This is a genomic window from Nonomuraea sp. NPDC002799 (assembly GCF_053592075.1).
Map to the genome: position 1 here is coordinate 1 of NZ_JBSFVA010000017.1, position 56829 is coordinate 56829.

The 56829-nt window shown below is 70.8% G+C and carries 50 protein-coding genes and 1 pseudogene (1 of these 51 only partly in view); 16 read left to right on the forward strand and 35 right to left on the reverse strand.

What is annotated here, in order from left to right; genetic code table 11:
- Positions 1 to 246: pseudogene (locus ACWD0F_RS27980) on the forward strand (ABC transporter ATP-binding protein); the annotation flags it as partial.
- A gap of 24 nt (positions 247 to 270) precedes the next feature.
- Here ACWD0F_RS27980 and ACWD0F_RS27985 read toward each other — a convergent pair.
- The 4 genes from ACWD0F_RS27985 to ACWD0F_RS28000 all read right to left on the reverse strand — a co-directional run bounded on the left by ACWD0F_RS27985 (position 271) and on the right by ACWD0F_RS28000 (position 4040).
- On the reverse strand, positions 271 to 1704 hold the full coding sequence (locus ACWD0F_RS27985; RefSeq protein ID WP_449880396.1) for a penicillin-binding transpeptidase domain-containing protein: 1434 nt from the start codon (positions 1702 to 1704) through the stop codon (positions 271 to 273).
- A gap of 54 nt (positions 1705 to 1758) precedes the next feature.
- Positions 1759 to 2118 (reverse strand): MerR family transcriptional regulator, encoded by a 360-nt coding sequence (locus ACWD0F_RS27990; protein WP_449880398.1) that lies wholly within the window; start codon positions 2116 to 2118, stop codon positions 1759 to 1761.
- Positions 2119 to 2298: 180 nt separating this feature from the next.
- Entirely contained in the window at positions 2299 to 2937 is a 639-nt protein-coding gene (locus tag ACWD0F_RS27995) for a TetR family transcriptional regulator (protein ID WP_449880400.1), read from the reverse strand.
- Positions 2938 to 3143: 206 nt separating this feature from the next.
- On the reverse strand, positions 3144 to 4040 hold the full coding sequence (locus ACWD0F_RS28000) for a coiled-coil domain-containing protein (RefSeq protein WP_449880402.1): 897 nt from the start codon (positions 4038 to 4040) through the stop codon (positions 3144 to 3146).
- A gap of 202 nt (positions 4041 to 4242) precedes the next feature.
- On the opposite strand from ACWD0F_RS28000, the gene ACWD0F_RS28005 reads away from it, so the two are divergent.
- Together ACWD0F_RS28005 and ACWD0F_RS28010 are read left to right on the forward strand one after the other, a co-directional pair.
- Positions 4243 to 7260, forward strand: coding sequence for a M14 family zinc carboxypeptidase (locus ACWD0F_RS28005; RefSeq protein WP_449880404.1), 3018 nt, complete (start codon positions 4243 to 4245; stop codon positions 7258 to 7260).
- 129 nt (positions 7261 to 7389) lie between these two features.
- On the forward strand, positions 7390 to 8823 hold the full coding sequence (locus ACWD0F_RS28010) for an aldehyde dehydrogenase (protein WP_449880406.1): 1434 nt from the start codon (positions 7390 to 7392) through the stop codon (positions 8821 to 8823).
- Positions 8824 to 9015: 192 nt separating this feature from the next.
- On the opposite strand, the gene ACWD0F_RS28015 is transcribed toward ACWD0F_RS28010, so the two are convergent.
- The 5 genes from ACWD0F_RS28015 to ACWD0F_RS28035 are packed head-to-tail and all read right to left on the reverse strand — an operon-like array spanning position 9016 to position 16023.
- Complete coding sequence (locus ACWD0F_RS28015; protein ID WP_449880408.1) at positions 9016 to 9843, reverse strand: alpha/beta hydrolase; 828 nt, start codon at positions 9841 to 9843, stop codon at positions 9016 to 9018.
- A 10-nt stretch (positions 9844 to 9853) separates the two neighbouring features.
- Positions 9854 to 12283, reverse strand: coding sequence for a LuxR C-terminal-related transcriptional regulator (locus ACWD0F_RS28020; protein ID WP_449880410.1), 2430 nt, complete (start codon positions 12281 to 12283; stop codon positions 9854 to 9856).
- 55 nt (positions 12284 to 12338) lie between these two features.
- Entirely contained in the window at positions 12339 to 12752 is a 414-nt protein-coding gene (locus tag ACWD0F_RS28025) for an AMP-binding protein (protein ID WP_449880412.1), read from the reverse strand.
- A 57-nt stretch (positions 12753 to 12809) separates the two neighbouring features.
- Positions 12810 to 15227: a LuxR C-terminal-related transcriptional regulator gene (locus tag ACWD0F_RS28030; RefSeq protein ID WP_449880415.1), complete on the reverse strand. Its 2418-nt coding sequence runs from the start codon at positions 15225 to 15227 to the stop codon at positions 12810 to 12812.
- A 52-nt stretch (positions 15228 to 15279) separates the two neighbouring features.
- On the reverse strand, positions 15280 to 16023 hold the full coding sequence (locus ACWD0F_RS28035) for an AMP-binding protein (RefSeq protein WP_449880417.1): 744 nt from the start codon (positions 16021 to 16023) through the stop codon (positions 15280 to 15282).
- 87 nt (positions 16024 to 16110) lie between these two features.
- Here ACWD0F_RS28035 and ACWD0F_RS28040 point away from each other — a divergent pair, with 87 nt between their 5' ends.
- From ACWD0F_RS28040 to ACWD0F_RS28050, 3 genes are all read left to right on the forward strand, one after another.
- Positions 16111 to 16656 (forward strand): TetR/AcrR family transcriptional regulator, encoded by a 546-nt coding sequence (locus tag ACWD0F_RS28040; RefSeq protein WP_449880419.1) that lies wholly within the window; start codon positions 16111 to 16113, stop codon positions 16654 to 16656.
- Positions 16657 to 16713: 57 nt separating this feature from the next.
- Positions 16714 to 18564, forward strand: coding sequence for a translational GTPase TypA (typA, locus tag ACWD0F_RS28045; protein WP_449880421.1), 1851 nt, complete (start codon positions 16714 to 16716; stop codon positions 18562 to 18564).
- Positions 18565 to 18778: 214 nt separating this feature from the next.
- Positions 18779 to 21304 carry a hypothetical protein gene (locus ACWD0F_RS28050; protein WP_449880424.1) on the forward strand — a complete coding sequence of 842 codons (2526 nt, stop codon included), beginning with the start codon at positions 18779 to 18781 and terminating at the stop codon, positions 21302 to 21304.
- Positions 21305 to 21383: 79 nt separating this feature from the next.
- On the opposite strand, the gene ACWD0F_RS28055 is transcribed toward ACWD0F_RS28050, so the two are convergent.
- From ACWD0F_RS28055 to ACWD0F_RS28070, 4 genes are all read right to left on the reverse strand, one after another.
- Positions 21384 to 22034 (reverse strand): DUF2461 domain-containing protein, encoded by a 651-nt coding sequence (locus tag ACWD0F_RS28055; RefSeq protein WP_449880426.1) that lies wholly within the window; start codon positions 22032 to 22034, stop codon positions 21384 to 21386.
- A 38-nt stretch (positions 22035 to 22072) separates the two neighbouring features.
- On the reverse strand, positions 22073 to 22864 hold the full coding sequence (locus ACWD0F_RS28060; RefSeq protein ID WP_449880428.1) for a polysaccharide deacetylase family protein: 792 nt from the start codon (positions 22862 to 22864) through the stop codon (positions 22073 to 22075).
- Positions 22865 to 22894: 30 nt separating this feature from the next.
- Positions 22895 to 23200: a hypothetical protein gene (locus tag ACWD0F_RS28065; RefSeq protein ID WP_449880430.1), complete on the reverse strand. Its 306-nt coding sequence runs from the start codon at positions 23198 to 23200 to the stop codon at positions 22895 to 22897.
- A gap of 120 nt (positions 23201 to 23320) precedes the next feature.
- Positions 23321 to 23896 (reverse strand): helix-turn-helix domain-containing protein, encoded by a 576-nt coding sequence (locus ACWD0F_RS28070; RefSeq protein ID WP_449880432.1) that lies wholly within the window; start codon positions 23894 to 23896, stop codon positions 23321 to 23323.
- Positions 23897 to 23956: 60 nt separating this feature from the next.
- On the opposite strand from ACWD0F_RS28070, the gene ACWD0F_RS28075 reads away from it, so the two are divergent.
- Positions 23957 to 24823, forward strand: a complete 867-nt coding sequence (locus tag ACWD0F_RS28075) for an EamA family transporter (protein WP_449880434.1) — start codon at positions 23957 to 23959, stop codon at positions 24821 to 24823.
- A gap of 19 nt (positions 24824 to 24842) precedes the next feature.
- Positions 24843 to 25787, forward strand: coding sequence for an anti-sigma factor RsbA family regulatory protein (locus ACWD0F_RS28080; protein ID WP_449880436.1), 945 nt, complete (start codon positions 24843 to 24845; stop codon positions 25785 to 25787).
- 20 nt (positions 25788 to 25807) lie between these two features.
- On the opposite strand, the gene ACWD0F_RS28085 is transcribed toward ACWD0F_RS28080, so the two are convergent.
- Positions 25808 to 26392: a sigma-70 family RNA polymerase sigma factor gene (locus tag ACWD0F_RS28085; protein WP_449880438.1), complete on the reverse strand. Its 585-nt coding sequence runs from the start codon at positions 26390 to 26392 to the stop codon at positions 25808 to 25810.
- Positions 26393 to 26899: 507 nt separating this feature from the next.
- A complete protein-coding gene (locus ACWD0F_RS28090; RefSeq protein ID WP_449880440.1) occupies positions 26900 to 27874 on the reverse strand; it encodes an ABC transporter substrate-binding protein in 975 nt (324 codons plus the stop codon).
- Positions 27875 to 27992: 118 nt separating this feature from the next.
- Here ACWD0F_RS28090 and ACWD0F_RS28095 point away from each other — a divergent pair, with 118 nt between their 5' ends.
- The 3 genes from ACWD0F_RS28095 to ACWD0F_RS28105 are packed head-to-tail and all read left to right on the forward strand — an operon-like array spanning position 27993 to position 30870.
- Positions 27993 to 29027, forward strand: coding sequence for a FecCD family ABC transporter permease (locus ACWD0F_RS28095; protein WP_449880442.1), 1035 nt, complete (start codon positions 27993 to 27995; stop codon positions 29025 to 29027).
- Positions 29024 to 30070, forward strand: a complete 1047-nt coding sequence (locus tag ACWD0F_RS28100) for a FecCD family ABC transporter permease (RefSeq protein ID WP_449880444.1) — start codon at positions 29024 to 29026, stop codon at positions 30068 to 30070. The genes ACWD0F_RS28095 and ACWD0F_RS28100 overlap by 4 nt, the downstream gene beginning before the upstream one ends.
- Entirely contained in the window at positions 30067 to 30870 is an 804-nt protein-coding gene (locus ACWD0F_RS28105) for an ABC transporter ATP-binding protein (RefSeq protein ID WP_449880446.1), read from the forward strand. Before ACWD0F_RS28100 ends, ACWD0F_RS28105 begins: the two co-directional genes overlap by 4 nt.
- A gap of 55 nt (positions 30871 to 30925) precedes the next feature.
- Here the strand turns inward: ACWD0F_RS28105 and ACWD0F_RS28110 are convergent, their stop codons facing one another.
- The 6 genes from ACWD0F_RS28110 to ACWD0F_RS28135 all read right to left on the reverse strand — a co-directional run bounded on the left by ACWD0F_RS28110 (position 30926) and on the right by ACWD0F_RS28135 (position 39576).
- On the reverse strand, positions 30926 to 32614 hold the full coding sequence (locus ACWD0F_RS28110) for a tetratricopeptide repeat protein (RefSeq protein WP_449880448.1): 1689 nt from the start codon (positions 32612 to 32614) through the stop codon (positions 30926 to 30928).
- A 267-nt stretch (positions 32615 to 32881) separates the two neighbouring features.
- Complete coding sequence (ftsY, locus tag ACWD0F_RS28115) at positions 32882 to 34057, reverse strand: signal recognition particle-docking protein FtsY (protein ID WP_449880450.1); 1176 nt, start codon at positions 34055 to 34057, stop codon at positions 32882 to 32884.
- A gap of 63 nt (positions 34058 to 34120) precedes the next feature.
- Positions 34121 to 37798: a chromosome segregation protein SMC gene (gene smc, locus ACWD0F_RS28120; RefSeq protein WP_449880452.1), complete on the reverse strand. Its 3678-nt coding sequence runs from the start codon at positions 37796 to 37798 to the stop codon at positions 34121 to 34123.
- A gap of 196 nt (positions 37799 to 37994) precedes the next feature.
- The gene (locus tag ACWD0F_RS28125) at positions 37995 to 38189 is read right to left on the reverse strand and encodes a hypothetical protein (RefSeq protein ID WP_026214481.1); all 195 of its coding nucleotides are present in this window, start codon (positions 38187 to 38189) and stop codon (positions 37995 to 37997) included.
- A gap of 190 nt (positions 38190 to 38379) precedes the next feature.
- The gene (locus tag ACWD0F_RS28130) at positions 38380 to 38667 is read right to left on the reverse strand and encodes an acylphosphatase (RefSeq protein ID WP_449880454.1); all 288 of its coding nucleotides are present in this window, start codon (positions 38665 to 38667) and stop codon (positions 38380 to 38382) included.
- 18 nt (positions 38668 to 38685) lie between these two features.
- Positions 38686 to 39576, reverse strand: a complete 891-nt coding sequence (locus tag ACWD0F_RS28135; protein ID WP_449880456.1) for a LysR family transcriptional regulator — start codon at positions 39574 to 39576, stop codon at positions 38686 to 38688.
- A gap of 92 nt (positions 39577 to 39668) precedes the next feature.
- On the opposite strand from ACWD0F_RS28135, the gene ACWD0F_RS28140 reads away from it, so the two are divergent.
- Positions 39669 to 40832, forward strand: coding sequence for an MFS transporter (locus tag ACWD0F_RS28140; RefSeq protein WP_449880458.1), 1164 nt, complete (start codon positions 39669 to 39671; stop codon positions 40830 to 40832).
- On the opposite strand, the gene mutM is transcribed toward ACWD0F_RS28140, so the two are convergent.
- The 8 genes from mutM to ACWD0F_RS28180 all read right to left on the reverse strand — a co-directional run bounded on the left by mutM (position 40780) and on the right by ACWD0F_RS28180 (position 48848).
- A complete protein-coding gene (mutM, locus tag ACWD0F_RS28145) occupies positions 40780 to 41625 on the reverse strand; it encodes a bifunctional DNA-formamidopyrimidine glycosylase/DNA-(apurinic or apyrimidinic site) lyase (RefSeq protein ID WP_449880459.1) in 846 nt (281 codons plus the stop codon). The two genes, ACWD0F_RS28140 and mutM, sit on opposite strands and share 53 nt — an antisense overlap.
- 81 nt (positions 41626 to 41706) lie before the next feature.
- On the reverse strand, positions 41707 to 42426 hold the full coding sequence (rnc, locus tag ACWD0F_RS28150) for a ribonuclease III (RefSeq protein ID WP_449880752.1): 720 nt from the start codon (positions 42424 to 42426) through the stop codon (positions 41707 to 41709).
- A gap of 300 nt (positions 42427 to 42726) precedes the next feature.
- Positions 42727 to 42906 (reverse strand): 50S ribosomal protein L32, encoded by a 180-nt coding sequence (gene rpmF, locus ACWD0F_RS28155; RefSeq protein ID WP_033409409.1) that lies wholly within the window; start codon positions 42904 to 42906, stop codon positions 42727 to 42729.
- Position 42907: 1 nt separating this feature from the next.
- Positions 42908 to 43477, reverse strand: coding sequence for a YceD family protein (locus tag ACWD0F_RS28160; protein ID WP_449880461.1), 570 nt, complete (start codon positions 43475 to 43477; stop codon positions 42908 to 42910).
- 54 nt (positions 43478 to 43531) lie between these two features.
- Positions 43532 to 44008 carry a pantetheine-phosphate adenylyltransferase gene (coaD, locus tag ACWD0F_RS28165; protein WP_449880463.1) on the reverse strand — a complete coding sequence of 159 codons (477 nt, stop codon included), beginning with the start codon at positions 44006 to 44008 and terminating at the stop codon, positions 43532 to 43534.
- 14 nt (positions 44009 to 44022) lie between these two features.
- Positions 44023 to 44589 (reverse strand): 16S rRNA (guanine(966)-N(2))-methyltransferase RsmD, encoded by a 567-nt coding sequence (rsmD, locus tag ACWD0F_RS28170; RefSeq protein ID WP_449880465.1) that lies wholly within the window; start codon positions 44587 to 44589, stop codon positions 44023 to 44025.
- A gap of 478 nt (positions 44590 to 45067) precedes the next feature.
- The gene (gene recG, locus ACWD0F_RS28175) at positions 45068 to 47245 is read right to left on the reverse strand and encodes an ATP-dependent DNA helicase RecG (RefSeq protein WP_449880467.1); all 2178 of its coding nucleotides are present in this window, start codon (positions 47243 to 47245) and stop codon (positions 45068 to 45070) included.
- A gap of 58 nt (positions 47246 to 47303) precedes the next feature.
- Positions 47304 to 48848 (reverse strand): DAK2 domain-containing protein, encoded by a 1545-nt coding sequence (locus ACWD0F_RS28180; RefSeq protein WP_449880468.1) that lies wholly within the window; start codon positions 48846 to 48848, stop codon positions 47304 to 47306.
- 199 nt (positions 48849 to 49047) lie between these two features.
- On the opposite strand from ACWD0F_RS28180, the gene rpmB reads away from it, so the two are divergent.
- Complete coding sequence (gene rpmB, locus ACWD0F_RS28185; protein WP_049556934.1) at positions 49048 to 49233, forward strand: 50S ribosomal protein L28; 186 nt, start codon at positions 49048 to 49050, stop codon at positions 49231 to 49233.
- A gap of 88 nt (positions 49234 to 49321) precedes the next feature.
- Here rpmB and thiD read toward each other — a convergent pair whose 3' ends face one another.
- The 3 genes from thiD to ACWD0F_RS28200 all read right to left on the reverse strand — a co-directional run bounded on the left by thiD (position 49322) and on the right by ACWD0F_RS28200 (position 52965).
- Positions 49322 to 50116 (reverse strand): bifunctional hydroxymethylpyrimidine kinase/phosphomethylpyrimidine kinase, encoded by a 795-nt coding sequence (gene thiD, locus ACWD0F_RS28190; protein WP_449880470.1) that lies wholly within the window; start codon positions 50114 to 50116, stop codon positions 49322 to 49324.
- Positions 50117 to 50132: 16 nt separating this feature from the next.
- On the reverse strand, positions 50133 to 51752 hold the full coding sequence (locus ACWD0F_RS28195) for a hypothetical protein (protein ID WP_449880472.1): 1620 nt from the start codon (positions 51750 to 51752) through the stop codon (positions 50133 to 50135).
- Positions 51753 to 52017: 265 nt separating this feature from the next.
- On the reverse strand, positions 52018 to 52965 hold the full coding sequence (locus ACWD0F_RS28200) for a thiamine-phosphate kinase (protein ID WP_449880754.1): 948 nt from the start codon (positions 52963 to 52965) through the stop codon (positions 52018 to 52020).
- A gap of 68 nt (positions 52966 to 53033) precedes the next feature.
- Here ACWD0F_RS28200 and ACWD0F_RS28205 point away from each other — a divergent pair, with 68 nt between their 5' ends.
- Both ACWD0F_RS28205 and ACWD0F_RS28210 read left to right on the forward strand, forming a co-directional pair.
- Positions 53034 to 53267: an Lrp/AsnC family transcriptional regulator gene (locus ACWD0F_RS28205; RefSeq protein WP_449880474.1), complete on the forward strand. Its 234-nt coding sequence runs from the start codon at positions 53034 to 53036 to the stop codon at positions 53265 to 53267.
- A 13-nt stretch (positions 53268 to 53280) separates the two neighbouring features.
- Positions 53281 to 53712, forward strand: a complete 432-nt coding sequence (locus ACWD0F_RS28210; RefSeq protein WP_449880476.1) for a DUF3515 family protein — start codon at positions 53281 to 53283, stop codon at positions 53710 to 53712.
- Here the strand turns inward: ACWD0F_RS28210 and ACWD0F_RS28215 are convergent.
- The 3 genes from ACWD0F_RS28215 to ACWD0F_RS28225 form a co-directional block, all read right to left on the reverse strand.
- A complete protein-coding gene (locus ACWD0F_RS28215; protein ID WP_449880478.1) occupies positions 53695 to 54789 on the reverse strand; it encodes a D-alanine--D-alanine ligase family protein in 1095 nt (364 codons plus the stop codon). The two genes, ACWD0F_RS28210 and ACWD0F_RS28215, sit on opposite strands and share 18 nt — an antisense overlap.
- Before the next feature lie 64 nt (positions 54790 to 54853).
- A complete protein-coding gene (locus tag ACWD0F_RS28220) occupies positions 54854 to 55864 on the reverse strand; it encodes an NAD(P)H-dependent glycerol-3-phosphate dehydrogenase (RefSeq protein WP_449880480.1) in 1011 nt (336 codons plus the stop codon).
- Positions 55865 to 55868: 4 nt separating this feature from the next.
- Positions 55869 to 56534, reverse strand: a complete 666-nt coding sequence (locus ACWD0F_RS28225; protein ID WP_449880482.1) for a lysophospholipid acyltransferase family protein — start codon at positions 56532 to 56534, stop codon at positions 55869 to 55871.
- Positions 56535 to 56657: 123 nt separating this feature from the next.
- Here ACWD0F_RS28225 and cofC point away from each other — a divergent pair, with 123 nt between their 5' ends.
- Positions 56658 to 56829: the 5' end (the start) of a 2-phospho-L-lactate guanylyltransferase gene (gene cofC / locus ACWD0F_RS28230; protein WP_449880484.1), read on the forward strand. It continues 464 nt past the right edge of the window; 172 of the gene's 636 nt are visible here — the first part of the coding sequence; the start codon lies at positions 56658 to 56660; the stop codon falls past the right edge of the window.

The following is a 56829-nucleotide window of genomic DNA, read 5'->3' on the forward strand; positions in this document are numbered from 1 at the left end:
TGCGACGAACCCACCGCCGCCCTCGACGCCCGCGCCGAACACGCCCTCTTCGAACGCATCCGCTCCCACTCCGACGGCCGCACCGTCCTGCTCATTACCCACCGCCTGGCCAGCGTCCGCTACGCCGACCGCATCTACGTCCTCGACCACGGCAAGATCACCGAACAGGGCGACCACGACACCCTCATGACCCTCGACGGCCTCTACGCCGAGCTCTACACCCTCCAAGCCACCGCCTACCGCTGATCAACCCCCTGCCGGTGGCAGCGTTCACGACAGGGCGGCCTGGATGACGGCGCGCGCGATGGTGGTCACGACGTCGGCCCGCGACCCGGGACGCTCCAGCACCACCCCCACCGCCACCTCGGGCAGGTCGGCGGGCGCGAAAGCCGTCACGAGCGCGTCGTCCTGAGCGCCGGGGACGATGTCCGGGGCGGCGATCCGCATGGTCACCTCCCCCTGCGACAGCGCCGCCTTCGTCCCGGAGCCGCCCGACTGCGTCATCATCGCCGCCAGGTGCCCGGCCAGCGTCGGTGACATGACCTTCCGGTAGGGCGACGGATCGGCCCGGCTGATGACCGAGCCGTCCCCCAGCCGCACCTCCGCCACCAGGTACGGCCGCATCAGCACCCCGTCGTTGGCCACGGCCGCCGACAACATGGCGACCATCAGCGGGGTGACCCGGCTGTCGTGGTGCCCGATGGCCGACAGGGCGGTCTGCGGCCGGTCCATGGCCGGCGGATACCGGCTCGCCGTCGTGACCAGCGGGATCGTCAGGTCCGGCGCGTTGAAGCCGAACGCCTCGGCCTGGTCCCGCAGAAGGTCCTGCCCGAGTTGCAGCCCGATGGCGGCGAACGCGGTGTTGCACGAGGCCTGGAACGCGTACGTGAGCGTCGGACGGGCGTTTCCGCAGGTCAGGCCGCCGGCGTTACGCAGGTACGTCGGCGTCCCCGGCAGCCGCAGCCGGGCCGGCGCGTCCACCAGGGCGGTCGGCGTGTACTCCCCGGAGGCCAGCGCGGCGGCCGCGGTGACCAGCTTGAACGTCGACCCGGGCGGATAGAGCCGGTTCAGCGCCCGGTTCAGCAGCGGTTGCGAGGGCGCCTCCCGCAGCCGCCGGGTCACGTCGGCGAGCATGCCGCGGTCGAAGGTGGTCAGGAGGTTCGGGTCGTAGGTCGGGTACGTGGCGAGTGCCAGGATCGCCCCGGTGGCCGGGTCGAGCGCCACCACCGCTCCCGGGATGCCCGTCGTCCTGAGGCTCTGGTAGGCCGCCCGCTGCGCCCGCTCGCTGATCGTCAGCCGCACGTCGGCGCCCCCGGCGGACCGCTCGCGCACCAGCGAGCGCACCCTGACCTTGGCGTCGGCGCCGGACAACACCGCGTCCTGCGCGTGCTCGATGCCGGTGGCGTGCTGCAGCGCCATGTGCCCGGTGACAGCGGCGTACGGCTCGCCCTGCGGGTAGACGCGCCGGTAGAGGTACGGCCCGCCGCCGGCCGGGCGGCTCGTGGCGATGGCCGTGCCGTCGTAGGTGAGGATGTCGCCGCGCGGCCGTTCGAACCTGGCGATCAGCGGCCGTTCGTTGCGGTGGTCGGCGTTGAGCGCCGGCGAGCCGAACGCCTGGACGATCGTGACGTGCGCCAGCAGGGCGAACAACATCGCCGCGCAGAGCACGGCGACACGGCGCAGCGGGATGTCGATCCGCCTCACCCTCGATCCAGCCGCCATGGATCTTGGTCTAACAACCGGCGGGCAAAGGCGGGGCTAGAGGATGCTGCGGTAGAAGGAGATCTTGTTGTGGATGTAGTGCTGACGCTCGGCGAGGTTCGCGATCTGCGCCCGGACCTGGTTGTCGTGCTCCTCCAGCAGCTTGATCCGGTCGGGGATCGTGTGGTTGCCCTCGCGGACGAGCTGGGCGAAGCGCAACATCTTGGCGATGGGCATGCCCGTGTCGCGCAGGCAGCGCAACATGCCGAGCCAGCCGACGTCCTCCTGGCTGAACCTGCGCTGGCCTGCGGCGTTCCTGCCGACCCGCTCCAGCAGGCCGATCTTCTCGTAGTAGCGCAGGGTGTCGATGCTGAAGCCGGTCTCCTCGACCACTTCGGCGGGTGTGTACACGCTCACGGCTACCAGCATCCCACCTGGAGTCCACTCCAGGTCAATGGGACCGGCCTGGAGCACGCCCCGGCTGGAACGGGCCAGGGGGGTTTCGGGCGCGACCGGGTGAGCGAGAGGGCTCACGGCAGGTGAACGCGGCGGCCTGCGGCGGGTGCGCGGCGGCTCACGGCAGGTGAGCGCGGCGGGCTACGGCAGGTGGTCGGCCAGGTAGCGGCGGACCAGTTGCTTGCACTCGGCGATCATCAGCGCGTCCCCGGCGGGGTCGATCCGGAAGGCCAGCTTGAGCACGGCGTCGGTGGCCTCGACCGCCACCAGCAGCGCGCGGTCGAGCCCTGGGCCCACCGGGGCGTGCAGCAGCTCCAGCGTCAGGCCGCGCAGCCGGTCGGCCACCACGGCGTTGTTCTCCTGCGACTCGTCGAGGGCCCGCTTGGAGCCCTCGACGGGACCGCCGCCGGGCCCGGCCAGCACCTCGCCGAAGTCGACCACGGAGAAGCCGGGCGTGCTGCGCTTCATCGCGACGAACTCGTCGATGGCCAGGTCGGCCAGATCGGTCCAGTGCTGGAGGCGGGCCCCGGCGATGCGTTCGGTGACCCGTTCGAGGAACGCGTCGAGGTTGCGCAGCGCCAGCGCGCGGACCAGCCCCTGCTTGTCGTGGAAGAACTGGTAGAACGTGCCGATCGGCACCTCGGCCCGGCGCGCGACCTCCTTCGTGGTCAGCGCTTCGTAGCCGACTTCGTCGAGCAGGCGCGCGCACTCGTCGAGCATCCGCTCCACCCGCTCCACGCTGCGGCGCTGGGCGGGGCGACGGCGCAAGGTACTCGTCATGGTCCCATCCTGGCTTATTACTTGCGGGTTAAGTTGCCGGCGGCGCCCGCTCTGTCCCGTTGTTCGGCAGAAGTGATGAGCCTGGAGCACCGGCCGCCGCGAGCCTTGACGGGAGCGGACGCCCCGGACGGCGCTCCCGGGTCACCGGGGCACCGGTTCCCGCCCCGCACGCGCCAGGAGCGGCTCTGGGGGCCGCGGGCGCGGCCTCAGAACACGGAGACGTGCACGTGGTCGTAGTGGTTGGCCGTGACGCCGCCGCGGTCGGACATCGGGTCCCAGCCGCCGCCTGACCGGATGTCGTAGTAGCGCTGCTTCCAGATGATGTACATGACGCCCAGCCGGGCGCCGTTCCTGATGAGATATTCGGCCAGGGCGTCACCGCGGTCGGCGTCGGCGCCGCCGGCCATGCTGCCGCCGCCGGACATCATGAAGTCGCAGGCGCGGCCCTTGCCGTGTTCGCCGGGGTCGCCGGGGCGCAGGCAGCCCACGCCGTACTTCATCGGGAAGTTCTGCATGATGTCCGCGCGTACCGAGATCATCCGCGGGGTCAGCCCTTCGGCGCCGCCGGGCTGCTGGAAGCCGTACCTGGCGAGCATGCGCTCGATCTCGCGCCGCCTGCCCTGCATGGTCTTGATCTCCTTCTTCAGCTTCTCGATCTTGTCGTTGGCGTTGACCTTCGCGTCTTTGGACTTGTCGATCAGCTTCTGGATGTTGTCGACCCGCTGGGCGCGCTCGGCGGCCATGTAGGACAGGTTGGCCGCCTGGCCCAGCACCTTGTACGGCTCGACGCTCGGCGCGAAGAGCTGCAGGTTGTCGATGGGGCCCAGCATGTAGGTGGTCTGCGCGATGCGGCCCACCTCGCGCTGCGCGGCCTTGAGCTGGGCGTCCAGGTCGCCCGAGGTGTCCGTGGCCTTCTTGGCCTGGATCCTGATCTCTTCCAGGCTCTGGATCTGGCCCCGGTAGAGGTCGTTGAGCTGGGACGCCTGCTTGGTGAGTTTGCGCAGCTCAGCGGGCGAAGGGTCGGCGGCGGCAGGCTGCGGCTCCTGGAGCCCGAGCAGCCCGGTGAGGACGGCGACAAGAACGGCGGCCCGCCAGATTCTCACGTCCGTCCCCTCCCCTCATAGACGGACCGAAACTATAGAAGATGATCTTGATGCCTGTCATGCGAACGACGGAAGTGCCGCACCATTGGCGAAGTTTTTGGCATTTGTACTAAATAAGGAGGACCTAAAAGATTGGGTCTTGTCTAGATCGCTCCAACGGTCTGAGATGGCGATCGAACTCGTCTCTGCGAAGGGGCAGACCGTGTCTCGAACACTCAATGTCGCCACCGCCGTCATCCTCGGCTTAGGCACCTCAATCGTGACCATGACCCCGCCGGCGTCGGCGGCTCCGTTGCCGCCCAGCGACCGCATCGAGCTGTATGAGCTGGAAAGCGCGCCTGGCACCGCGCAAGCGCTCAGGGAGAAGGGCTTCGACGTCGTCCAGCAGGACACCCAGGACGGCAAGGAGCACGTCGAGCTGACCGCCGCCCAGGCGGACCTCGCGGCGCTGAAGAAGCTCGGCCACACACCGGAGCCCGTGCGCAACCCGCAGGGCCAGACCCAGCTGGAGGCCGCCAGGGCGCAGGCGGCGAGCGGCTACACCGTCTACAAGTCCTACTCCGAGCAGGGCGGCATCGCCGACCAGCTCAAGGCCATCGCCGCCGCCAACAAGGACATCGTCAAGCTCCAGTCGATCGGCAAGACGCTGAAGGGCCAGGACATCCTGGCCGCCAAGGTGAGCACGGGCGCCCGGCTGCTGCCCGACGGCCTCAAGCCCGCGACCCTCTTCTCCGCCACCCAGCACGCCCGCGAGTGGATCGCCACCCAGGTGGACCTGCGGCTGCTGAAGCACGTGGTCGCGAACAAGGCCACGCTCAAGGATCTGCTCAACAAGACCGAGCTCTGGTTCGTGCCGGTGGCCAACCCCGACGGGTACGACTTCACCTTCACCGAGGGCAACCGCCTGTGGCGCAAGAACCTGCGCGACAACAACGGCGACGGCCAGATCACCGCCGGCGACGGCGTCGACCCGAACCGGAACTTCCCCACCAACTTCCACTACGACGAGGAAGGCTCGTCGAGCATCCCCAGCAGCGAGACCTACCGCGGCACCGGCCCGGCCAGCGAGCCCGAGACGAAGGCCATGGACGGCCTGCTCCGGCGCGTCCGGTTCGAGATGCAGCTCAACTACCACTCCTACGGCCCGCTGCTGCTCTACCCGATCGGCTTCCAGATCGCCACCGAGACGGCCGACAACCCGATCTACGAGGCGCTGACCGGCAACGACGCCAACCCGGCCATCCCCGGCTTCGACCCCGACCTCGGCGCCGAGCTGTACACCACCAACGGTGACACCAACGACCAGGCGCACGCCCAGTACGGCACCCTGTCGTGGACGCCGGAGCTCAACGAGGGTTGCGACGGCTGCGGGTTCGTCTTCCCCGACGACGAGGCGCTGGTGCAGGCGGAGTTCGAGAAGGGCGTGCCGTTCGCGCTCGACGTGGCCAGGTCCGCGGTCAACCCGGCCGAGCCGGTGAGCCACCTGGGCAACAAGACCCCGGACTTCGATCTCGACCCGTTCGAGGTCAGCCACGGCAAGGACCAGGTCGTCCAGGTCAACGCCAAGCGCAAGCTCGGTCCTGTCTTCCTGAACTACCAGGTCAACGGCGGCCGTACCAAGACCGCCCTGACCGGCGAGTGGAAGGGCGGCGAGCGTTACGGCGCGGGCTACGACCGCTACTACCACCGGCTGCGCGGCAAGATCACCGGCACCAAGGCCGGTGACAAGGTGAAGGTCTGGTTCAGCTCGATCGGCAGGAAGAGCGCCGACTTCACCTACAGCGTGGCGACCGACATCGGCGGCAAGGTGCTGGTCCTGGCCACCGAGGACGTCACCGGCCTCAGCCCCGCGCAGGGCGTGACGGAGGCCAAGTACGCCGACGAGTACGCCACCGCGCTCCAGGCGGCCGGCTACACCTCCGACGTGTACGACATGGACAAGAACGGCCGCAAGGCCCCGCACCCGCTCGGCGTGCTCAGCCACTACAAGGCGGTGGTCTGGGAGACCGGCGACGACATCATCCCGAGGTCGACCGGCCAGGTGGGCGGCACCACGTCCAAGGGCGGCGTGCAGACCGAACTGGCGGTCCGCGACTACCTCAACGAGGGCGGCAAACTGCTGCACGCCGGCAAGTACCCGTCGTTCGCGGCCAACAACAACGGCGCGTACTACTACCAGCCCGACCAGCCGGCACAGCCGGAGTGCACGGTGCCCGACGACCCGCCGTGCATCCCGGTCTTCAACGACTTCCAGCAGTACTGGCTGGGCGCCTACGTCTTCTTCGACGACGCGGGCACCGACCACGAGACCGGGCAGCCGTTCGCGTTGCAGGGCAGCGGCGGCACGTTCGAGGGCCTCGACGCCACGATCGAGCCGGGCCACACCAACTCGTTCGTGGCGACGTCGGCCATCCTGCCTCCGGCGCAGTTCCCGCAGTTCGCCAGCTCGGCCCAGATCAAGTGGGTACGCCCGGGCGGCCCGTTCGACCCGCACACCGGCTCCTGGGACGTCTACAGCGGCATCGCGGACGTCTCCTGGAAGCGGCTGAGCAAGACGATCGACCTGACCGGCAAAACGAGCGGCGACCTGTCGTTCTGGACCTCCTACGACACCGAGAGCGCCTGGGACTTCCTCACCGTGGAGGCCAGGACGGCGGGCGGCGACGACTGGACCACGTTGCCCGACGCCAACGGCCACACCACGCAGGACACCGGCGAGAGCTGCAAGACGGAGAACAGCAGCGGCTGGCGCGTGATCCATCCGTTCACCCAGCGCTACCAGGGCGTCGCCTGCGAGCCGGCCGGCACCTCCGGCGCGTGGCACGCGGCCTCCGGCAACTCGGCCGGCTGGCAGCAGTGGAAGATCGACCTGACCCCGTACGCGGGCAAGCAGGTCGAGCTGTCCATCTCCTACATCAGCGACTGGGCCAGCCAGGGCGCGGGCGTCTTCCTGGACGACTTCGCCGTCACCCTGGACGGCGCGGCGAGCGAGTCGACCTCGTTCGAGTCCGACCTCGGCGGCTGGACCGTCGCGGCGCCTCCCGAGGGCACCTCGCCGTCGATCAACAACTGGTTCCGCACCGACCAGCTCTTCGAGGAGGGCGGCGGCATCGTCACCAAGGACACCGTCTACCTGGGCTTCGGGGTGGAGAGCGTGACCGACGTGGCCACGCGTACGGACCTGGTCAAGAGGTCCCTGCGCCACCTGCTCGGCGGATGACGCTGACGACCTGAGGGGTGCGGCACGCTCGTGCCGCGCCCCTCTTGCGTGCACGGACAGAACATGGTTCGGTCACCTTGAGGCGTACCGCTCGCAAGCAAGCATTCGGTCAAGCAGGAGGCTCACGACATGCGCCAGCACGACACGCTGTTCATCGGGGGCGAATGGGTGGCCCCAGCGGGCACCGGAACCATAGACGTCGTCTCCCCGCACACCGAGGACCTGGTCGGCCGGGTGCCCGACGGCACCGCCGAGGACATGGAGCGCGCGGTCGCCGCCGCCAGGCAGGCGTTCGACCACGGGCCGTGGCCGCGGATGACGTTCGCCGAGCGGGCCGAGGTGATCGGCAGGCTCGCCGCCATCTACAACGAGCGGCAGAGCGAGATGGCCCAGCTCATCACCGAGGAGATGGGCTCGCCGATCACGTTCTCCAACCTCGCGCAGGCGCCTCAGCCGCTCGGCATGCTGCAGTACTACGCCGAGCTGGGCAAGGACTTCCAGCAGGAGGAGCAGCGGCCGGGCCTGTTCGGCCCGATCACGGTGCGGCGCGAGCCCGTCGGCGTCGTGGCGGCCATCGTGCCCTGGAACGTGCCGCAGTTCGTCACGATGACCAAGCTCGCGCCCGCGCTGCTGGCGGGCTGCACGGTCGTGCTCAAGCCGGCGCCCGAGACGCCGCTGGACGCGTACCTGCTGGCCGAGTGGGTGGCCGAGGCCGGCGTGCCGGCGGGCGTGCTCAACATCGTGGCCGCCGGCCGCGAGGTGGGCGAGCACCTGGTCTCCCACCCGGGCGTGGACAAGGTGGCCTTCACCGGCTCCACCGCGGCCGGCCGGCGCATCGCCGCCGTCTGCGGCGAGCAGCTCAAGCGGGTCAGCCTGGAGCTGGGCGGCAAGTCGGCCGCGATCATCCTGGACGACGCCGACCTGCCGGCCAGCATGGGCTTCCTGACCATGGCCTCCCTCATGAACAACGGCCAGGCCTGCGTGGCCCAGACCCGCATCCTGGCCTCGCGCAACCGCTACGACGAGGTCGTCGAGGCCGTCGCCGGCATGGTCAACTCCCAGCCCGTCGGCGACCCCGCCGACCCCGCGACCGGCATCGGCCCGCTGGTGGCCAGGCGCCAGCAGGACCGGGTCGAGGGCTACATCAAGATCGGCATGGAGGAGGGCGCCAAGGTCGTCGTCGGCGGTCTCGACCGCCCCTACGACCGGGGCTGGTACGTCGCGCCCACCGTCTTCTCCGGTGTCACCAACGACATGCGCATCGCCCGCGAGGAGATCTTCGGCCCGGTCCTCACGGTGATCCCGTACGACGACGAGGCCGACGCGGTCCGCATCGCCAACGACAGCGACTACGGCCTGGCCGGCACGGTCTGGACGGCCGACACCGAGCACGGCATGGACGTGGCCCGCCGGGTCCGCACCGGCACCTACGGCGTCAACTGCTACATGCTGGAGTCCAACGCGCCCTTCGGCGGCTTCAAGGCCAGCGGCATCGGCCGCGAGCTGGGCCCGGAGGGCCTGTCCGGCTACCTGGAGTACAAGAGCATCGCCCGGCTGGGCTGAGCCCGCCCGCACAGGGCCCCGCGTGCACCGCGGGGCCCTGCCATGCGGGAATCACCCAGCGCGCCCCCGCGACGCTGGGCGACCGCCTGACTACTGAAGTATGTCCCATGTCCACCGCCAAGGCGGTTTTCTTCCCGAGGGACTTTTCTCCCGGCGGATTCCTTCCTTACGCCCTAGGTAGACGCGTATTACTCAAGAAAAGTTCGAGGAGATCCATTTGCCGATTCTGCGAACCAGGTCGGGGGTCGCGGCCGCCTCCGCGTGACCGTAGCCGGGCTCGATCCAGAGCTCCTTCGGCTCGCGCGCGCCGGCGTAGAGCTGGTGCGCGTGATCCAGGGGGAAGAAGGCGTCGGCGTCGCCGTGCACGATCAGCAGTGGGACCGGCGCGATGAGCGCGGCGGCCTCGTGGGGCGGCAGCGGGATCGGGTCCCACTGCCGCGGGGCGATCCGCGTGTGCTTGGCCAGCCGGGCCGCCCACCGCCCCACCGGCCGCTCGATGGCCCAGTGCACCTGGCGCATCGGCTTGGTGCCCCGGTAGTACCACCGGGCCGGGCCGCTCACCGAGGCGACCGCGTCCACACCGCCGTGCAGCGCCGCGTGCCGGACGGCGACCGCGGCGCCCATGGAGAACCCCACCACCGCGACCTTGGAGTAGCCCACCACGCGGGCGTGCCTGACGGCGGCCGCCACGTCGAGGACCTCCAGGTCGCCCACCGTGGTCTCGCCCCCCGATCGGCCGTGACCGCGGAAGTCGAAGGCGATCACACCGCCGTATCCGCTCAGCACGTGCACGATGCGGCGCGCGGTGCGCTCCCGCCAGGAGCCGGTGAAACCGTGCGCCACCACGATGCCCACGTCCGTCGGGCCCACGTCCGTCGGGCCCACGTCCGTCGGGCCCACGTCCGTCGGGCCCACGTCCGGCCGGGCGGCGTCCGGACGGGCGGCGGGCGTGTGCGCGGCGTCGATGCGGACCCCGTCCTCGGTCCTGAGCATGACAGGAAAGTTGGGCGCGAACGGCATGGATGTCAGTTTATGTTCGGCCGGAATCCATCCCGTGCTCGGCCGCCCACACCGCGATCTGCGCCCGCGAGTCGTGGCCCAGCTTCTCCATGATGTTGGCGATGTGCCGGGCCACCGTGGCCGGGCTGATCACCAGCTCCAGCGCGATGGCCCGGTTGCTCAGCCCGCGGATGAGCAGCGCGGCGATGTCGCGCTCCCGGCCGGTCAGCCCGCTGTGTCGCAACCCCGGCCGCGTGGGCGGCGGCACCGGCGGGGGCGCGAACTCGCTGTCGAGCACCCGCCTGGCCACGTCCTCGGGCGACTGCGCGGCGCCCCTGCTCCACAGGAGCGCCGTCCGGCCCGCACCGAGCTCCATCCTGGCCAGCGTCAGCAACTGCTGGACGGGGGCCGGTGTGCCGAACTGCCCGATGGACTCGCGCAACGTGCTGGCCGCGGAACAGGCCAGCACCGCGCCCTCCAGGTCGTCGCGCGCCTGAGCCAGGGCGGACAGCGCCATGAGGGCCCGCACGATGCCCCGGCGCTGGCCCGTCCGCGTGCTCAGCGCCAGGCTCGCGGCCACGTGCCGGCTCGCGGTCGCGTGGTCGTCCAGCCCGACCGCCACCCAGCCGAGCTGGGCCTGGCAGCGGGCCAGCTCGACGCGGTTGTCCAGGTCGTCGAGGAGCGGCAGCGCGGCGGCGTGGTGGGACATCGCGGCCTCCAGATCGCCCCCGGCCTCGGCCACCGCGGCCAGGTGGGTCAGCGCCCTGGCCTGCGTCCAGTGGTGCCCCGACTCCCTGGCCAGCGCCAGCGCCTCCTCGCCGTGGCGCTGCGCCTGGTCCAGCCGCCCGTGGAAGAGCGCCAGGTTGAGCTGGGCGATGCGGACCGTGGCCAGATTGACCGGATCGTCGTGGGCGCCGGCGGCCGCCTCCAGCTCCTCCAGGTAGCGCAGGGCCTTCTCGCTCTGCCCGGTGCGGAAGAACACGGTCAGCGCGACGCCGTAGGTGATGCCCAGCCAGTGCGTGTAGGGGTGCTTCTTCTGCTCCTCGACGCCCTGCGCGATGAGCTCCTCGGCGCGCGCCAGCTCGTCGCCGAGCTCCAGGCCGTACGCCAGCCCGCCCTTGGCCACCGCGACCAGGTCGTCGGGCACCTTTGACAGGTCGAGCGCGAGCAGTTGCTCAAGCCAGCCGACGCTCTCGCCCAGGTCGCCCCGGACGGCCATGATCGCCAGCGCCGCCCGGGCCAGACGCAGCCCGAGCTCCGGCTCGCACGACCCGGCCGCCCAGTCGACCGCGATCCGGCAGTCGCCGAGCAGGCCGCGGCCCTTGGCGAAGTAGGGGAACCGCTCCTGCCACGGCAACCGCCGTTCGAGCGAGCCCGCCTCGTAGCAGTGCTCCATCTCCTCGCAGATCACCCGCAGGTGCCGGTCGCGCAGGCACGTGGTCTCGCCGGCCTCGGCCAGCCGGTCGGCGGCGAACTGCTTGATCGTCTCCAGCAGGCTGTAGCGGCCGCGCGCGCCGTGCTGCCGCACCAGCGACTTGCAGGCCAGGCCGCTCAGCAGGTCGAGCAGCTCCGCCCGGCGCAGGATGCCGCCGTCGGCGCACACCCGCTCGGCCAGCCAGAGGTCGAACTGCCCCGCGAAGACCGACAACCGGCGCAGCAGCACCCGCTCCTTGGGCAGCAGCAGGTCGTGGCTCCACTCGACGGTGGCCAGGACGGCGCGCTGCCGCAAGGTCGTCGCCCGGTCGCCGGTCGTGAGCGGCCCGAACCGGTCGCCGAGCCGGACGGCGATGCAGCCGGGGCCCAGCAGGTTGGTGCGGGCCGCCGCCAGCTCCAGCGCCAGCGGCAGCCCGTCGAGCGCCCTGCACAGGCGGGCGACGTCGTCCATGCTGGTGGCCACCTCCTGCGCGCCGGCCGCGAGCGCCCGATCGACGAACAGCAACACCGACTCGGCGTCGGGATGATGGTCGTCGGGCAGCTCCAGCGGCGGCACCCGCCAGACCAGCTCGCCCGGGATCCGCAGCGGCTCCCGGCTGGTCAGCAGGAAGCGCAGGCCGGGGCACTCGGCGACGAGCTCGGCCACCAGGTCGGCGCAGTGCTCGACCAGATGCTCGCAGTGGTCGAGCACGATCAGCGTCCTGGCCTCTCGCAGGCGCACCCGCAGGCCGTCGAGGAGCCGCCCGGGGATCTCGTCGCGGACGCCGAGCACCTCGGCCAGCTCGTTGACGACCAGCGCGGGGTCGCCGACGCGGGCCAGCTCGACCAGCCACACCCCGTCGGCGAACAGCGGAACCACGGTGGCCGCCACGCGCAGCGACAGCCGCGTCTTGCCGATGCCGCCGATGCCACTGAGCGTGATCACACGTTGGTCGTGGACCAGCTCGCACAGCTCGGCAACGTCTCTCGACCGCCCGACGAAACGATTGGGCTCGGCGGGGAGGTTGTGCGGAACATGCACGGTCATGTAGGGCCCAGTTTGGTCGCGGGAGGATCACGGCTGGTGCCTATCCTCCACCGCTTCAGGGCCTGATGCGATCACTTTCCGTGCAGAGTTCGCGACTGGTCGGATACGAATGTAGGGCGCTCAGGTCGGCGACGCTCATCACGATCCGTACGCGTGATTCGTCCGCCGCGTCCAATGCGTGGGAAAGATCGGAAATCATCACCCGTGCGCCGCTCGCCACGATGCGCTCCCTAAGTGTCTCGATGTCGAGCTCGACCGGCAGCGGCCAGGCGACGCCGCCCGCGGCGATCACCGCGTCGGTCGACACCAGCAGATCGGGACCGACGGGCAGGCAGATGAGCACGGTGTCACCGGCGCGCACCCCTCTGCGCCGCAACTGCGTGGTCGCGATAGCAGACCTTTCGTCGAGTTGCTCCTCGGTGAGCCTCACGCCCGTGCCCGAATCCACCATGACGATGCGCTCCTCCATGCCAGTCCACAGTAGGGATGGCGTCTCTTGCGTACATGGGGCGGAATATGCAGATCCCTATGCAGACGCGCCCGGCTGCTCGGCCGCCCACACCGCGATCTGCGCCCGAGAGGTGTAGCCGAGCTTCTCCATGATGTTGGCGATGTGCCGCGCGACCGTCGCGGGACTGATCACCAGCTCCTCGGCGATGGCCCGGTTGGACAACCCCCGCGTGAGCAGGCCGGCGATCTCCTGCTCCCTGGCGGTCAGCAGGGAGTGCCTGACGGGCTCGGTCGGCACCGGCTCCTTCGGCGCCAGCCGCTCCCCCGCCAGCACGTGGCGGGCGGCGTCGTCGGGGCTCATCGCCCTGCCCCGCGACCACAACAGGGTGGTACGGCCGTCGCCCAGCTTCGTCCGGGCCCTGCCGAGCAGCTCCTCGATGCGGATCGTGGCCGAATGTTGCCCCATCGACTCGCGCAGCGTGACCGCCGCCGCCGCGGCCAGCACGGCGCCCTCCAGATCGCCCTCGAACTCCGCCAGCACCGACAACCCCACCAGACAGCGGGCCACGCCCTGGCGCTGCCCCGTCGCCCGGCCCAGCGCGAGGCTCTCGGCCAGCCGCTCCCTGGCGGTGGCGAACTCGTGCAGCATCGCCGCCACCCGGCCGATCCTGGCCAGGCAGCGCGCCAGCTCCAGGTCGCCGCCCAGCTCGCGCAGCCACGGGACGGCCATCTCGTACTGGGTCTTGGCCGTCACCAGGTCGCCGCGGGCCTCGGCCACCCCGCCGAGCTGCGCCGCGGCCCTGGCCATGATCCAGCGGTGGCCGTGCTCGCGCGCCCGCGCCAGCGCCTCCTCGCCGTGCCGCTGCGCCTCACGGAGCCGGCCCCTGGTCAGCGCCACCGCCGACAGCCCGGCCAGCCCGGCCGCCTGGTTCCAGGCGTCGTCCGAGCCCCTGGCGAGCGCCAGCCCCTGCTCGGCGTGGTGCACCGCCTCGTCGGCCCGGCCCATCCGCAGCAGCACCACGACCAGCAGGCTGTGCATGACGCAGCGGGTGAAGACGTTGGCGCTCGACAACCCGGCCAGGCTCTCCTCGGCCACCTCCAGTGACCGGCTCAGCTCGTCCCTGGCCTCCAGCCCGTAGGCGAGGTAGGCCTTGACGTGCGCGACCTGCTCGTCGGGCACGTTGGACAGGTCGAACGCGAGCAGCCGCTCGATCCAGCCGACGATCTCCGTCAGGTTGCCGCCGCCGATGGGCAGCAGCCCGGTGCTGGTCGCGCAGAGGCGCATGCCCAGCGGCAGGTTGCCGGACTCGGCGGCCCAGTCGAGCGCGACGCGCTGGTCGTCGACCAGGCTCTTGCTCATGGTCAGGGCCGCCAGCCGCTCGGGCCACGCCACGCCGGGCGACACCATCTCGGTCATGAAGTGACGCTCCTGCAGCTCGCAGAGCACGCTCAGGTGCCGCTCGCGCAGCACCTCGCGCTCGCCGGCCTGTTCGAGGCGCTCGATCGCGTACCGCTTGATCGTTTCGAGCAGCCAGTAGCGTCTGCGTTCCTCGTCGCAGAGCACGAGCGACTTGTCGACCAGGCCGCCGAGCAGGTCGACGATCTCCGACCCGGAGATCGGCCGCTCGGCGCAGACCTGCTCGGCCAGGTCGAGGTCGAAGGGGCCGGCGAAGACCGACAGGCGGCGCAGCAGCACCTGCTCCTTCGCCGACAGCAGGTCGTAGCTCCACTCGACGGCCGCCAGGAGCGTGCGCTGCCGGGCCGGAGCGGTGCGCCCGCCGGTGGTGAGCAGCGAGAACCGGTCGTCGATGCGGTCGGCGATCTGCCCGGGGCTGAGCAGGCTGGTGCGGGCGGCGGCCAGCTCCAGCGCCAGCGGCAGCCCGTCGAGCGCCTGGCACAGGCGCACGATGTCGGGCAGGCTGTCGGGGCCGAGCCGGGTGCCGGCCGCCGCCGCGCGATCCATGAAGAGCTGCACGGACTCGGCGTCGGGGCTGCCCATGTCGGGCAGGTCGAGCGGCGGCACCCGCCAGATCAGCTCGCTGGCGATGCGCAGCGGCTCTCTGCTGGTGGCCAGGATGCTGAGGGTCGGGCAGGTCGCGACCAGCGACGCCGCCACCTCCGCGCACCGGTCGACCAGGTGCTCGCAGTTGTCGAGCAGCAGCAGGCAGCGCAGGTCGCGCAGCCGGGCCGAGACGGTGTCGAGCAGCGGGCGGCTGGCCTCCTCGCGGACGCCGAGCACCCGGGCGATCTCCTGCTCGACGATCTCGGGGCGGCTGGACTTGGCCAGCTCGATCAGCCAGATGCCGTCGGGATAGGCGGTCACCAGCCCGGCGGCCACCCGCAGCGCCAGCCGGGTCTTGCCGATGCCGCCCACTCCGCACAGCGTCACCACGCGGGTCTCACCGAACAACCCGCGCAGGTCGTCGAGGTCTCGCACACGACCCACGAACCGGTTGGGCTCTGCTGGAAGGTTGTGCCGGGAGAGGTCTGGCATGTGTTCACCCTGCGTTGCGGAAGGATCACACTCTCCCACAGTGTCGCACTTTTCAAAGGCCAAGCGAGCTTACGATGGCTCTTTCGTCGACGACCCGCAGGATCGGATCGCCGAGCAGTCGTCTGGCCAGGTCATATGGCGCGACGACGATCGTGGCCCGGCGCTCGGCGGCCAGCACGCGGCAGCCGATCAGACTGGGCTCGTGGGCGATGACGACATGAGCGCCCTTCGTCATCGCTAAATCGATCACCCGCAGGCCCCTGAACGGCTCGCTGACCGCGTTGATCACGACGTCGTCCTTGCCGATCACCAGCCGCGCCGCGAGCCTGCGCAGGTCGGCGGCCAGCTCGTCGTGGTCGAACAGGTGCTCGCCGTCGAGGGTGATCGCGGGACCCGCCAGCGGGCCGAACTCCACGGTCCGGTCGGTGAGCAGCTCGGCGAACGGCTTGGCGCCCGGCGCCGGCTGGAAGGAGAAGACCTGCTCGACCTTCGCCTCCGCCGGATCGTAGTGGCGATGGGTGATCATCATCCGGGCCGTGCCGGAGGAGGCGAGCACCGAGACGCCGCCGGCCCAGGCCACGGCGTGGATCGCGACGGGCAGGGCGGCCCCGAGCGGGACGTCGATGAGGACGTGGTCGCCGTAGCGCAGGCCCTGGCGGCGCAGGCCCGCGGCGGCACGGGTGACGCGCCTGCCGAACGCCCCGTACGTCAGCACCTCGCCGGTCCTGACATCGCTCACCGCCGGCTGATCGCTCCGCCTCGGCGCCGCGGTCATGACCAGCTCCGTCCACGTCATGCCGTCAATCTAAGGATCGAGTCCCATGGTTGCCATGCTCACAAATGTGCAACCGGCTATGTACGTCGGCCTCAGTACGCTGCATCCATGTCCGACTCCCTCGAACGCATCCTCGACGCCGCCTACGCGACGATGCTCGAACAGGGACTGCGCCGGATGACCATGGACGACGTCGCCCGGCGCGCGGGGCTGGCGCGCGTGACCGTCTACCGGCGCTTCGCGCGTAAGGGCGATCTCGTCCAGGCGGTGATCCTGCGGGAGTTACGGCGTTTTCTGCGGGCCTTCGAACAGGCGCTCGCGCCCCTTCCGACCCGCGCGGACCAGGTGGCCGAGGGGTTCGCGATCACGTTGCGGCTGGCACGCGGGCATCCGCTGCTGAGCAGGCTGCTGGCGGCCGAGCCCGGGACCCTCCTGCCGCAGCTCACCCTGGAGGCGGGGCCCTACCTGGCGGTGGCCAGAGATTATCTGACGGACCACGTCGGGGACGCCGAGGCGGCCGAGATGTTCATCCGCATCACGCTGTCGTTCGTCCTCATTCCGGACAGCGCGACGCCGCTCGGCAACGACGCGGATGCCCGCGCTTACGCACGCAGACACCTCGTCCCGCTCCTGCCATCAGAGGGGATCAACTAGACTTAAGGAGTCGCGACTTCGCGCGACCGCCCCCACGACACAGAGCGAGACGTCATCATGCCTTTGAACAGCCGCGACGACCTGCGGAACATCGCGATCATCGCGCACGTGGACCATGGCAAGACCACGCTGGTCGACGCCATGCTCTGGCAGTCCGGGGCATTCCGTGCGAACCAGGATGTCGACGACCGGGTCATGGACTCCAATGACCTTGAGCGCGAGAAGGGCATCACCATTCTCGCCAAGAACACCGCCGTCAAGCACGGCGGCATGACCATCAACATCATCGACACGCCGGGCCACGCCGACTTCGGCGGCGAGGTCGAGCGCGGGTTGTCGATGGTGGACGGGGTCGTGCTCCTGGTGGACGCGTCCGAGGGGCCGCTGCCGCAGACCCGTTTCGTGCTGCGCAAGGCGCTGTCGGCCAAGATGCCGGTCATCCTGTGCATCAACAAGGTCGACCGCCCCGACTCCCGCATCAAGGAGGTCGTGGACGAGGTTTACGAGCTCTTCATGGACCTCGACGCGACCGAGGAGCAGATCGACTTCCCGATCGTCTACGCCTCCGCCAAGGCCGGCCGCGCCTCGATGAACCGCCCCGAGGACGCCGGCATGCCCGACGCCGAGGACCTCGAACCGCTGTTCGACATCATCAAGTCGACCATCCCGGCGCCGTTGTACGACCCGAACGCGCCGCTGCAGGCCCACGTCACCAACCTCGACGCCTCCTCCTACCTCGGCCGTATCGCGCTCTGCCGGATCCACCAGGGCGTCATCCGCAAGGGCCAGCAGGTGGCCTGGTGCCGCACCGACGGATCGATCGCACGCGTCAAGATCACCGAGCTGCTGATGACCGAGGCCCTGGAGCGCAAGCCGGCCGAGGAGGCGGGCCCCGGCGACATCATCGCCATCGCCGGCATTCCCGAGATCATGATCGGCGAGACGCTGGCCGACCCCGAGGACCCGCGCCCGCTGCCGCTGATCACGGTGGACGAGCCGGCCATCTCCATGACCATCGGCACCAACACCTCGCCCCTCGTGGGCAAGGCCAAGGGCTCCAGGGTCACCGCCCGCATGGTGAAGGACCGCCTGGAGAAGGAGCTCGTCGGCAACGTGTCGCTGCGCGTGCTGCCCACCGACCGGCCCGACTCCTGGGAGGTCCAGGGCCGTGGCGAGCTGGCGCTGGCCATCCTGGTCGAGCAGATGCGCCGCGAGGGCTTCGAGCTGACCGTCGGCAAGCCGCAGGTGGTCACCAAGCTCGTCGACGGCAAGGTCCACGAGCCGGTCGAGCGGCTGACGGTTGACTGCCCGGAGGAATACCTCGGCGCGATCACCCAGCTCCTGGCCGTCCGCAAGGGCCGCATGGAGCACATGACCAACCACGGCACCGGCTGGATCCGGATGGAGTTCGTGGTTCCGGCGCGTGGCCTGATCGGCTTCCGCACCGAGTTCCTCACCGAGACGCGGGGCACCGGCCTGGTGCACCACGTGTTCGAATCCTACGAGCCCTGGTTCGGCGAGTTGCGGACCCGCAACAACGGCTCCCTGGTGGCCGACCGGTCCGGCCCTGTGACCCCGTTCGCGATGCTCAACCTGCAGGAGCGCGGCACGCTGTTCGTCGCGCCGACCACCGAGGTCTACGAAGGCATGATCGTCGGCGAGAACTCCCGCTCCGACGACATGGACGTGAACATCACCAAGGAGAAGAAGCTCACCAACATGCGCTCCTCCACCAGTGAGGAGACCGAGAAGGTGATCCCGCCGCGCAACCTGTCGCTGGAGCAGGCCCTGGAGTTCATCCGCGAGGACGAGTGCGTGGAGATCACTCCGGAGGCGGTGCGCATCCGCAAGGTCGTGCTCGACGCCTCCGTTCGCGGCCGCGCGACGGCCCGCGCCAAGCGCGCCTGACCGAAGCTTTCCATCAGCCGCGTTTCGCTCGCTTTTTGCGACCGAAACGCGGCTTCGGTGTAAGCAAGGCGAGTAAGCGGCCCGGCTTCGCCACGTGCGATGCCTGCGTGCTCCCGTGTCCTGCCGTAAAGAAAAGTTGTCATGGGAGTAGCTGTAATCACACCGTGACCCCACGACATAGAACAAACGGGCATGCCGGAGAATCATCCAATTTGTGGGAAAGCTCCGGATAGCAATCGCGTTCGGGCTGGCTCTGGTGTCGTTGGGGGCGATCGTTTGGTGCACCGTCGCAGCCAGACCGGTGGCCGGGCCCGCGCCGTCCACGGGCGCCGCGGCACCCAACCCGTGGGTGGAGGCCGCCACCCGCGCCGATGACACGGTGCGCTGGGCCCGCAGGACCAGCACCACCGTCATGATCAACAGAGCCGGCGCCGCCGACCTCGACCCGGTGCCGGATGGGCGGATCGACCCGCGCCAGCGCCAGGTCAAGGTGACCACCGTCCACCGGCTCACGATGGCCCCCAAGGACCCGCTCATCGAGGCGTTGCGCCACGGCGGCGGCTTTCCCGGCACCCTCCAGCAGGTCACGGACGCCGTGTTCGGCGCGGTGAAGGTGGGCGGGCCCGGCCTGGCGCCCACGACGCGCCTGGCGCCCGTCATCACCTCCGACCCCGGCGGCACCACGGCCGGTTTCACGCTGACGCTGCTGCGGCAGGTCAAGACGGACGAGCTGCTCAAACTCGACTTCAACGCGCCCAACACCTCGCCGGTGATCATCGGCAGGCGGTTGATGGCGGTGCTGCCCGGCGAGTGGCGGGTGTTGCGGCTGGAAGGCATCACGCCGGCGGTGGAGCTGGAGGAGCGGCTGGAGTTCTCCATCGGCGCCTATCCGGTCAGCATGACGCTCGCGCCGGACTCCTTCGGCTTCCCCGACGTGGTCGTGGAGGACGACTTCTCCTGGGCCACCGCGCTCGGCGTGCTCACCGCCATCGCGCTGATCCTCTATCTGATGCGCTCGCTCGGGCGAGGGTGGTGGGCGCGGCCGCCCAACAGGGAGCTGGTCGTCGGGCTCGTGCTGGCCGCGCCCACACTGCTGATCCCGCTGTTCGCCGAGGACTGGTCGGCGGTGGCGTACGTCGTCCTCTTCGTCGCGGTGCCCCTGCTCGCGTTGCGGCACGCCGGGCGGGTGCTGCCCACCAGCCCGCCGTGGAACACCCGCGACCTGATCGTCGTCACCGGCCTGGGCGTGCTGGTCGGACTCGGCATGCTGACCTGGTCGTGGTTGCACGGGCAACTGTCCGGCCACGCCCTGATCGCGGGCGGGGCGGTGGCGGCCGTCGCGGCGGCGGGCTCGGCGGTGGCCTTCAGCGTGGACCTCGGGGTCAGGCCGGTGATCGTGCGGCTGGCCGTGTTGTCGGCCGAGGCCGCGATCGGGCTGCTGGCGCTGGCGCTGTGGCTGCGGGCGCTGCTGGGCGGGGTGTACCCGCCCGACAGCATCCGGCTGGTGCTCGGCCTGGGCTGGGCCATGATCCCCATAGCCGCCGTGGCCGTGGCGACCAAGCAGTGGACCCGCGGCGCGGTGACGGTGGCCGTCCTGGTGAGCCTGCTGGTGCAGGGCTGGCCGACCGAGTGGCTGGACTCCGGGTCGTGGAGCCTGGCGGTGGCGCAGCCGGTGCCGAAGATCGGCAGCCTCACCCTCGACCCGATCGTCCGCGGCGTGCTCGGGCTGCTCCTGCTGGGGTTCGTGATGCTGGTGCTGCGGTTGCGGCGGCTCGGCGGGCATCTCGGCGCGATCGAGACCCCGGTCGCGGAGTCGACGATGATCACCGTGCTGATGGTGCTCTACATCACGCCGGGCGGCAGCACGACGCTGGCCGACATCGACGTGCCGCTGCCGCTGCTGGCGATCACCTCCATCGTCGCCTGGGCCACCGCCCGCTGGCTCCTCACGGGGCCGCCCACGGCGATCGTCGAGCCCGCCACCCGCGAGGAGCACCGGCAGCTCATCAGGGCGGCCCTGCACAGACGCCTGCTGCTCATCTCCGAGCAGGAGCTCTACAGCATGGGGCGCGGCCGGATCGGCGCGGGAGACATGTCGATGGCCGACTTCGACCAGCGGCGGCACGCCTTGGAGGCCGCGCTGCACGAGCACGGGCGGCAGCCGGAGATCGCCTTCGCCACGGCCGCCGGCTGCACGCCCTGGCACAACGGAGTGCGCGCCTTCACCATCAGCCTGCTGCTGAGCCTGCCGTTCGCGATCGTGTACGGCCTGCCCGACGGCGTGGACCTGACCAGCTTCATCTTCGACGCGCGCTACCTGTTCACGCTGCCCGCCTTCGGCTTCCTGTTCGGCTACTTCTATCCGCGGGTGCGCGGCACCCAGCCGATGACCAAGGCCCTGCACCTGGCGGCGGCCGCACTGCTGACCGAGTTATCCGGATATTTGTCGACTTTGGCCGAGCCCGACATCGGGGCGCTGGACAAGGCGCAGGTGGTGGGGATCGTGGTGGGGCAGGTCACCATGGTGTGCCTGGGGCTCGGGCTGTTCTGGGAGTGGCGCATCATGCACGTGGCCGGCGAGCCCTGGGCCAGGGTGCGCAACCTGCGCAGCGTGCGCAGCCTGGCGGCGCCCGCGCTGGCGCTGGTGCTGGCGGCGGGCACGACGGCGGCGACGTCGGCGGCCGGGCAGACGGTGGACCGCATCCTCAAGGGCGACCAGGTCACCAGCGCCCCCCGCTGATCGAGCTCTCAGCGGCGCACGCCACGGGCGCGGCCCCCAGCGGGTGCGGGCCGTCGCCGGGGCTGCGGCGGATCGGCTCTCAGCGGCGGGGCAGCTCGCTGCCTCGTACGTGCGCGCTCAGCCACTCCACCAGCGGCCCGAAGGCGCGCCACGTCTCGGCCACCCGCTCCCGCACCTCCTCCGTGTAGACCCAGGGCTCCGGCTCGAACCGCATCCCCCCGTACAGCGATTTGTGCCGCAGCAGCTCGATGCGCGGATGCTCCTCGCCGAACCCTCGCGGCCGGGTCTTGAGCCGCTCCCCCTGGATCGTGTAACCGCCCGCCACCAGCGCATCGGTGATCGCCACCAGCGGCTTGCCCGTCAGGTCCTCGTCGACGGCGGCCCGGTAGCGGGCCACCTGGTCGGCCGCCTGCGAATAGATGCCGCCCGCGGTGCGCAGCCCGGTGGCGCTGATCTCGACGTAGAGCCCGATCCCGGGCTGCCGCTCCACGAAGGCGCCCTGATGCGTCTTGTAGGGCGTCTTGTCCTTGGCGAACCGCACGTCCCGATAGGGCCGGAAAAGCTGGGCGGACCCGAACTCCCCGGCCAGCTCACCGGTGAGCGCGAGCATGGGCGCGCGCACGGCATCCTCGTAGAGCTGTTTGTGCCGGGTGAAGTAGGTCTTTGAATTGTCCGCCTCCAGCCCCTCGTAGAAGAGGAACGCCTCGTCGGAGAAACCGGTGAAACCCATGCTGACAAGGGTGCCACGCGGCGACGGCAGCCTCGCGCTCACCGCTCGGTGTAGGTCCGTCCGGGCGCGGGCGTCCTGCCGTACAGCTCGGAGACCGTGACGAACGTGTAGCCCTTCTTCCCGAGCGTGTCGAGCATCGAGGGCACGGCCTCCACGGTGGTGGGGTGGATGTCGTGCAGCAGGACGATCGATCCGGGTTTGGCCTCGCCGGCCCGCTTGGCCACGACCTTGGCCACCCGGTCCCGCCAGTCGAAGGTGTCGACGTTCCACAGGATCTGGGCGAGCCCCTCGCGGCGCGCCTCCGCCGCGACGCGCTGGTTCGTCGACCCGTACGGCGGCCGCATCACCCGCATCCGCACCCCGGTCAGCTTCCGCACGATCTCGTCGGTGTGCTGGAGCTCGTGTTTGAGCTCCTCGCGCGAGACCCCGGCCAGCGCCGGATGGCTCCAGGAGTGGTTGCCGATCTCGTGACCTTCGCCCACGATGCGGCGTACGGTGTGCCCGTCCTTGTCGGCGGCCACCATCTGCCCGATGACGAAGAAGGTGGCCCTGACCTCACGCCGCTGCAGCAGATCGAGCAGCCGGCCGGTGTGCTCCCCTGGGCCGTCGTCGAAGGTCAGCGCCACGCACTTGAGCCGGGCACAGTCGAACTTGCGGCTGCGCGGCCAGCCCGCCTGCATCGACACGAGCCGTTTGGCCAGGGTGACCGGGTCGACGACCTCCGGGCTGGCGGGCACGACCGGCCCCATGGCCTGATGATGGCGTGGCACCGACTGGGTGACGCAACCCACCAGAGCGAGCAGGGCCAGCGGCAAGCCCCATATGCGCATGGTTCCCCCCGAAACGCCGCATGCGGGGGCCTACGGATAATCCTGAGCCGGTCTCCCCCGCAGTTCCCTGGCCAGGTCGTCCCACCAGAGTGGGATATCCGCCTGCAGTTCCTGGTAGCGGCGCGCCACGCGCATGGCACATCCGACCGGATCCGTACCCAGATGCCGACGTTTAACCGGTCCTTCCTGCCAGCGGTAAAAACCATCTCTATAGCGCACGACCAGCCCTATCCACACCGAGATGGTCGCGTCGTCGCCGACCTCGTACGCGCTCGTGACGCCCAGCCCGTGCAGCTCCGCCTGGAGCTTCTCCGTCGCGCCTCGGGCCTCACTCACCCGGCACCCCCTGCCGACGTTCCAGCCGTCCACCAGGGATGTACCCAACCACGGGAATCAGCGGTCCAAGCCATGGAGTAATCATGAAACTCCACCGGGTGATCCGGAGGGAGTTCGCGGTTATTGGTCAGGGCTCTCGCGCGGCTCGGCGACCACCATGATGAGGCGCAACTCCTCCTCGCCCGCGTTGGCGTAGCGGTGCGGCCGGTCGGCGGTGAACAGGACGGCGTCGTCCTTGCCGATCAGATGGCTCTTGCCGTGCACGGAGAGCGTCAGCTCGCCGGCGAGCACCGTCAGCATCTCGCGGGTGCCCGGCGGGTGCGCGTCGCCGTCGTGGTGCTCGCCGGGGGCCAGCCGCCAGTCCCACAGCTCCAGGATCATCGGGCTGTCCGCGCCGACCAGCAGCCGCGCCTGCACGTCCCCCTGCTGGAAGGTGACCGCGTCGGCCTTGCTGACCACCCGGACCGTCGGCACGTCGGCCACCTCGACCAGCCGTGCCACGGTGACGCCCAGGGCGGAGGCGATCCTGGTGAGCGTGGAGACGCTCGGGTTGGTCCGGCCCTGCTCCACCTGGACCAGCATGCCCCTGCTCACGCCCGACCTGGTCGCGAGCGCGTCCAGCGTCAGCCCGCGATGCGCCCGCTGGGCCCGGACGTTGCCGGCGATGGCCTGCGTGATCATCTCGGGATTTTCCATAGGAGTGCAGTCTAGTGAAAGGAATGTGCAGTGAAATGTACTCTATGCGTTGTACCAAGAGTGCAATCTGTTGAACTGGAGGACGCGGTGACGGTGTTCCTGGCGACCGCCTGCGCGGTGGTGTACGGCACGGCCGACTTCTTCGGCGGCCTGGCCACCCGGCGTGCGCAGGTGCTGTCGGTCGTCGTGTTGTCGCAGATCGCCGGCCTGGCGCTGATCCTCGTGCTGCTGCCCCTGCTGCCGGGCTCGTTCAGCTCCGGGGCGCTGCTCTGGGGTCTGGCGGCCGGTCTGTCGGGCGCCGCCGGGCTGGTGCTGTTCTACCGCGCGCTCGCCATGGGCGTCATGTCGGTGGTCGCTCCGACGACCGCGGTCACCTCGGCGGCGCTGCCCGTGCTGTTCGGGCTGGCGAGTGGCGAGCGGCCCGCGTTCTGGGCGCTGGTGGGCGTGCTGCTCGCCCTGGGCTCGGTGCTGCTGGTCAGCCAGGACCGGTCCGGCGACGGCCGCGGCTCGCTCACCTCGATGGCGGCCGCGCTCGCCGCCGGGGCCGGGTTCGGCGGCTTCTTCATCCTGCTCTCCATGGCGCCGCACGAGACAGGGTTGTGGCCGCTCGTCGGCGCCCGCATGTCCTCGATCACCGCGGTGCTCCTGCTGGCCCTGATCACGCGGCGGGCGCTGCGCCCCGGTGCGGGCGCGCTGCCCATCATCCTGGCGGCGGGCGTGCTCGACATGGCGGCCAACGTGCTCTATCTGCTCGCCCAGCAGGGCGGGCTGCTCAGCCTGGTCGCGGTGCTGGTCTCGCTCTATCCGGCGAGCACGCTGCTGCTGGCCAGAAAGGTGCTCGGCGAGCGGCTGCGGGCTCTCCAGATCGCCGGTGTGGCCTGCGCGCTCGGAGCGGTGGCCCTGATAGCCGTTGCGCAGCCTGGCTAGCGCTTGCTACGTTTCGGCCGTGCGCCCTGAGCGGGCACGTTCCGATGGTGAGTCACTGAAGCACGTCGCGGTGCTGTACGACTCGGAGGATGCCTTCCTCGGCATGGCCCTGCCGCGCGTGCGATCCGCCCTGGACGACGACCGAGGGGTGCTGGTCATCACCTGCGCGCCCAAGCTCGCCCTGCTCTCCGAGGCCCTGGGGCAGGACGCCGAGCGCGTCGACAGGCACGTCTCCACCACCTGGTACGAGCATCCGTACCGCACCCTGGCCGCCTACCACGACTACGCGCGCGGCCGGCGCACGCTGGTCATCGCCGAGCCCGTCTGGGAGGGCAGGAGCGAGCGCGAGGTCAGGGAGTTCATCCGCTACGAGTCCATGATCAACGCCGCGTTCCGCGCCGTGCCCACCACGATGTTGTGCCTCTACGACGTGCGCGACGTCCCCGGCTTCGTGCTCGACTTCGGCCCGGTGAACCACCCGGTGCTGCTGAGCGCGGACGGCGAGACGGCCAGCGGCCGCTTCGTCGAGCCCCACGAGCTGGTGCTGAACGGCGACCGCGCGCCGCTGCCCGCGCCCGGCGACGACGCCGAGACGATCAGGTTCACCGCGCGCGAGCTGAAAAGGTTACGCCAGGGCGTCGGCGACTATGCCAGGGCGGCGGGCATGGACCGCAGCCTGATCACCTCGCTGGTGCTCAGCGTCTCCGAGATAGCGGCGAACAGCGTGGAGCACGGCGCCGGATACGGCACGATCACGATGTGGGTGAGCGACGGGGAGCTCGTCTGCGAGATCGCCGACCCCGGGGGCGCCCTGGACGACCCTTTACCCGGCTACATACCACCCGAGCCCGAGTCCCCCCGGGGCTACGGGCTCTGGATCAGCAGGCAGCTCTGCGACCTCGTGGAGCTGCGCACGGACGACGGCGTGTTACGCGTCCGCCTCCATCTCACGATGGGAACCTGAGGAGGGAACCTGAGGACGGCTCAGGCGGCGCGCTGCGCGGGCAGGCGCACGCCACCCTCCTCGCGGACGTACTCCTCCAGCATGCCGCGCAACTGGCGGCGGCCACGGTGCAGGCGGGACATCACGGTGCCGATGGGCGTGCCCATGCGCTCGGCGATCTCCTTGTACGCGAACCCCTCGACGTCGGCCAGATAGACGGCCACGCGGAAGTCCTCGGGCAGGGAGCGCAGAGCATTCATCACCACGTTGTCGGGCAGCCGGTCGAGCGCCTCGTTCTCGGCCGAACGCAGGCCGCTCGAGCTGTGCGACTCGGCGGCGTGCAACTGCCAGTCCTCGATGTCCTCGGCGGCGGACAACTTGGGCGAACGCTGCTTCTTGCGATAGTCGTTGATGAAGTTGTTGGTGAGGATCCGGTGCAGCCAGGCCTTGAGGTTGGTGCCCTCGCGGAACTGGTGGTAGGACGTGTAGGCCTTGGCCACCGTCTCCTGCACCAGGTCCTCGGCGTCGGCGGTGTTACGGGTCAGGCGCATGGCGGAAGCGAATAGCTGCGACGTCACGGGCACGACATCGCGCTCGAACCAGTCCTGACGCTGCTCATCGGTCATAGTGATCAAAACATCCCCCTTGCGCTATCCCCCGTTTCGGCACAAGCCGCCTGACGGCGATTCCATCATCGCAAGCCCCGAGTAAGGGACGCGTTAGAGGATTCGCCTAGGTCAGAGGGGGCTGACGTCCTTCTGCTCGCGGCGTGCGTGGTCACGTCCACGGCCGGACAAGTCTCATTATCATAACACTCGCCACCCAATTTCACAGTAATAGTGGTCAGAGTCACATGATGTGGCGTATAGGACACAAGACTTGTGCACGGGACGCACGCTGTCCCGCCGGCTCGTGATCGGGCTGTACATTCGCACGTCTTTTCCGCTGCCCCCGCGTCGGGGGGTAAACCTCTACAGGAAAGACGATCGAGACCCCGAGAAGGTTCAGTCCGCCGCCCACTAAATCGCCCCCTGTTCCGGCATTTCATGACCCCAGGTCAGAGCGGCCCAGGTCAGGGCGGCGCCGGACAAAACCCCCGCAGGCGCTCCCACGGGGGTTGATGGCGAATCCGGTCAGGAGGCCGCGCGGGCGGGGTCCACGGCGAAGAGCTTGGCCACGTCGTCCAGCATCGCGTGCGCCCCCTGGATGCCCACCGCGGTCATCCACGTCTGGTCGCTGACCTCGTGCTTCTCGCCCTTGAGCTTGCCCCACAGCGGATTGCCGACGAACTTCTCCTTGGGCCCGTCAGAGGCCGGGTCCGGATAAGTCGCGACAAAGAGGTGGTCGGCGTCCAGTTCCGCGATCCGCTCCTGGCTCACGTTCACCGCGATGGCGTCGGCGGAGGTCGGCTGGCCCTCGGGGCGCGGGAAGCCGATGTCCTTCATGACCAGGCCCGAATAGGAGTTCTCGACGTACAGGCGGGTCGTCGGCTCGCCGGCGAAGCGCACGATCGAGATGGTCGGCAGCGAGCCGTCCTTCTCCTTGATCTCCGTGCCGATGACGGAGGCCCGGTCCTCGTACTCCTTGATCCGGGTCTCGGCGAGCTGCTCCTTGCCCAGGGCCTGGCCCATGAGCCGGAGGTTCTCCTTCCAGATGGCACCCGTGGTCTCGCTGAAGACGGTCGGCGCGATCTTCGACAACTTGTCGTAGTCCTTCTCGTGCCGCACCTTCGCCGAGACGATCAGGTCGGGCTTGAGCGCCATGATCTTCTCCAGGCTCGGCTGCTCAAGGGTGCCGACCGGGGTGGCCTCCTTGCCGTACTGCTGAGCCACGCTCCCGAGATAGGCGGGCAGCTCGTTGTCGATCGACCGGTACGTCGTGTAGCCGACCACCGGCGTCTCCAGGGTGAGCACCGCGTCGACGAAGCTCTGGTCGAGCGCCACCACCCGCTTCGGCTGAGTGGGAATCACCGTCTCCCCCATGGCGTGCTTGACGGTCCTGAACGGAGCGCCCGCCGAAGGCGTGGCCGCGGACTCGGGCCCGGAGGCGCCGCAGGCGGCGAGCCCCATCACCAGAAGAGCGCCGACCAGCACGCGCGAGGGTCTCATCCCAACATCCCTTCATCGGTACATCTTCATCGCTAAATAAGGTAAACCTAAATTAGGTTAGCCCAGCCTAAGCTGGCATACTTCAGCAGGATCGACAACCGCCGAGGAGGAGCCCAGGGTGAGCGCAGCGGCCATCGCGCCACGCCTGCACGGCATCCGTTCCCGGCGGCTCGGCGTCCTGCTCGCCCTGCTCGCCGCCGTCGGGGTCACGGTGCTGCTGAGCATCACGATCGGCGCCAAGTCCGTGCCGCTGACGGACGCCTGGCACGCCCTCAGCGCCCCGACCGGCACCGAGAACGACATCGTCATCCGCTCGCTGCGGGTCCCCAGGACCGTCTTAGGCGTGCTCGCCGGGATCGCGCTCGGCGTGGCGGGCGCGCTGATGCAGGGCCACACGCGCAACCCGCTGGCCGACCCGGGACTGCTCGGCGTCACGCAGGGCGCGGCGTTCGCGATGGTGGCCTCGATCGTGCTGCTCGGCGCCTCCAGCCTGCTCGCCTACCTCTGGTTCGGCCTGGCGGGCGCGCTGGTCGCGAGCGTCGCGGTCTTCGCCCTCGGCATGGCGGGCGGCAGAGGCGGCCCGACCCCCGTCACGCTGGCGCTGGCCGGGACCGCCGTGAGCGCCTTCCTGTACGCCCTGACCTCCGCCGTCGTGCTGCTGGACGAGCAGGCGATGGACGTGTTCCGCTTCTGGCAGGCGGGCTCGATCGCCGCCAGGGGCTCCGACGTGGTCTGGCAGGTGTCGCCGTTCATCCTGGCGGGCCTGATCCTGGCCCTGATCAACGCGCCGGGACTGAACGCCCTCTCCCTCGGCGAGGACGTGGCCAGGAGCCTCGGCCAGAACATCCCCCTGACCCGCGCCGTCGGCGTCGGCGCCGTCACCCTGCTGACGGGGGCGTCGGTCGCCGCCTGCGGCTCGCTGGCGTTCGTCGGCCTCATCGTGCCCCACCTCGTCCGCCCGCTGTCGGGCACCGACCACCGGTGGCTGCTGCCGTACTCGGGGCTCGTCGGCGCGGCGCTGCTGCTGCTCGCCGACGTGATCGGCCGCGTGGTGGCCCCGCCCGGCGAGCTGGAGGTCGGCGTGGTGCTCGCGCTGCTCGGCGCCCCCTTCTTCGTCGCCCTGGTACGCCGCAGGAAGCCGGTGCGGTTGTGACCACCACGCTCCCGCTGCGCGCCGGCCGCCTGTCCTGGCCGGTACGCCCGCGCGCCGTCGTCATCACCCTGACCGGCCTGGTCCTCCTCGTCGTGCTCATGGCCATGAACATGCGCATCGGCGACATCCAGCTGACGCTGGCCGAAGTGCTCGCGGGCACGTTCGACGCCGACGGCGCCGCCCACTTCGTCATCATGGAGCTGCGCCTGCCGCGCGCGCTCACCGGCGTGCTCGTCGGGGCCGCGCTCGCGCTGTCCGGCGCCATCATCCAGTCCATCGCCCGCAACCCGCTGGCCAGCCCCGAGATCCTCGGCGTCACCACCGGCGCCTCCGTCACGGTGGTGGCCGGCGTCGTGGTCAGCGGCAGCGCGTACGGCGGCGCCAGCGGCCTGCTGTCCACCCTCGGCATCCCCGCGCTCGCCCTGCTCGGTGGCCTGGCCGGCGCGGCCCTCGTGTACGGCCTGGCCTGGCGGCGCGGCCTGGACGGCTACCGCCTGGTGCTGGTCGGCATCGGCGTGGCCGCCGTCTTCACCAACGTCAAGTTCTGGCTGCTGACCATCGGCGACGTGAACGACACCAGCCGCGCCATGGTCTGGATCAGCGGCTCGCTCAACGGCCGGGGCTGGGAGCACGTGACGCCCACCGCCATCGCCCTGGCGGTGCTGGTGCCGCTGACCCTGCTCGGCACCCGTTCGCTCGACGCCCTGCGCTTCGGCGACGACACGGTCACCGCGCTCGGCGTCCGGGTGAACCCGGCCCGCGCCCTGATGATCACGGCCGCCGTCCTGCTGGCCGCCGTGGCGACCGCGTCGGCGGGACCGATCGCGTTCGTGGCGCTCGCCGCGCCGCAGATCGCCCTCAGACTCGCCCGCTCGGGCCGGCCGCCGCTGTTGTGCTCGGCGGTCATCGGCGGCGTGCTCACCTCGGGCGCCGACCTCCTCGCCAGGACCGTCTTCTCCCCCATCGAACTGCCCGTCGGCATCGTCACCGCCGTGCTGGGCGCCCCGTACCTGATCCACCTCATCTGGAGGGCACGCACATGAGGCTGCAGGCCACCGCCGTCAAGCTCGGGTACGGCGACCGCACCGTCGTCGACGGTCTCGACCTCGGCATCGAGGCGGGCACCGTGACCACCATCATCGGCCCGAACGGCTGCGGCAAGTCCACGCTCCTGCGCGCGCTCGGCCGCCTGCTCAAGCCGCAGGGCGGGGAGGTGCTGCTGGACGGCAAGCGCATCGACAAGATCCCCACCCGCGAGGTGGCCAAGATCCTCGGCGTGCTCCCCCAGGCGCCCAGCGCGCCCGAGGGGCTGACCGTCGCCGACCTGGTGGCCAGGGGGCGGCATCCGCACCAGACGTGGTACCGGCAGTGGTCATCGGACGACGAGGGCGCGGTCGAGACCGCACTGGCCATGACGGGCCTGGCCGACCTGGCCGACCGGCCGCTGGACGAGCTGTCGGGCGGGCAGCGGCAGCGGGCGTGGATCTCCATGGCCCTGGCCCAGGGCACGGACCTGCTGTTGCTCGACGAGCCGACGACGTTCCTGGACCTGGCGCATCAGGTCGAGGTGCTGGAGCTCGTCCGGCACCTGCACGAGGAGGCCGGCCGGACGGTCGTCATGGTCCTGCACGACCTCAACCTGGCCGCCCGCTACGCCGACCGGCTGGTGGCCATGCGGGCGGGCAAGGTGATCGCGGCCGGCACCCCGCACGAGGTGCTGACCGAGGAGCTGCTGCGCGAGGTGTTCGACCTGGACGCCAAGGTCATCGCCGATCCGGTGGCGGGCACCCCGCTGGTGGTGCCGATCGGGACACGCGCGCACGCCGGAAAAACCCGAGCCTGAATCAGCAGCTCACGGGCTCCCCGGGCTCACCGGCCCATCGGGCTCGCCGGGCTCATTACTCACGGCTCACACCCTCGGCGAGCGCCCGCTGGACGTCCTCGTCGTCCGGCGCCAGCTCGGCGGCCCTCAGCAGATCCTCCTCCGCCCGCCCCCGCAGCCCGGCCGCCCCGTACACCACGGACCGGTTGAACAGCAGCTCCGCCGTCTCCTCCAGCTTGAGCGCGCGGGTCAGGTCCGCCAGGGCCCCCTCGTGGTCGCCGCGCTCGAAAGCCAGCTCGGCCCGGCTCGCCCAGGCCGCCACCAGGTCGGGGTCGAGCTCCAGCGCCTGGTCGAAGGCGATCCGCGCCTCCGGGTACCGGTTCTCGGCCAGCTCGACCTGCCCGAGCACGCACAGCAGGTGGGGCTCGCGCGGCAGGAGCTTCAGCCCGTCCGCCACGTCCTGCCTGGCCCGCGCGTGGTCGCCGCGGGCCGCGTGGATGCCGCTCCTGTTCACGTACGCGGCCGCGAACTCCGGGTCCAGCTCCAGCGTGTGGTCCAGGTCGGCGCGGGCCCCGTCGAGGTCGCCGGCGGCGAAGCGCAGCTCGGCCCGGTTGTAGTAGGCCTCGGGGAAGGGCGGGCTGAGCCGCATGACGCTCTCGTAGTCGGCCAGCGCCTCCTCGAAGCGGCCGAGCCGGTGCAGGAGGTTGCCCCGGTCGAGGTAGTAGTCGGGATAGCCGGGGTCGGCCTCGACGGCCCGCGTGTAGTCGGCCAGCGCCTGCTCCTCCCGGCCTGCCAGGGCCAGGAGCCGGCCCCTGTTGGCGTAGAGCACCAGCCGGTGGATCGGGTGCTCGTCCGGCAGGTCCGACTCGGCCAGGTCGACGGCCCGGCGCACCAGCTCCATGGCGGCGTCGTGACGGCCTCCGCGCAGCTCGACCAGGGCCTTGCCGTTGAGGTCGAACCCGAGGTGGAAGGCCCGGTCCCGGGGCTCAGGCAGCAGGGAGGTGATGGTGACCGCCTCGTTGATCCAGGCCATGGCCTGCTCCGGGTCGCGCCGGGAGTGGTCGTGGTGGCGTACGAGGATCATGGCGGTGCCGTAGGCCATGGTGGCGCGCTGCCGGGGGTCGGTGCTGACGCGCCTGCCCCGGTCGTAGAGCTCGCGGGCCTCGTCCTCGCGTTCGACGGCCTCCAGGGCGGCGGCGACGCGCTGCAGCAGGTGCTGCCAGCCCTCGGGATCCTCGTCGTACGCCATGCCGCGCAGCGCCTCCAGCCCCGCCTCCGCCATGGCGTGGTGGAAACCTTCGTCGCGGTAACGGTCGAAGTCGGCGCGCAGCGGCCCGGCACCGGCGGCCGTCGGGCCTTCCTCGATCAGCAGCAGGCCTGGATCGAGCCGGCGCCGCAGCACGGCCACCAGCTCGACGTCGGTGTGGTCGGCCTCGCCGAGGTTCGTCACGGTGAGTGCCAGCGGGCCGGCGCGGAGCAGGTGCTCGCGGACGAACTCGGCCAGCCCGTTGGCGAGCCGGAGGCTGCGCCGGACGCCGGGCACGAGGATGCGCTGCCTTCTGGGCAGGCTGCCGGCCAGCGAGAGCCGGCGCGCGGGGACCGTGTCACGCAGCTCGGGCGCGGCGGCACGGATCTCGATGTCGTGCGCGGCGACCAGGGCGGGCCAGCGCTCCAGCGCCCGCGGGACGAGGTGCCGGAGCAACCCGGCGGCGAACGTGTAGGGACCGCCGATGCGGCGGTCCGCGTCGAGGATGATCGCGCTCACCCCTTCGGTGGTCCGTCCCCAGCCGGCGTCCCGCTGGGGGGACGCCGGCCCGGATGGTTCAGAGGGAGTGCCTGGGCGCGGCCGCGGCAGTCGGCTGAACGGTTCCCGGACGGTGCACGACGATCTTCTTCATGGGCGGGCCTTCCACGGGCTGCGGGACCGAGCGATCTTTGATGACCGGTACATGGCAGCACATAGAAAAGTCGCCGTTCAAGACTTATCCGGTAAGGGCCATTTCACCAAGATTTCCGACCCACCCGAAAAGCGTCAGTCGCCGATGATCGCGTCCACGAACACCTCGGGGTCGAACGGCGCCAGATCGTCGGGCCCCTCGCCCAGCCCCGCGAGCTTGACCGGCACCCCCAGCTCACGCTGCACCGAGATCACGATGCCGCCCTTGGCGGTGCCGTCGAGCTTGGTCAGCGCGATGCCCGTGATGTTGACGACCTCGGCGAACACCTGGGCCTGGCGCATGCCGTTCTGGCCCGTGGTGGCGTCGAGGACGAGCAGCACCTCGTCGACCGTGGCCTTCTTCTCGATGACCCGCTTGACCTTGCCCAGCTCGTCCATGAGCCCGGTCTTGGTGTGCAGGCGGCCCGCGGTGTCGACGATGACGACGTCGGCCTTCTCCTCGATGCCCCTGGCGACGGCGTCGAAGGCCACCGAGGCCGGGTCGCCGCCCTCGGGACCGCGCACGGTCACGGCGCCGGCCCGATCGCCCCAGGTCTGGAGCTGGTCGGCGGCGGCGGCGCGGAAGGTGTCGGCCGCGCCGAGCACGACCTTCTTGCCGTCACCGATCAGGGCGCGGGCGAGCTTGCCCGTGGTGGTGGTCTTGCCGGTGCCGTTGACGCCCACGACGAGGACCACCGCGGGCCGCTCGCCATGCTTCTGCACGTGGAGGGTGCGGTCGAGGTCGGGATTGACCTGCGCGAGCAGCTCCTCGCGCAGCAGCCTGCGCAGCTCCGCCGGCGTCCGGCTGCCCAGCACCTTGACCTTGGTGCGCAGGTCCTCGACCATCGCGCGGGTCGGCGCCACGCCGACGTCCGCGGTGATCAGGCTCTCCTCGACCTCGTCCCAGACGTCGTCGTCGAGCCGGTCGCGGGAGAGCAGCTCCAGCAGCCCGCGGCCGAGCGCGTTCTGCGAGCGCGCCAGCCGTGAGCGCAGCCGCACCATCCGGCCCGCGGACGGCGGCGGCACCTCGATCTCGGGCTCGACGACGACCGGCTCGGCCGGCTTGACCGGCGGCGGGAGCGTGGTGGTCGCGCCCTCGGCCTCCTCGGCCGTCGCCGCCGGCCGCTTCTCCTCTTCGGGAAGCGGCGGCGCCTCGGGCGGCTTGACCGGCGGGGGCGCCTTGCGACCCGGCCTGAACAGCAGGAAGAGACCGCCGGCCGCCAGCAGGGCGACGACGGCCACGATCACGATGACGCCGAGGTAACCATCCACAAGATGTCAGTTTTCCAGATCGACCGGCATGCTCATGCCCAAGGCCACACCGAACGGACCCGATCAGGCGAGCTCGCGCTCCCGGAGCCGCTGGCTGACCACCTGTGTCACACCGTCACCACGCATCGACACGCCGTAGAGCGCGTCAGCGATCTCCATGGTGCGTTTGTTGTGGGTGATGACGATGAGCTGGGAGCTCTGCCGCAGCTCCTCGAAAAGTCGCAACAACCGCTGCGTGTTGGTGTCGTCGAGCGCGGCCTCGACCTCGTCCATCACGTAGAACGGCGAGGGCCGCGCCTTGAAGATCGAGATCAGGAACGCCACCGCCGTCAGCGACCGCTCGCCGCCCGACAGCAGCGACAGCCGCTTGACCTTCTTGCCCGGCGGCCTGGCCTCGACCTCGATGCCGGTGGTGAGCATGTCGCCGGGCTCGGTGAGCACCAGCCGGCCGTCACCGCCGGGGAAGACCCTGGTGAAGATCTGCTCGAACTCGCGGGCCACGTCCTCGTAGGCGGAGGCGAACATCTGCTCGACCCGGTCGTCGACCTCCTTGACCACGGTGAGCAGGTCACGCCGGGTCTTCTTGAGGTCTTCGAGCTGCGAGGTGAGGAAGGCGTGCCGTTCCTCCAGCGCCGCGAACTCCTCCAGCGCGAGCGGGTTGACCTTGCCGAGCTGGTTCATCTGCCGCTCGGCCGCCCTGGCGCGCTTCTCCTGCTCCGCGCGGACGTAGGGAAGGGGCGGGTCGCCGGGGACCGGGGCGTCGGGGCCGTACTCGGAGATCAGGGTCTCGACCTCGACGCCGAACTCCTCCATCGCCCGCTGCTCCATCTGCTCCAGCCGCAGGCGCTGCTCGGTGCGGGCGACCTCGCTGCCGTGCACGCGGTTGACCAGCTTGTCGAGCTCCTGGCCGAGCTCGCGGACGCGCAGGCGCACCTGCTTGAGCTCGGCGTCGACGGCGACCCTGGCCAGATCGGCCTCGTCCCGCTCCCTGGAGGCCAGCGCCACGGACGCCCCCAGCGCGCTGAGCACCTGCTTGGCGCCCTTGCTGACGGCTTCGGCCACGACGGCCTGCTGCCTGCGCCTGGCGCGCTGAGCGGCCGCCTGAGCGCGTTCCTGGCGCTCTCGCCGGGCGGCCCGCAGCAGCCCGTCGGCGCGGCCTTCGATGCCCTTGACGCGCTCCTCGGACGTGCGCACCTGCAGGCGGGTGTCCATCTCGCGCTTCCTGGCGGCCTCGCAGGCACGTCCCAGCTCGTCGCGCAGGTCGGTGGTGGGCTCGGACTCCAGCTCCTGGGCGTATTCGGCCTCGGCCAGCCCGATCTCCAGCTCGGTCAGCTCCTCCAGGCCCTCGGCGCGCGACTCCTCGGCCCTGGCGACGCTGCCGGCCAGCCGCTGGGCCTCGTCGCGGGCGGCATTGGCGGCGGCCTCAAGCTGGGCCAGGCGCCTGGCGGCGGCGGCGTTGCGCTGGTCGGCCTCGCGCTGACGGCCTCTGACCTGGTCGAGGGCGCCCTGGGCGGCGCTGACGCCCGCCTGGGCGGTGGTGACGGCGCTCTGCGCCTCGTTGACGCCGGTCTGCGCGGCCTCCACGGCCGACTGGGTGGCCTGCTCCTGCTCCATCGCCTCGTCCAGAGCCCCGGCGGTCTCCTCGGCCCGGCCCTCCGCCTCCTCCAGGTCCCTGACGGCCTCGTCGAGCGCCGCCCGTACCTGGAGCACGGAGGTGCCGCCCGCTGAGCCGCCGGCGGCCAGGTGGGCGCTCACGAGGTCGCCGGCGCCGGTGACCGCGCGCAGGCCCGGATGGCGCTCGACCAGCTCGCGGGCCGCGTCCAGGTCGTCCACGACCGCGACGCCGTCGAGCACGTGATCGATCGCGGGCCGCAGGTGATCGGGCACCGCCACCAGGTCGGCGACCCACCGGCTGCCCTCGGGGGCCGCCGCGCGGCCGGCGCCGTGGTCGTCCTCCGCGGCCACCAGGAGCGTCGCCTGGCCCGACCCCTGCGTGCGCAGCAGGTCCAGGGCTTCGACGGCGGTGTCCAGCGTCTTGACGGTGATCGCCTCGGCCACGGAGCCCAGCACGGCCGCTACCGCCAGCTCGGCGCCGGGGGTGACCTGCATCAAGGCGGCCAAGGGCCCCAGCACCCCGGCCAGATCGGCCGCCAGCAGCGCCGCGCCTCCGTCGCTCTTGGCCAGGCCCAGTTCCAGCGCGTCGCGGCGAGCCGCCAGGGCGGCGATCGACCGCTGCGCCTGCTGGTCCGCGGCCCGTGCCGTCGTAACACCCGACTTCGCCGTCTGCAGGGCGGCACGTGGCGCGCCGAGGGCGGACTTGGCCCGCTCGGCGGCGGCCCGCGCCTCGTCGGCGACCGCCTTGGCCTCCTCGACCAGGGCCTGCGCGGTGTCCAGCTCGGCGGCGAGCGCCGGATCGACGGCGGGCTCCTCCAGCTTCCGCGTCTCCAGGTCCTCCCTGGCCTGCCGCTCCCGCTCGGCGGCGTCGGCCACCGCCTGCTGGAGCCGCCCGATCTCCTCCTCGGCGGCCCTGGCCCTGCTGCGTACGGAGTCGACCCGGCCGCGCAGCTTGGCCAGGCCCTCGCGGCGGTCGGCGGCGGCCCTGGCGGCCAGCGCCAGCCGCTGCTCCTCCGCGCTCAGTTCACCCTCACTGGCGGCCCGCCGCCCGACGGCGTCCTCCAGCAGCTCCTCGGCCTGCTCCAGCTCGGCCCGCAGGATGAGCTCCCGCTCGCCGACCTCGGCCGCCTCACGTTCGAGGTCTTCCGGATCGCGGCCGCGGCGCTCGATGGCGGCGGCGTCGACGGCGTGCCGGTGGCGCTCGGAGGCGAGCTGCTGGAGGCCGGTGATGCGCTCGCGCAGCGACGAGAGCCGGAAGTAGATCTCCTGGGCGGCGCTCAGCCGGGGCTGGGCCTCGGCCTCGGCGGCCTCCAGGACGGCCTCGCGCTGCTGGCCCTCGGCCAGCTCGGTCTCCACCTGGTTGCGCCTGGTGGTGATCGCGGCCTCGTCGGCGGCCTCGCGCTTGAGCGTCGCGCGCAGGATGGACATGTCGTCGGCGAGCAGGCGCAGCCGGGCGTCGCGCAGGTCGGCCTGGATGACGGCGGCCTTGCGGGCGATCTCGGCCTGCCGGCCCAGGGGCTTGAGCTGGCGGCGCAGCTCGGTGGCGAGGTCCTGGACGCGGGTCAGGTTGGCCTGCATCGCGTCGAGCTTGCGCAGCGCCTTCTCCTTGCGCTTGCGGTGCTTCAGGACGCCCGCGGCCTCTTCGATGAACGCCCGCCGGTCCTCGGGGCCCGCGTGCAGGACGGCGTCGAGCTGGCCCTGTCCGACGATGACGTGCATCTCGCGGCCGATGCCGGAGTCGGACAACAACTCCTGGATGTCGAGCAGGCGGCAGACGTCGCCGTTGATGGCGTATTCGCTCTGCCCCGACCTGAACATCAGCCGGCTGATCGTGACCTCGGTGTAGTCGATCGGCAGCGCGCCGTCGGAGTTGTCGATCGTCAGCGTCACCTCGGCGCGCCCGAGCGGCGGGCGGGAGGAGGTGCCCGCGAAGATGACGTCCTCCATCTTGCCGCCGCGGAGCGACTTGGCGCTGTGCTCGCCCATGACCCAGGCCAGGGCGTCGACGACGTTGGACTTGCCCGAGCCGTTGGGGCCGACGACACAGGTGATGCCGGGCTCGAACCGCAGGGCGGTCGCGGAGGCGAAGGACTTGAAGCCGCGCAGGGTGAGGGTCTTCAGATACACGCGCGACCCCCTTCCCCGTCAGCGGACTCCGGAAAGACTACTGGTCCGCCCTGCCTTGCGCGGGCACGTACAGTCGGAACCTCGCCCTACCAGGGCTTCTTCCGTGTCGCGGGTGATCGCGGGGATCCCAGGGTCCCGGGAAAATAACAAGGGACGCCTCTTTGAGACGTCCCTGGGTCTTGCGCTCCGATCACTCTCAGGTGAGTGCCGGCTCGCGCTCTTGCAAGCGACTGAGTGCCTCGTCGCGGGTTTGCGCCGCAAGAGCGTCATTCGTGGCCTGAAGTCGGATGAGTTCTGCCTCGAGGTCACGGATGCGCTGCTGCAAACGACGCATTTCCGAGACCATCCGAGGGTCAGGACCGCCGACGTGGCCGAGTAGAGCCTTCGCCATGGTAAAGGGTCCTCCACGCTGAGTGACCAGACTGGTTCGCGCACTTCTATTCCGCGGGAGGGGTGCGCGTGGTACCTAACAAGAGTCGCACCGGCAGTGTGGGCGGTCAAGTCGATCGAACCGCTGCGCCCTACTGATGGGCACTCCCGACATACAACTATACCCTATTTGGGCGGTTTAACGAAATCGATCAACGCTCCACAAAACCGGCCAAACTACCTCGGGGTTCGCTCCATCGTTCCACTACTCCATCCACTCTGCCCGGCGTGTCGCAACCTCTGAGCAGCTCCAGCAGCTTGACGCACTCTTCGCGCGGCCCTTCCGCCACCACCTCCACTCTGCCGTCCTCGGTGTTGCGCGCCCAGCCCACCAGATTCAGCTCCAGTGCCCTGGCCCGGGTCCACCAGCGGAACCCCACCCCCTGGACCCTGCCCCGAACCCAGGCCGTCATCCGGGCACCCTGCAAGTTCTCCGCCATTTCCGCTCCCGTCGCCTCTCACGCCACCAGGGCGTCCTCCCCGGCGGCCGCCTCGCTGAACGCCCTGATCACAGCCGTCTCCGCCGTCTTGACCCAGGCCAGGCCGAGAACGGACGGTGACAGGCCCATGACGGGCAGGAAGCGCACGTCCGCGCGTCTGTGATGGGCCGCCGTGGGGGCGCAGAAGAGCATGCCACCCCGGTCGAGCGCCACCTGGGTCAGGCCCTCCTGGGCGGTGGCCACCGTGCCGGCGTGCGGGATCGCGCGTCCTGACGGGGTCGCGGAGGGCGCGATGCGCTCCCGCCAGGCGCGCGGGGCCGGGCCGGCCAGCCCGATGAGGGGCACGGAGGCCAGCTCCTCGGCGCCGATGCCGGAGCGGCCGGCGAGAGGGTGCCGGATGGAGACGCCCAGCTCGTAGGAGACCCGGTTCAGGCCCGCACCGGTCACCAGGTCGGGCTCGTCCACCGGCAACAACGTGAACGTGATGTCCACCTGCCCGGCCCGCAACCTGCCGAAGGGATCGGAGAGCGGGATCTCGACCAGCTCGGCCACGCAGCCCGGGTAACGGCGTTCGAAGGCCCGCACCGCGCCGGTGACGACGTCGGTCGGCGTGGCCAGGAAGCCGACTCTGATCACCCCGGCCACCTCGCGCGCGGCCGCCTTCGCCCGGCCCACCGCGCCCGCCAGCCCGTCGTAGGAGGGACGCAGGTCGGCCAGGAAACGCTCGCCCAAGGAGGTCAGGCGCACGCGCCGGCTGGTCCGCTCGAACAGCAGGCCGCCGATCCTGGTCTCCAGCGCGCGAACGAGCTGGCTCACCCGGCCAGGTGACAGGTAGAGCCGCTCGGCCGTCCGCGCGAAGTGCAGCTCCTCGCTCAGCACGACGAAGCACTCCAGCTCCCTGAACTCCATCTCCGCCTCCGGCAGATCGCTTAGCCTGCCTAAACCAAGCCTTCGACCTTCGCCATTGTTCCCGGTCACGCCGCGGGCGAAGGCTAGGGGCCATGACCTCCGCCGTTTCCACCGTCGCCGCGCCCGTACAGGCGCGCTGGCTCGCCGTGACCTCCGTCGCGGTGGGCACGTTCACCCTGGTGACCAGCGAGATGTTGCCCGTCGGGCTGCTGACCTCGATCTCCGCCGGGCTCGGCGTGTCCGACGGCACGGCCGGCCTGATGATGACGGCTCCCGGCCTGGTGGCCGCCGTCGCCGCGCCTACGGTGGCCATCGCCACCCGCCGCCTCGACCGGCGGACCACGTTGCTGGGGCTGATGGCGCTGCTGGCCCTGGCGAACCTGGCGGCGGCACTGGCGCCGAACTATCCGATCATCCTCGCCGCCCGGGTGCTGACCGGGGTGAGCATCGGCGGGTTCTGGGCGTTCGCGGCCGGTCTGGCGGTGCGGCTGGTGCCCAGGCGGTCCGTCGGACGGGCCACGTCGATCATCCTGGGCGGCGTCTCGGTGGCGTCGGTCCTGGGGGTGCCGGCGGGGACGCTGATCTCGTCGTTCGCCGGGTGGCGCAGCGCGTTCGCGGTCATGGGGGTGCTGGCGCTGATCCTGCTCGCGCTGCTGGCCACGACGCTGCCGCCGATGCCGGGAGAGGGCTCCGCCCCCGCCGGGGAGCGCACGTGGCTCTCCGGCCGGCTCAAGGTCGTCCTGACGCTGACCGTCCTCATCGTGTCCGGCCACTTCGCGGCCTACACCTACGTCCGGCCGTTCCTGGAGCAGGTCTCACACGCCGGCCCCGCCCTCGTCAGCAGCGTCCTGCTCGTGTACGGCGCCGCCGGCGTGATCGGCAACTTCGCCGCGGCCGCCCGCGCCACCAGGGACCCCAAGCCGGTCCTGATCACGCTGGCCCTGCTCATGGCCCTGTCCACGGCGGTGCTGCCGCTCATCGGCCTGCCCCTGCTCACCCTGGTGGTGTGGGGCCTCGGCTACGGCGGCGTGGGCGTGACCCTGCAGCTCTGGATCATGCGGCTGGGCGGCGGCGAGCTCGGCACGGCGCTGTTCGTCAGCGCCTTCAACCTCTCCATCGCCCTCGGCGCGTTCGCCGGCGGCCAGGTCGTGGACCGGATGTCGATCTCCGCGGTGATGTGGGCGGGAACGGGCCTGGCCCTGGTCAGCGTGGTCGTCGCTGGCATCTGGGGCAGGAGTAGGACGACCGGTTCATGAACGCCTCACGGATGATCGCGGTGCCGCAGCGCGAGCACGGAAGGTCGCGGCGGCCGTAGACCTCCAGTGAGCGGTCGAAGTAGCCGCTCTCGCCGTTGACGTTGACGTAGAGGGCGTCGAACGAGGTGCCGCCCTGCTGGAGAGCGGCGCCCATGACCGTGCGTACGGCGGTCAGCAACTCGGCGACCTTGGGCCCGGTCAGCGTCTCCGTGGGCCTGGCCCAGTGCAGTCCGGCGATCCAGAGCGCCTCGTCGGCGTAGATGTTGCCGACTCCGCTGATCAGCGACTGGTCGAGCAGCGCCCGCTTGATCTCGGTGCGCTTGGCCCGCAACCGCCTGGCGAACTCGGCCTCGTCGAACACCGCCTCGAACGGGTCGGGGGCGATGTGCGCGATCGGCTCGGGGACGCCGTGGGACAGGGAGGTGAGCATGACGTGGCCGAACGTGCGCTGGTCGACGAAGCGCAGGTCGGGGCCGCCGTCCTCGAAGCGGATGCGTACGCGCAGGTGCTTCTCCAGCGGCGAGTCCTGGCTCACGACGAGCAACTGGCCGCTCATGCCCAGATGGGCCAGGAGAGCCTCGTCGGCGCCCGACAGGGGCAACCACAGGTATTTGCCGCGGCGCTCGGCGGACAACACCGCGCGGCCCTTGAGGCGCGCGGTGAACTCGTCGGCGCCCGGCAGATGACGCCTGATCGCGCGGGGGTGCAGCACCTCCGCGGCGGCGATCTCACGGCCGATGACCCATTGCGCGAGGCCGCGCCTGACGACCTCGACCTCCGGCAACTCCGGCAACCCGGACCTCGCTCTCTGAACGGCCCTGAACCCACGGACATTCGCGTGACTCCTGGCCACCGGCCCCGGTGACGCCGCGGGTCAGCTTGCGGGCTGGCTTTCGCGCTGCTCGCGGCGGGCCCTGATGCGGGTCCACGCCGCCTCGGCCGCCTGCTGCTCGGCCTCCTTCTTGCTGCGCCCGGTGCCCGACCCGTAGGACTCGCCGCCGACCCGCACCATGGCGGTGAACGACTTGGCGTGGTCGGGCCCGCTCTCCTCGACGTGGTATTCGGGCACCCCGAGCGCCTCGGAGGCGGTCAGCTCCTGCAGCGAGGTCTTCCAGTCGAGCCCGGCGCCGAGCGAGGCGGAGCGGACGATCAGCGGATCGAACAGCACGTGCACCACCCTGAACGCCTCGTCGAGGCCCTTGTCGACGTAGATCGCGCCGATCAGCGCCTCAAGGGTGTCGGCCAGGATGGAGGACTTGTCGCGCCCGCCGGTGCCCTCCTCGCCCCTGCCGAGCCGCAGGAACCGGCCGAGGCCCAGATCCCTGGCCACGTCGGCCAGCGCGCGCATGTTGACCACCGCGGCACGCAGCTTCGCGAGCTGGCCTTCCGGCAGGTCGGGGTGGTTGTTGTAGAGCGTGTCGGTGACCACCAGGCCCAGCACCGAGTCCCCGAGGAACTCCAGGCGCTCGTTGGTGGGCAGGCCGCCGTTCTCGTACGCGTAGGAGCGGTGCGTCAGCGCCCGCTCAAGAATGTCGAGGTCGAGGCCTACCGCCAGGACCCGCTCCAACTCGTCTCGGGCGACCTCGACGGCCACCGGCTTAGGACCTGCGCCCACGTGCTTCCTCCTCGGACATCTTCACATGGCGCGTCGGCTGCGCATGATGCCCGAAAACGTGGTGGGCGTCGGGGTAACACATAGCCCCGGCGTCCACCACGGCCGCGGGCGAACCGCCGCCGCACGCATCTGAGACGGTAACGCCGACCGAGGCACTTTGGCACCCGGTCGGCATCACGTCAACTGCTGACACGAAACCTGCGGTGTACTGCCGCCACGGTCTCAACCAAGCACACGAGAGGGGTGGCAGTCCAATGGGCAGGTTTGTTGTCAGAGAAATCAGGCGGACGGCTCGATGACCTGACGACGGTTGTAGGTGCCGCAGGTGGGGCACGCGATGTGCGGCTGCTTGGGCGAACGGCACTGCGGGCAGCTCACCAGGGCGACAGCAGTCGTCTTCCACTGGGAGCGACGGGCGCGGGTGTTGCTCCGCGACATCTTTCGCTTCGGGACGGCCACGTCACTTCTCCTGATCGTTATCTTTGTCGGTATTCAGATCTTGCAACGACGCCCAGCGGGCGTCGATCTTCTCGTGCCGGTGATCGTCGCCGGCCTCGGCCAGCTTGACCCCGCATTCTACGCAGAGCCCCTTGCAGTCCTCTCGGCACACGGGGCTCAACGGCAGTGCGAGCACCACCGCGTCGCGGAACGTCGGCTCGAGGTCGAGCAGCTCACCATCGAGCAGTGAGTCCTCCTCCGAGGCGTCCTCGTCGGAGTAGAAGAAGAGCTCCTGCAGGTCGACCTCGATTTCCGAGGCGACGGGGTCGAGGCACCGCGCGCATTCCCCGGCGAGCGGGACCTGCGCCGTGCCGGTGACGAGCACGCCTTCCATCACTGCTTCGAACCGGAGAGCCAGCCCGACTTCGGCGTCCTTGGGGACACCGATCATGTCGACGCCGAGCTTTGCCGGTGCCGGGAGGGCCAGAGTCATCTGCCTCATCGTGCCCGGCCGCTTGCCCAGGTCGTGAGTGGAGATCACCCATGGGGAGCGGAGGTCGAGGTGCTGAGTCATCCTGCTCTCGCTAGGCATGGCGAAAAAGATCGCCGTCGTACAAGGCTGAAATGAAAGGATAGCAGGTCGCGCCTACCCCCTGAGCCGCTCGATGAGCAGCTCGTGCACCAGATCAGGCACCAGCCCCGACACATCCCCACCGTAGCGGGCGATCTCTTTCACCCGGCTGGAGGAGAGGAAGGAGTATTCGGGGTTCGTCGGCATGAACAGCGTCTCGACCCCCGACAGGCGGTAGTTGAGCTGCGCCATCTGCAACTCGTAGTCGAAGTCGCTGACCACCCTGATGCCCTTGACGATGGCGGGGATGTCGTTCTTCCGGCAGAAGTCCACGAGGAGCCCGTGGAACTTCCGGACGGTGACATTCGGATATTCCTTGGTCACGGTCCCCAGGGTGTCGATCCGCTCGTCGACCGTGAACAGGCTGCTTTTCTCGACGTTGATGAGGACCGCCACGACCACTTCGTCATACAGCCTGGCGGCCCGGCCGATGATGTCGAGGTGGCCGTTGGTGATGGGGTCGAACGACCCCGGGCAGACTACGCGGCGCAAGACGCCTCCCAGGTCTACGGGTTCCCAGCGGCGCGACCGTACCAAACGGACGCTTCGCCATATCTACGGACCCTCTCCTCAACGTACCCTTCGGGCCACCTCAGGGCGTTTCCCCTGGTCTCCCGTTCGAACGCCACCACCCCTCCATCGACCAGCCAGCCGTTGTCGCGCAGGAGCTCCAAGGTCCCCAGGACCTCGCTGTCGGACACGGCGTAGGGCGGATCGGCGAAGACGATGTCGTACGGCTCCTCAGGCGCCACCGCGAGCACGCGGCCGACCTTGTCCGCCACCACGCGGGCGCCCTCCAGGGCGAGGGCCTGGACGTTGGCCTTGATCGTCCGGACCGCCTTGGGGTCGGACTCGACGAGCGCGGCCTCGGCGGCCCCCCTGGACAGCGCCTCCAGGCCGATCGCCCCCGAACCGGCGTAGAGGTCGAGGAAGCGGGCGCCGTGGAGTCCGTACAGTGAGTCGAGCGTCAAGAAGATCCCTTCTCGAGCCCTGTCGCTGGTCGGTCTCGTTCCGCGCCCCGGCGGCACTGCCAACCGCCTGCCACCTGCGCTGCCCGCGATGATCCGAGTCATGTTGTCCATTCTTCCGCATGTTCATGCAGGTCAAGAGTGCACAAGTGTCTGCCTCAACTGCGCAAGGGTGATTGGCATCGGGGCCGGTCGGCCCGCATGATGAGTCTGCGGCCTTCAAGGTGACCCACATGGAGGCCGACCGGCGTGATCGTGAGCCCTTCCGCACGCCGGTTCCCTCGGCACCTGACCCGAGGGTGGGCCCAGCCGGGGACGGCATTCGGGGGGAGGCCGTCCCCGCGGCTGGGCATCCTGTTTCTCGCGCATCCCAACCCGTCGCACCCGCTTTCGTGCGCTGGGGGCACGCCTGCGCGCCCGCCGCCGGTACGCCCGGTTGCTGCCGGGCACTTCTGCGTCCGCCACCGGTACGCGCCCGGGTTGCTGCCGGTGTGCTGTTGGGCACCCCGTTTTGTGCGCACAGCATGCGGTCTCATGGTGTGCGGTCTGAGATGTATGCCTCTGCGGGGCCTGAGGGGGTGTGTCAGGTCTTTTCCAGGTAGTCCGCTCGCTCGTCCTCCAGGAGGCGGTCTATCTCCGCTCTCAGGCCCTCATGAGCCGTCAGGTCCGGATCCTCCGCCAGGAGGGCGCCGGCTTCCTGGCGGGCCGTGACGATGACGTCCTCGTCGCGGAGCAACTGCAGCAGCTTGAGCGAGGAACGTTTGCCCGACTGGGCCGCTCCCAGGACGTCGCCCTCGCGGCGTTGCTCCAGGTCGACGCGGGAGAGCTCGAAGCCGTCCAGGGTGGCGGCCACGGCGTCGAGGCGCGATCTGGCGGGCGTGCCCTCGGGGAAGTCCGAGACCAGGAGGCAGAGGCCGGGCAGGCCGCCGCGGCCGACCCGGCCGCGGAGCTGGTGGAGCTGGGAGACGCCGAAGCGGTCGGCGTCCATGATGATCATGACGGAGGCGTTGGGCACGTCGACGCCCACCTCGATGACCGTGGTCGCCACCATGACGTCGATCTCGCCGCGGGTGAAGGCGCGCATGATCGCGTCCTTCTCCTCCGGCGGCAGCTTGCCGTGCAGCGTGGCCACGCGCAGGTCGGCGAAGGGGCCCTCGGTCAGGAGCTCGGCCACCTCCAGGACCGCGAGCGGCGGCCGGCGCTCGTCGTCGGTCGTGGCGGCGGCCAGGTCGCCCTCGTCGCCCTCCAGGTCGCCGATGCGCGGGCACACGATGTAGGCCTGACGCCCGAGTGCGACCTCCTCCCGCACCCGCTGCCAGGTGCGTTCGAGGTAGTGGGGCTTCTCGGCGGCCGGGACGACGTGGGTGGTGATGGGGGCGCGGCCCGACGGGAGCTGGGAGAGGGTCGAGACCTCCAGGTCGCCGAAGACCGTCATGGCCACCGTGCGCGGGATCGGGGTCGCCGTCATGACCAGGACGTGCGGGCGCGCGTCGCCCGCCTTCTCGCGCAGCGCGTCGCGCTGCTCCACCCCGAAGCGATGCTGCTCGTCCACCACGACCAGCCCCAGGTCGGCGAACTGCACGTGCTCCTGGAGCAGCGCGTGCGTGCCGACGGCGATCCCGGCCGTGCCGGAGGCGGCGTCGAGCAGCGCGGAGCGGCGGGCCGCGGCGCCCATGGAGCCGGTCAGCAGCGTGACGGCCGTCCCGCCGAACATGCCGCCCTGCGCCAGGTCGCCGAGCATGCTCGTGATCGAGCGGTGGTGCTGCTGGGCGAGCACCTCCGTGGGCGCCAGCAGCGCCGCCTGCCCGCCCGCGTCGACCACCTGCAACATCGCCCGCAGCGCCACCACCGTCTTGCCCGCGCCGACCTCGCCCTGCAGCAGCCGGTGCATCGGGTGCTCGCGCGCCAGATCGCCGGCGATCTCCTCGCCGACCTGCGCCTGCCCCTCCGTCAGCGAGAACGGCAACCGCGTGTCGAAGTCGGCGAGCAGACCGTCGGAGCTCCTGGGCCGGGCCTTGGCGGGCCAGGCGGTGGCGGCCTGGCGGCGCTGGAGCAGCACGGCCTGCAGCACGAACGCCTCGTCGAACTTCAGCCGGTTGCGCGCCCGCCCCATCTCGGCGAAGTCCTTCGGCCGGTGGATGGCGACCAGCGCGTCGCCCAGGTCCTGGAGCCCGTGGCGGGCCCGCAGAGCGGCGGGCAGCGGATCGTCGAGCGGGCCGAGCGTGTCGAGCACGACGCCGATCGCCCGCCGGATCGCCCACGGCGTCAGGTCCTTGCCCGCCGGATAGATCGGCACCGGCGCGGCGGCGAACTCCTGAGCGCTCGCCTCGCCCTCCTCGAACAGCTCGAACTCCGGATGCGAGAGCTGCCACCGCGGCTTGCCTCGCGCGCCGAACAGCCCCACCTTGCCGGCGAACATCCCGCGCCTGCCCGCCTCGAGCCGCGACTCGGCCACGTGCGAGCCCTTGCCGAAGAAGGCCAGGTAGAGGCGGTTGCCGTCACCGTCGACGACCTCGACCTCCAGCCAGGTGCCGCCCCGGTTGCGCATGGGTTTGCGCATGAGCCTGGTCACCTCGCCCACCACGGTGGCGTGCTCGTCGACCTCCAGCGCGTCCAGCGAGGTCAGCTCGCCCCGCTCGGCGTAGCGCCGTGGATAGTGGCGCAGCAGGTCACCGACCGTCTCCAGGTCGAGCACACTGTGCAGCAACTTGGCGGTCTTCGGGTCGAGGGCCTTCGTCAGAGGCTCGTCGAAACGGCTCACGGCACTAAGTTCTACCGCCTGCGGCCGACAGGATGTCCGCGACGCCGCCCGGCGGGCCTCATTCCACCCCGATCAGCAGGGGGTAGCCGCCCTGCTCGCCGTCGTACACGACCAGGTCCACGTCCGGGCGTGCCCGCCCGAGATGCTCCTCGACGCGGGCCGCGAGGCCGGTCGGCGCCGCCGACCCCGTGACCAGGGTCACCAGCTCGCCGCCGCCCGCCACCATCCGGTCCACGACCATGGTCGCCACGCTGTCGAGCGAGCCGCCGATCACCGCCACGTCCCCGTCGATCATCCCGAGCACGTCCCCGGGACGGCACAACCCCGCGCTGGTGAACGCGTCCTTGTCCGCGACCGCCAGATGTCCGTACCGCGTGTGACCGGCCGCGTCGGTCATCGCCACCACGTCGTCGTCGAAGCGGCGCAGCGGATCGTGCACGGCCAGCGCGGCCAGCCCCTGCACGGTCGCCTTCGTGGGCAGCACGCTGACCGCGACACCGTCCTCGCGGGCGATCTCGGCCGCGGCGGCGGCGACGGCGCGTACGCCCTCGTCGTTCGGCAGGACGGCGACCTCGCCGCCCGCCTCCCTGATCGCCGCCAGCATGGCGGCCAGCGCCGGCCGGGAGCCGGGCTCGCGCCGCACCACGACCGCGCCGCTCTCCTCGAACAGCGCCGCGATACCGTCTCCCGCGGCGACCGCCACCACTCCCCTGGCCGCGCTGCCGCGATGGGTACGCTCGGCCAGGTACGTGATCCTGATCCGGTGCGGCCGCCCCGACCGCAGCCCGGCCTCCACGGCGGGGCCGGCCTCGGGCACGTGGACGTGCACGTTCCACAGTCCCTCGCCGCCGACCACCACCAGCGAGTCGCCCATGGCGTCGAGCTCCGCGCGCAGCCCGGCCACCGCGCGGTCGTCGGCGTCCAGCAGGTACATCACCTCGTAGCCGGCCCCCACCTCCGTCATCGGCGACACCCGCGCGGTCGGCGCGGGCACCTCGTAACGATCGGTGCGGGAGCCGGTGATCACGGCGGCCAGGGTCTCCAGCATGATCGCCGCGCCGGCGCCGCCCGCGTCCACGACCCCGCTGCGGGCCAGCACCTCAAGCTGGTCAGGGGTGCGCCGCAACGCCGCCCGCGCCGCCCCCGCCGCCCGCCGCGCCACCTCGTGCAGGCCCCCGTCCATCCCCTGTACGGCCCGCGCCGCCGACTCCAGCACGCTCAGCACCGTGCCCTCCACCGGCCTGGCCACGGCCTCCCTGGCCAGCACGGCGGCCCTGAGCAGCCCGGCCCGCAGGTCGTGGCCGTCCTTCAGCACCTCGGCGAGCCCGCGCAGCGCCTGGCTGACGATCACCCCGGAGTTGCCGCGGGCCCCGACCATGGCGCCGTAGGACAGGGTCTGCCACACCACGGCGGCGTCCACGTCGTCGGGCAGCGACTCGACGGCCTCGGCCGCGGAGAGCATGGTCAGATGCAGATTGGTGCCGGTGTCGCCGTCGGCGACGGGAAAGACGTTGAGCGCGTCGATCTCCGTCCTGGCCCTGCCCAGGGCATCCGCGGCCAGGCGGGCCCAGCGGCGCACCGCCGGGGGGTCGAGGATCTTCATCTGCGCGACTCCGAACTCCCCGCATGCGCTAACGTTGTTCTGGAGAATATCGCCGCCCATGGGCTCGTCCAGCGTTCTGGTTCGCGCCGACCGGGGTGGATCGGATATTGTCTTGTGGCTGGCCGGTTGTTCCGGCATGCCCTTCGCCCGGAAAGCATCAGCGGACAGGGCTATATCGACTGTTTTAAGGAGCGATACCGTGGCTTCCGTCTGCGATGTCTGCCGCAAGGGGCCGACCTTCGGCAACAACGTGTCCCACTCTCACCGCCGCACCCGCCGTCGTTGGAACCCCAACATCCAGACGGTTCGCGCGGTCATCGGCGGCACGCCGAAGAAACTGAACGTGTGCACCTCGTGCATCAAGGCGGGCAAAGTCACCCGCTAGTTTCGACTTACACGAAAGCCCGCCACCTCTGGCTCCAGAGGCGGCGGGCTTTCGTCGTTTCCACCACCGGCGGCGTACCGGCGCTGGATCAGCGCCAGCGCCAGGCGTGGTCGACCGGGCCGATGCCGCCACCCAGGGGGAAGCCCCGGGCGATCGCGCCCGTCACGTACTCCTTCGCCTTCCCCACCGCCTCCGGCACCTCGTCACCCTGCGCGAGGCGGGAGGCGATGGCCGAGGCGAGCGTGCAGCCCGTGCCGTGGGTGTGCCGGTTGTCGAGGCGGTCGGCGGTGAAGCGGTATTCGTTCGTGCCGTCGGTGAGCAGGTCGACCGGAGCGCCGGGCAGATGGCCGCCCTTGATCAGCGCCCAGGCGGGCCCGAGCGCGAGCACGGCCTCCGCCGCCTCGCGCAGGCCGTCCTCGTCCTCCACCTTGACCGAGGTGAGCTGCTCGACCTCCCACAGGTTCGGCGTCACCACGGTGGCCAGCGGCAGCAGCCGCGTCCGCAGCGTCTCCACGGCCTCGGCCGCGAGCAGCGAGTCGCCGTGCTTGGACACCCCGACGGGATCCACCACCACTGGGGCTGCGTACGACGCGAGCACCTCCGCCACCGTCTCCACCAGCACCGACGAGGCGAGCATGCCGGTCTTGACCGCCTGCGCGCCGATGTCGCCGAGCACGGAGTCGAGCTGCGCCCGCACGGCCTCGGGCGGCAGCTCCCAATAGCCCTGGACGCCCAGGGAGTTCTGGGCGGTCACCGCGGCGATGACGCTCATGCCGTGGACGCCCATGGCCATCATGGTCTTCAGGTCAGCCTGGATGCCCGCGCCGCCGCCGGAGTCGGAGCCGGCGACGGTCAGCACGCGTGGAGGGGTCGAAACCGTCATGTCCCCATCCAACCACTCAGGTGACGGCGCACTCCCCGCTGACCATCCCGCAGGTCCCCGCCTTCGAGCCCCGGCCCGTGGCGGTGAACGAGACGTCGATCGCGTCGCCCGACGCCAGCGGCGGCAGGTCCAGGATCAGCAGGTCGCCGTCCTGCGTCCATTCGGCGCCGGACACGCTCATGACCCGGCCCTGGACGGGGACGGAGAACGTGGTGCTCTGCAGCGTCTGCCCGGAGGTGTTCGAGACCTGCAGGTTCGCCTTGTAGGTGGCGACGCGCTGGGTGATCTTCTGCTGGACGTTCACCGAGCCGCCCTGGCCGTTGGGGCCGGGCTCGATGGTCGCCGTGCTCGTGGGCTCGGGGATGACCGTCGGCGCGACGCCCGTGTCGTCGTCGTCCACCGTCGACGCCTCTTCGCTGGGCGTCTCCGACGCGCTCTCCTCGACCGGCGGAGCCTGCGTCTTCGTCGGCTTCGCCGAGGTCTTCACCTTGGTCTTGGTGGGGGTCGGCGTCGGCTGCGCGGTGCGGCGGGGTGTGCGGGCGCCGTACGAGGCCGTCGGCTTCGGGGTCCCGGATGGCGTGGTCTCCTCCGCCTCCCCGTCCGGCGTGCCCTCCTGCGGCTCCGTCTCCTCCGTGGCCGGGTCGGAGACCTCTGGGCCCGGCCGGTTGGTGCTGGCCTCTATGGCGGCGCAGGTCGTACCGACGCACTGGCCGGGGTCGGTGGGGGCGCTCATGAACTTGACGCCCGCCACCGTGCCGCCCAGCACGACCGCCACGGCGGCCACCGAGAGCAGCGCGACCTTGCCCTTGCCGGCTCCCGGAGGGGCCGCGAGCACGTCGTCGCGCCGTCCGCCCTTACGGCGACCGCGGCGGCCACGGGGCTCGTCCGGCTCGTCGAAACTGAAGCCGGAGCCGGTGTCAGAGCCGGAGCCGGAGTCGGACCAGCCCGAGCGCAGGAAGCCGGTATCCGCGTTCGCCCATGCCGGGGCCTCGATGACGGTCGGCTCGCCGGCGACCTTGACGTCGCCGGGCTCTGGCGGCCCCTGGGGACCTTGGGGGAAGTCGAATCTGGCGGTCCCGTCAGCGGGCCCGCCGAAAGGCTGGTCGACCGGCCTGTCGAAGGGGCCGCTGCCCGGGCCGTCGAAGAAGCCGCTGCCCGGACCGTCGAAGGGACCCGGCTGCCCGCCATGAAGGGGCTGCTGTCCGTCGAACGGACCCGGCTGCGCGGCGTGAGGGGGCTGCCTGCCGTCGAACGGGCCCGGCTGCCCGCTGTGAGGGGGCTGCTGTCCGTCGAAGGGGCCCGGCTGCGCGGCGAAAGGACCTGATGGCCCGCTGAAAGGACCTGGCGGCTGACCGGGGCCCGGCGCGCCGTCAGGGCCACCGAAGAAGCCCGTGCGCTCAGAGCCGAAGGGGCCGTCCGCGGGCGGACCCCACTCCGACGGCCGGACGAAGGCGCCCGTCGTCTCGAACGGTCCTGCCTGGCCCCCCATGGGGTCCGGAGGCAAGAAGGCGCCCGCGGGGTCGTTGGCCGGAGGGTAACCGTTGCCAGGGTCGTTGGGCAGCGCGAAAGCCCCGGTGGTCTCGAACGGCTCAGGCTGCGGTACGCGCGGCGGCGGCCCGTCCTGTCGCCGTGGCATCGGGGCCCACTGCCCCGTCACCTCAGGCTGGTCCGGCAGCGAAGGCCAGCCTTGCGGCTCGCCCTGCTCATCGGGACCCCAGAATGCGCTGTCCTCCCGTTCTTCGCCATCGTCGGATCCACCTGGTCCGTGGCGGCCCATGGCTGCCCTTCCTGCCGGTTACATGGCCGCCAATCTTCATAACACCTTTACTACGCCGCTGTCACAATAATCCCGCTAGTCGTACCCCAAAACGGGAAAATATCACTTAAATCGGGACAGATAATCACCGAAAGTGATCCCAGCCGCCCCGCTCGATCTCCCGGCCGTACACCAGCACGCCCGCGCCCTCGACCACCCGGCCCACGACCTGCCACGGCGCCGGAAGGTGCACCTCCGCGGGGAACGCCGCCGCGAGCGCGTGATCGTCGCCACCGGTGAGCACCCACTCCAGCGGATCGACCCCCAGCTCCTTGGCCGCCGCTGCCACGGGCTCGCCCACGGCGAAAGCCCGGGGATCGAGCTCGATCCCCACCCCGCTGGCCTTGGCGATGTGGCCCAGGTCCTGCAGCAGCCCGTCGCTGACGTCCAGCATGGCCTTGGCGCCCAGCTCGGCCGCCCGCGGCCCCATCGGGTACGGAGGACAGGGCCGCCGGTGCCCGGCCACGGCCTCCTGGAGGAGGGCGGAGTCAAGGGCCGCGCCGGCCTCCAGGAGCGCCCACCCGGCCGCGGCGTACCCCAGCCTGCCCGCCATCGCCACCACCTGCCCCGGCCTGGCCCCTGAGCGGGTCACGGGAGCCCGCCCGCCCAGGTCGCCCAGGGCGGTCACCCCGATGACGATCTGGCCGGAGCGGGTGATGTCACCGCCGGCCACGCTCGCGCCGACCACCGCGCACTCGTCCCCGAACCCGTCGGTCAGCGCGTCGAGCCAGCTCACGGGCAGGTCGGCGGGAATCCCGAGGCCGACCACGATGGACGTCGGCACGGCGCCCATGGCGGCGATGTCGGCGAGGTTCTGGGCGGCGGCCTTGCGGCCCACGTCGTAGCCGCTGGACCAGTCGCGGCGGAAGTGCCGGCCCTCCAGCAGCAGGTCCGTCGAGACGACGACGCGCCCGTCGGGCGCGCTGATCATCGCCGCGTCGTCACCCGGCCCGAGTATCACCGCGGCGCCTTGGGGCAGACGTCCGGTAATACGATTTACCACACCGAATTCGCCGAGATCTCCGACTGTGATGACGCACCTCCTGACGCACACAGGGTACGGTTACCCATCGGCGTGATCGAATCGCCCGGGAGGACGTAATGGTGCAGGCCTACATCCTTATTCAGACCGAGGTCGGCAAGGCCGCTGCCGTGGCCCGCGAGATTGCCGGGATTCCCGGGGTCACTCAGGCGGAGGACGTGACGGGGCCCTACGACGTGATCGTGCGCGCGGAGGCCGGCAACGTCGATGAGCTGGGCAAGCTCGTCGTCGCGCAGATTCAGGCGGTGGAAGGGATCACACGTACTCTTACGTGTCCGATCGTCCACATCTGAAGGTTGTCGTCGCATGCGTGCCGCCGCCGTCTTGCTCGTTCTCCTTGCGCTCGCCGGTTGCGGTGGCACTCTGCAGGTCGATCCCCCCACGCCCCAGGGCGAGGCGGTGGCGGCCTGCGACAAGCTGGCCACCCTGCTGCCCCAGACGCTCGACGGCGACGAGCGCGGCACGTCCACGCCGCGGTCGCCGTACGTGGCCGTGTGGGGCGACGGGGTCATGGCGCTGCGCTGCGGCGTGCCGCGGCCGGTCAGAATGGCGCCCACCGACCAGCTCCAGGAGATCGGCGGGGTGGGCTGGTTCGCCGATCCCGAGAAGCCGGCGTTGTTCACGGCGGTGACGGACATCGTCTACGTGGAGGTCACGATCGGCGGCGAGCACGTGGCCGGCGAGGTGCTCGCGGACCTGTCGAAGCCGGTCGGCGAGATCTCAACGCAGGCCCGGTGACCGCGACAGGGCGAGCTGGACGAGCCGGTCGACCAGCGCCGGATAGTCGAGGCCCGAGGCGGCCCAGAGTTGCGGCGCCACCGACAACGACGTGAACCCCGGCATCGTGTTGATCTCGTTGAGCACCAGCCCGCCGTCGGCCGTGTAGAAGAAGTCGACCCGCGAGAGCCCCTCGCAGTCGAGCGCCTCGAACGCGCGCACGGCCATCGCCCGCAGCTCCTCGCCCGTCTCCCTCGGGATGTCGGCGGGCACGGTCAGCGACATCTGGTCGGGGTAGTACTTGGCCTCGAAGTCGAAGAACTCCTGGCCGCCCTCGACCTTGACCTCGCCGGGCATCGACGCGGCCGCGGGCTCGTCGCCGAGCGACTCCAGCACCGCGCACTCCAGCTCCCTGCCGACGATCGCGGCCTCGATGAGCACCTTGGGGTCGTGCTGCCTGGCGAACTCCACGGCCGTCTCCAGCTCGGCCCGGTCGGAGGCCTTGGAGATGCCCTGCGAGGAGCCCGCCCTGGCGGGTTTGACGAACACCGGATAGCCGAGCTCCTCGGCCTCCTTCATGACGAGCTCGCGGCTGAGGCGCCAGTCGCGGTCGCGGACGACCACGTAGCGGCCGATCGGCAACCCGGCGGCGGCCAAGACGGTCTTCATGTGGGCCTTGTCCATGCCCACGGCGCTGGCCAGCACGCCGGAGCCGACATAACGCACCCCGGCCATCTCCAGCAGCCCCTGGATCGTGCCGTCCTCGGCGAACGGCCCGTGCATGACCGGAAAGACCACGTCCACGGAGCCGAGCTCCACGGGGATGCTGCCCGGGTCGTAGGCCACCAGCGTGCCGCCGCCGGACGGCAGCGCCAGCGCCGCGCCCTTGGTGTCGACCACCGGCAGCTCACCCGACTCGATGGCGAACCGCTGGTCGGAACTGGCCAGCACCCACCTGCCGTCCTGGGCGATCCCGATGGGGATCACCTCGTACTTGCTCCTGTCGATCGCATCCAGAACGCTCCCCGCGCCCATCAGGGACACGGCGTGCTCGGAATTGCGGCCTCCGAAAACGACGGCGACGCGTGGCTTGCTCATGGTGTCCGAATCTACCGGGGTGTCCCCATCACAGCGAGCCAAGCACGCCGTAGTCAGGTCTTTCTCACAGACCGTAACGCTCCGGTTTGGGCGTGCGGGACATCAGCAACATCCCGGCCTCGGCCGGCGACATGCCGTCGTGCACGACTCCGACGACGACCTCGGTGATCGGCATCTCGACGTCGTGCTTCCTGGCCAGCGCCAGCACCGACTCGCAGGACTTCACGCCTTCGGCGGTCTGCTTGGTCGCGGCGACGACCTGGGCCAGCGTCATGCCCCGGCCCAGGTTCTCGCCGAACGTGCGGTTGCGCGACAGCGGCGAGGTGCAGGTCGCGACCAGGTCGCCCATCCCGGCGAGCCCCGCGAACGTGTGGGGGTCGGCGCCGAGCGCCGCGCCCAGGCGCGAGATCTCGGCGAGCCCCCTGGTGATGAGCATGGCGCTGACGTTGTCGCCCATGCCCATGCCCGCGGAGACGCCCACGGCCAGCGCGATCACGTTCTTCACCGCGCCGCCGAGCTCGACCCCGACCACGTCGGTGTTGGTGTAGGGGCGGAACCAGGGCGGCAGGTGGCAGGCCGCCTGGAGGCGTTCGGCGACGGACTCGTCGGTGCAGGCGACGACCGTGGCGGCGGGCTGCCGCTCGGCGATCTCCCTGGCCAGGTTGGGCCCCGACACGACCGCGACGCGCTCCTCCGGCACCTCGGCCACCTCGCGGATCACCTCGCTCATCCGCTTGGTGGTGCCGAGCTCGATGCCCTTCATCAGGCTGACCAGCACCGCGTGCGGCGGGATGTGCTCGCGCCAGGCGGCCAGGTTGGGCCGCAGGACCTGGGACGGCGTGGCGAGCACCACGAAGTCGGCACCGTCGAGCGCCCGCACCGGATCGGTGGTGGCGCGCAGCGCGGCCGGGAGGACCACGCCCGGCAGATAGTCGGGGTTCGCGTGGTCGCGGTCGATCGACTCGACGACCTCCCGCCTGCGGCCCCACAGCGTGGTCAGGTTGCCGGCCTCGGCCAGGATCATGGCGAACGTGGTGCCCCACGAGCCTGTGCCGAACACGGCCACCTTCGTCATGCCATCACCGTTCCGCGGGATCGTAGGGAGTCGCGGGCGCCTGCTCGCCGCGCAGCTCGGCGAGCTGCTCGGTGATCGCCACCATGATGTCGGCCGTCGCCTCGCGCAGGACGTCGGCGTGCGGCGGCCGGCCGGCGTACTTCGACAGGTCCACCGGCGGCCCCACCGTCACGTGGAACGTCTTGCGGGGGAACAACCTGGGCTTCTTCTCACCGTACGGGAGCAGCTCCTGCGCCCCCCAGTGGGCCACCGGGATGACCGGCGCGCCGCTCTCCAGCGCCAGCCGGGCCGCGCCGGTCTTGCCCACCATGGGCCACAGGCCGGGATCGCGGGTGCAGGTGCCCTCGGGGTAGAACAGGATCGCGCAACCGTCGTGCAGCCGCTGGGCCGACAGGCTCAGCGACCTGGCGGCCTCCTTGCTGCCGCGATCGACCGGGATGGCCAGCAGGCCGGTGACGGCCCGGCCCAGGAGCGGCACCCTGAACAGGGCGGACTTCGCGAGAATCACCGGCCAGCGGCCGTTGTTGAACAAATAGTGCGAAAGCAGGACCGGATCCACCCAGGAGAGATGGTTGGCCGCGATGATCACTCCGCCGGAGCGGGGAATGCGCTCCCCCCGGCGCCAGTCCCTCTTGACCAGGAGCGTGGACAGCGGTTTCACGATCGCCACTGCCAGTGATTCCCAAAAACGCGATGGTCGCGTGGGGCGGCTCATGGTCTCCTCCAACACCTACGGTATGCACCAAGTCTCCCGGTTGGCCGCCCGGGATGTCGAGGCGCGATGCTTAAGCCTATGAGCATCCGCTGGTCCCTGGTCATTCCGGTGAAGACGCTGGTCGCGGCGAAGACGCGGCTGGCCGCCGCGACAGGGACGCGCCGCACCAGGTTCGCCGTCGCCGTCGCCAGCGACACCGTGGCGGCGGCGCTGTCGTGTCCGCTGGTCGCCCGGGTGATCGTGGTCACCG

Excerpts from the sequence above, each read along its gene's own strand:
- ACWD0F_RS27995 (WP_449880400.1), bottom strand. The coding sequence starts at position 2,937 with ATGACGAGTACCTTGCGCCGTCGCCCCGCCCAGCGCCGCAGCGTGGAG.
- ACWD0F_RS28010 (WP_449880406.1), top strand. The coding sequence starts at position 7,390 with ATGCGCCAGCACGACACGCTGTTCATCGGGGGCGAATGGGTGGCCCCA.
- ACWD0F_RS28015 (WP_449880408.1), bottom strand. The coding sequence starts at position 9,843 with ATGCCGTTCGCGCCCAACTTTCCTGTCATGCTCAGGACCGAGGACGGG.
- ACWD0F_RS28020 (WP_449880410.1), bottom strand. The coding sequence starts at position 12,283 with ATGACCGTGCATGTTCCGCACAACCTCCCCGCCGAGCCCAATCGTTTC.
- ACWD0F_RS28025 (WP_449880412.1), bottom strand. The coding sequence starts at position 12,752 with ATGGAGGAGCGCATCGTCATGGTGGATTCGGGCACGGGCGTGAGGCTC.
- ACWD0F_RS28030 (WP_449880415.1), bottom strand. The coding sequence starts at position 15,227 with ATGCCAGACCTCTCCCGGCACAACCTTCCAGCAGAGCCCAACCGGTTC.
- ACWD0F_RS28035 (WP_449880417.1), bottom strand. The coding sequence starts at position 16,023 with ATGACGTGGACGGAGCTGGTCATGACCGCGGCGCCGAGGCGGAGCGAT.
- ACWD0F_RS28040 (WP_449880419.1), top strand. The coding sequence starts at position 16,111 with ATGTCCGACTCCCTCGAACGCATCCTCGACGCCGCCTACGCGACGATG.
- typA (WP_449880421.1), top strand. The coding sequence starts at position 16,714 with ATGCCTTTGAACAGCCGCGACGACCTGCGGAACATCGCGATCATCGCG.
- ACWD0F_RS28055 (WP_449880426.1), bottom strand. The coding sequence starts at position 22,034 with ATGGGTTTCACCGGTTTCTCCGACGAGGCGTTCCTCTTCTACGAGGGG.
- ACWD0F_RS28060 (WP_449880428.1), bottom strand. The coding sequence starts at position 22,864 with ATGCGCATATGGGGCTTGCCGCTGGCCCTGCTCGCTCTGGTGGGTTGC.
- ACWD0F_RS28070 (WP_449880432.1), bottom strand. The coding sequence starts at position 23,896 with ATGGAAAATCCCGAGATGATCACGCAGGCCATCGCCGGCAACGTCCGG.
- ACWD0F_RS28085 (WP_449880438.1), bottom strand. The coding sequence starts at position 26,392 with ATGACCGATGAGCAGCGTCAGGACTGGTTCGAGCGCGATGTCGTGCCC.
- ACWD0F_RS28090 (WP_449880440.1), bottom strand. The coding sequence starts at position 27,874 with ATGAGACCCTCGCGCGTGCTGGTCGGCGCTCTTCTGGTGATGGGGCTC.
- ACWD0F_RS28105 (WP_449880446.1), top strand. The coding sequence starts at position 30,067 with ATGAGGCTGCAGGCCACCGCCGTCAAGCTCGGGTACGGCGACCGCACC.
- ACWD0F_RS28125 (WP_026214481.1), bottom strand. The coding sequence starts at position 38,189 with ATGGCGAAGGCTCTACTCGGCCACGTCGGCGGTCCTGACCCTCGGATG.
- ACWD0F_RS28130 (WP_449880454.1), bottom strand. The coding sequence starts at position 38,667 with ATGGCGGAGAACTTGCAGGGTGCCCGGATGACGGCCTGGGTTCGGGGC.
- ACWD0F_RS28135 (WP_449880456.1), bottom strand. The coding sequence starts at position 39,576 with ATGGAGTTCAGGGAGCTGGAGTGCTTCGTCGTGCTGAGCGAGGAGCTG.
- ACWD0F_RS28140 (WP_449880458.1), top strand. The coding sequence starts at position 39,669 with ATGACCTCCGCCGTTTCCACCGTCGCCGCGCCCGTACAGGCGCGCTGG.
- ACWD0F_RS28160 (WP_449880461.1), bottom strand. The coding sequence starts at position 43,477 with ATGCCTAGCGAGAGCAGGATGACTCAGCACCTCGACCTCCGCTCCCCA.
- rsmD (WP_449880465.1), bottom strand. The coding sequence starts at position 44,589 with ATGACTCGGATCATCGCGGGCAGCGCAGGTGGCAGGCGGTTGGCAGTG.
- ACWD0F_RS28180 (WP_449880468.1), bottom strand. The coding sequence starts at position 48,848 with ATGAAGATCCTCGACCCCCCGGCGGTGCGCCGCTGGGCCCGCCTGGCC.
- thiD (WP_449880470.1), bottom strand. The coding sequence starts at position 50,116 with ATGACGGTTTCGACCCCTCCACGCGTGCTGACCGTCGCCGGCTCCGAC.
- ACWD0F_RS28195 (WP_449880472.1), bottom strand. The coding sequence starts at position 51,752 with ATGCCACGGCGACAGGACGGGCCGCCGCCGCGCGTACCGCAGCCTGAG.
- ACWD0F_RS28205 (WP_449880474.1), top strand. The coding sequence starts at position 53,034 with ATGGTGCAGGCCTACATCCTTATTCAGACCGAGGTCGGCAAGGCCGCT.
- ACWD0F_RS28210 (WP_449880476.1), top strand. The coding sequence starts at position 53,281 with ATGCGTGCCGCCGCCGTCTTGCTCGTTCTCCTTGCGCTCGCCGGTTGC.
- ACWD0F_RS28215 (WP_449880478.1), bottom strand. The coding sequence starts at position 54,789 with ATGAGCAAGCCACGCGTCGCCGTCGTTTTCGGAGGCCGCAATTCCGAG.
- ACWD0F_RS28220 (WP_449880480.1), bottom strand. The coding sequence starts at position 55,864 with ATGACGAAGGTGGCCGTGTTCGGCACAGGCTCGTGGGGCACCACGTTC.